The organism is Cellvibrio sp. ATLC23 (genome assembly GCF_057196725.1).
On record NZ_JBXUOS010000002.1, the window covers coordinates 1 to 57,671 of the forward strand.

Annotated in this window: 52 protein-coding genes and 1 other RNA gene (1 of these 53 running past the window's edge); 29 read left to right on the forward strand and 24 right to left on the reverse strand. The window is 47.0% G+C overall.

Translation table 11 applies throughout. The annotated features are described in order from the left end of the window. Window positions 1-154: 154 nt before the first annotated feature. The gene (gene katG / locus AC2CG4_RS03025; protein WP_484484860.1) at window positions 155-2,338 is read right to left on the reverse strand and encodes a catalase/peroxidase HPI; all 2,184 of its coding nucleotides are present in this window, start codon (window positions 2,336-2,338) and stop codon (window positions 155-157) included. A gap of 258 nt (window positions 2,339-2,596) precedes the next feature. Between katG and AC2CG4_RS03030 the strand changes: the two genes are divergently transcribed. Together AC2CG4_RS03030 and AC2CG4_RS03035 are read left to right on the forward strand one after the other, a co-directional pair. Then, window positions 2,597-2,977 (forward strand): type II toxin-antitoxin system RelE/ParE family toxin, encoded by a 381-nt coding sequence (locus AC2CG4_RS03030; RefSeq protein ID WP_484484861.1) that lies wholly within the window; start codon window positions 2,597-2,599, stop codon window positions 2,975-2,977. Continuing rightward, a complete protein-coding gene (locus tag AC2CG4_RS03035; protein ID WP_484484862.1) occupies window positions 2,961-3,275 on the forward strand; it encodes a helix-turn-helix domain-containing protein in 315 nt (104 codons plus the stop codon). Before AC2CG4_RS03030 ends, AC2CG4_RS03035 begins: the two co-directional genes overlap by 17 nt. A 34-nt stretch (window positions 3,276-3,309) precedes the next feature. Here AC2CG4_RS03035 and AC2CG4_RS03040 read toward each other — a convergent pair whose 3' ends face one another. After that, on the reverse strand, window positions 3,310-4,500 hold the full coding sequence (locus AC2CG4_RS03040; RefSeq protein WP_484484863.1) for an amino acid aminotransferase: 1,191 nt from the start codon (window positions 4,498-4,500) through the stop codon (window positions 3,310-3,312). Window positions 4,501-4,655: 155 nt separating this feature from the next. Here AC2CG4_RS03040 and cobT point away from each other — a divergent pair, with 155 nt between their 5' ends. The 4 genes from cobT to AC2CG4_RS03060 are packed head-to-tail and all read left to right on the forward strand — an operon-like array spanning window position 4,656 to window position 7,595. Beyond that, the gene (gene cobT / locus AC2CG4_RS03045) at window positions 4,656-5,690 is read left to right on the forward strand and encodes a nicotinate-nucleotide--dimethylbenzimidazole phosphoribosyltransferase (protein ID WP_484484864.1); all 1,035 of its coding nucleotides are present in this window, start codon (window positions 4,656-4,658) and stop codon (window positions 5,688-5,690) included. Continuing rightward, on the forward strand, window positions 5,687-6,436 hold the full coding sequence (locus AC2CG4_RS03050) for an adenosylcobinamide-GDP ribazoletransferase (RefSeq protein WP_484484865.1): 750 nt from the start codon (window positions 5,687-5,689) through the stop codon (window positions 6,434-6,436). Before cobT ends, AC2CG4_RS03050 begins: the two co-directional genes overlap by 4 nt. Continuing rightward, a complete protein-coding gene (gene cobU, locus AC2CG4_RS03055) occupies window positions 6,433-6,954 on the forward strand; it encodes a bifunctional adenosylcobinamide kinase/adenosylcobinamide-phosphate guanylyltransferase (protein ID WP_484484866.1) in 522 nt (173 codons plus the stop codon). Before AC2CG4_RS03050 ends, cobU begins: the two co-directional genes overlap by 4 nt. Next, entirely contained in the window at window positions 6,951-7,595 is a 645-nt protein-coding gene (locus AC2CG4_RS03060; RefSeq protein WP_484484867.1) for a histidine phosphatase family protein, read from the forward strand. Before cobU ends, AC2CG4_RS03060 begins: the two co-directional genes overlap by 4 nt. Here AC2CG4_RS03060 and AC2CG4_RS03065 read toward each other — a convergent pair. Then, complete coding sequence (locus AC2CG4_RS03065) at window positions 7,592-8,008, reverse strand: PIN domain-containing protein (protein WP_484484868.1); 417 nt, start codon at window positions 8,006-8,008, stop codon at window positions 7,592-7,594. The genes AC2CG4_RS03060 and AC2CG4_RS03065 overlap by 4 nt on opposite strands. Further along, entirely contained in the window at window positions 7,995-8,228 is a 234-nt protein-coding gene (locus AC2CG4_RS03070) for a FitA-like ribbon-helix-helix domain-containing protein (RefSeq protein WP_484484869.1), read from the reverse strand. Before AC2CG4_RS03070 ends, AC2CG4_RS03065 begins: the two co-directional genes overlap by 14 nt. Before the next feature lie 149 nt (window positions 8,229-8,377). Between AC2CG4_RS03070 and AC2CG4_RS03075 the strand changes: the two genes are divergently transcribed. Genes AC2CG4_RS03075 through AC2CG4_RS03085 form a run of 3 tightly spaced genes read left to right on the forward strand, consistent with a single transcriptional unit; the run spans window position 8,378 to window position 10,812 of the window. Next, window positions 8,378-9,778: an MATE family efflux transporter gene (locus AC2CG4_RS03075; RefSeq protein WP_484484870.1), complete on the forward strand. Its 1,401-nt coding sequence runs from the start codon at window positions 8,378-8,380 to the stop codon at window positions 9,776-9,778. Window positions 9,779-9,808: 30 nt separating this feature from the next. Next, a complete protein-coding gene (locus AC2CG4_RS03080) occupies window positions 9,809-10,543 on the forward strand; it encodes a helix-turn-helix domain-containing protein (protein WP_484484871.1) in 735 nt (244 codons plus the stop codon). 26 nt (window positions 10,544-10,569) lie between these two features. Continuing rightward, the gene (locus AC2CG4_RS03085; RefSeq protein WP_062063331.1) at window positions 10,570-10,812 is read left to right on the forward strand and encodes a Rho-binding antiterminator; all 243 of its coding nucleotides are present in this window, start codon (window positions 10,570-10,572) and stop codon (window positions 10,810-10,812) included. A gap of 82 nt (window positions 10,813-10,894) precedes the next feature. On the opposite strand, the gene AC2CG4_RS03090 is transcribed toward AC2CG4_RS03085, so the two are convergent. The 4 genes from AC2CG4_RS03090 to AC2CG4_RS03105 form a co-directional block, all read right to left on the reverse strand. Then, window positions 10,895-12,748, reverse strand: a complete 1,854-nt coding sequence (locus AC2CG4_RS03090; protein WP_484484872.1) for a M2 family metallopeptidase — start codon at window positions 12,746-12,748, stop codon at window positions 10,895-10,897. 18 nt (window positions 12,749-12,766) lie between these two features. After that, window positions 12,767-14,542, reverse strand: a complete 1,776-nt coding sequence (locus tag AC2CG4_RS03095; RefSeq protein ID WP_484484873.1) for a peptide MFS transporter — start codon at window positions 14,540-14,542, stop codon at window positions 12,767-12,769. Between the two features lie 189 nt (window positions 14,543-14,731). Next, window positions 14,732-17,416, reverse strand: a complete 2,685-nt coding sequence (locus tag AC2CG4_RS03100) for a TonB-dependent receptor plug domain-containing protein (protein ID WP_484484874.1) — start codon at window positions 17,414-17,416, stop codon at window positions 14,732-14,734. A 428-nt stretch (window positions 17,417-17,844) separates the two neighbouring features. Further along, window positions 17,845-18,630 carry a TIGR01458 family HAD-type hydrolase gene (locus AC2CG4_RS03105; RefSeq protein ID WP_484484875.1) on the reverse strand — a complete coding sequence of 262 codons (786 nt, stop codon included), beginning with the start codon at window positions 18,628-18,630 and terminating at the stop codon, window positions 17,845-17,847. 184 nt (window positions 18,631-18,814) lie between these two features. On the opposite strand from AC2CG4_RS03105, the gene hisC reads away from it, so the two are divergent. Continuing rightward, the gene (gene hisC, locus AC2CG4_RS03110) at window positions 18,815-19,867 is read left to right on the forward strand and encodes a histidinol-phosphate transaminase (protein WP_484484876.1); all 1,053 of its coding nucleotides are present in this window, start codon (window positions 18,815-18,817) and stop codon (window positions 19,865-19,867) included. A 61-nt stretch (window positions 19,868-19,928) separates the two neighbouring features. Here the strand turns inward: hisC and AC2CG4_RS03115 are convergent, their stop codons facing one another. Next, complete coding sequence (locus AC2CG4_RS03115; protein WP_484484877.1) at window positions 19,929-20,594, reverse strand: STAS domain-containing protein; 666 nt, start codon at window positions 20,592-20,594, stop codon at window positions 19,929-19,931. Between the two features lie 454 nt (window positions 20,595-21,048). Here AC2CG4_RS03115 and AC2CG4_RS03120 point away from each other — a divergent pair, with 454 nt between their 5' ends. After that, a complete protein-coding gene (locus tag AC2CG4_RS03120; protein ID WP_484484878.1) occupies window positions 21,049-23,367 on the forward strand; it encodes a putative bifunctional diguanylate cyclase/phosphodiesterase in 2,319 nt (772 codons plus the stop codon). A gap of 18 nt (window positions 23,368-23,385) precedes the next feature. Here AC2CG4_RS03120 and rimK read toward each other — a convergent pair whose 3' ends face one another. Both rimK and AC2CG4_RS03130 read right to left on the reverse strand, forming a co-directional pair. Next, window positions 23,386-24,291: a 30S ribosomal protein S6--L-glutamate ligase gene (gene rimK, locus AC2CG4_RS03125; protein ID WP_484484879.1), complete on the reverse strand. Its 906-nt coding sequence runs from the start codon at window positions 24,289-24,291 to the stop codon at window positions 23,386-23,388. Window positions 24,292-24,329: 38 nt separating this feature from the next. Further along, window positions 24,330-24,794 (reverse strand): ATP-dependent zinc protease family protein, encoded by a 465-nt coding sequence (locus AC2CG4_RS03130; RefSeq protein ID WP_484484880.1) that lies wholly within the window; start codon window positions 24,792-24,794, stop codon window positions 24,330-24,332. Window positions 24,795-25,036: 242 nt separating this feature from the next. Here AC2CG4_RS03130 and AC2CG4_RS03135 point away from each other — a divergent pair, with 242 nt between their 5' ends. Next, on the forward strand, window positions 25,037-25,243 hold the full coding sequence (locus tag AC2CG4_RS03135) for a PA3496 family putative envelope integrity protein (protein ID WP_062063350.1): 207 nt from the start codon (window positions 25,037-25,039) through the stop codon (window positions 25,241-25,243). A 332-nt stretch (window positions 25,244-25,575) separates the two neighbouring features. Further along, window positions 25,576-26,880, forward strand: a complete 1,305-nt coding sequence (locus tag AC2CG4_RS03140; RefSeq protein WP_484484881.1) for a GGDEF domain-containing protein — start codon at window positions 25,576-25,578, stop codon at window positions 26,878-26,880. Between the two features lie 20 nt (window positions 26,881-26,900). Here AC2CG4_RS03140 and AC2CG4_RS03145 read toward each other — a convergent pair whose 3' ends face one another. Continuing rightward, complete coding sequence (locus tag AC2CG4_RS03145; protein ID WP_484485303.1) at window positions 26,901-27,812, reverse strand: VanZ family protein; 912 nt, start codon at window positions 27,810-27,812, stop codon at window positions 26,901-26,903. Window positions 27,813-28,018: 206 nt separating this feature from the next. Here AC2CG4_RS03145 and AC2CG4_RS03150 point away from each other — a divergent pair, with 206 nt between their 5' ends. Then, window positions 28,019-28,786 carry a DUF6748 domain-containing protein gene (locus AC2CG4_RS03150; protein WP_484484882.1) on the forward strand — a complete coding sequence of 256 codons (768 nt, stop codon included), beginning with the start codon at window positions 28,019-28,021 and terminating at the stop codon, window positions 28,784-28,786. Between the two features lie 75 nt (window positions 28,787-28,861). Here AC2CG4_RS03150 and AC2CG4_RS03155 read toward each other — a convergent pair whose 3' ends face one another. Together AC2CG4_RS03155 and AC2CG4_RS03160 are read right to left on the reverse strand one after the other, a co-directional pair. Next, window positions 28,862-30,229: a deoxyguanosinetriphosphate triphosphohydrolase gene (locus AC2CG4_RS03155; protein ID WP_484484883.1), complete on the reverse strand. Its 1,368-nt coding sequence runs from the start codon at window positions 30,227-30,229 to the stop codon at window positions 28,862-28,864. Between the two features lie 20 nt (window positions 30,230-30,249). Continuing rightward, window positions 30,250-31,614, reverse strand: a complete 1,365-nt coding sequence (locus tag AC2CG4_RS03160; protein ID WP_484484884.1) for a Fic family protein — start codon at window positions 31,612-31,614, stop codon at window positions 30,250-30,252. A gap of 342 nt (window positions 31,615-31,956) precedes the next feature. On the opposite strand from AC2CG4_RS03160, the gene atzF reads away from it, so the two are divergent. The 8 genes from atzF to urtE all read left to right on the forward strand — a co-directional run bounded on the left by atzF (window position 31,957) and on the right by urtE (window position 44,530). Continuing rightward, window positions 31,957-33,762, forward strand: coding sequence for an allophanate hydrolase (gene atzF, locus AC2CG4_RS03165; protein ID WP_484484885.1), 1,806 nt, complete (start codon window positions 31,957-31,959; stop codon window positions 33,760-33,762). A gap of 26 nt (window positions 33,763-33,788) precedes the next feature. Further along, a complete protein-coding gene (gene uca, locus AC2CG4_RS03170) occupies window positions 33,789-37,427 on the forward strand; it encodes an urea carboxylase (protein ID WP_484484886.1) in 3,639 nt (1,212 codons plus the stop codon). A 128-nt stretch (window positions 37,428-37,555) separates the two neighbouring features. Further along, complete coding sequence (locus AC2CG4_RS03175; RefSeq protein ID WP_062063364.1) at window positions 37,556-38,266, forward strand: GntR family transcriptional regulator; 711 nt, start codon at window positions 37,556-37,558, stop codon at window positions 38,264-38,266. Between the two features lie 179 nt (window positions 38,267-38,445). Continuing rightward, the gene (gene urtA, locus AC2CG4_RS03180; protein ID WP_484484887.1) at window positions 38,446-39,744 is read left to right on the forward strand and encodes an urea ABC transporter substrate-binding protein; all 1,299 of its coding nucleotides are present in this window, start codon (window positions 38,446-38,448) and stop codon (window positions 39,742-39,744) included. A 222-nt stretch (window positions 39,745-39,966) separates the two neighbouring features. Further along, complete coding sequence (urtB, locus tag AC2CG4_RS03185; protein ID WP_484484888.1) at window positions 39,967-41,652, forward strand: urea ABC transporter permease subunit UrtB; 1,686 nt, start codon at window positions 39,967-39,969, stop codon at window positions 41,650-41,652. Between the two features lie 186 nt (window positions 41,653-41,838). Continuing rightward, window positions 41,839-42,990, forward strand: coding sequence for an urea ABC transporter permease subunit UrtC (gene urtC, locus AC2CG4_RS03190; RefSeq protein ID WP_484484889.1), 1,152 nt, complete (start codon window positions 41,839-41,841; stop codon window positions 42,988-42,990). Further along, window positions 42,990-43,802: an urea ABC transporter ATP-binding protein UrtD gene (urtD, locus tag AC2CG4_RS03195; RefSeq protein WP_062063370.1), complete on the forward strand. Its 813-nt coding sequence runs from the start codon at window positions 42,990-42,992 to the stop codon at window positions 43,800-43,802. Before urtC ends, urtD begins: the two co-directional genes overlap by 1 nt. A 32-nt stretch (window positions 43,803-43,834) precedes the next feature. Beyond that, window positions 43,835-44,530, forward strand: coding sequence for an urea ABC transporter ATP-binding subunit UrtE (gene urtE, locus AC2CG4_RS03200; protein ID WP_484484890.1), 696 nt, complete (start codon window positions 43,835-43,837; stop codon window positions 44,528-44,530). A 12-nt stretch (window positions 44,531-44,542) separates the two neighbouring features. Here the strand turns inward: urtE and AC2CG4_RS03205 are convergent, their stop codons facing one another. The 4 genes from AC2CG4_RS03205 to AC2CG4_RS03220 all read right to left on the reverse strand — a co-directional run bounded on the left by AC2CG4_RS03205 (window position 44,543) and on the right by AC2CG4_RS03220 (window position 46,682). Next, the gene (locus AC2CG4_RS03205; protein WP_484484891.1) at window positions 44,543-45,424 is read right to left on the reverse strand and encodes a LysR family transcriptional regulator; all 882 of its coding nucleotides are present in this window, start codon (window positions 45,422-45,424) and stop codon (window positions 44,543-44,545) included. A 21-nt stretch (window positions 45,425-45,445) separates the two neighbouring features. Beyond that, window positions 45,446-45,973 (reverse strand): DUF2938 domain-containing protein, encoded by a 528-nt coding sequence (locus tag AC2CG4_RS03210; protein WP_484484892.1) that lies wholly within the window; start codon window positions 45,971-45,973, stop codon window positions 45,446-45,448. Between the two features lie 9 nt (window positions 45,974-45,982). Next, complete coding sequence (locus AC2CG4_RS03215) at window positions 45,983-46,207, reverse strand: DUF2798 domain-containing protein (protein ID WP_484484893.1); 225 nt, start codon at window positions 46,205-46,207, stop codon at window positions 45,983-45,985. Between the two features lie 175 nt (window positions 46,208-46,382). Beyond that, complete coding sequence (locus AC2CG4_RS03220; protein ID WP_484484894.1) at window positions 46,383-46,682, reverse strand: hypothetical protein; 300 nt, start codon at window positions 46,680-46,682, stop codon at window positions 46,383-46,385. Window positions 46,683-47,034: 352 nt separating this feature from the next. On the opposite strand from AC2CG4_RS03220, the gene AC2CG4_RS03225 reads away from it, so the two are divergent. The 5 genes from AC2CG4_RS03225 to AC2CG4_RS03245 all read left to right on the forward strand — a co-directional run bounded on the left by AC2CG4_RS03225 (window position 47,035) and on the right by AC2CG4_RS03245 (window position 51,672). Beyond that, window positions 47,035-48,498: an MFS transporter gene (locus AC2CG4_RS03225; protein WP_484484895.1), complete on the forward strand. Its 1,464-nt coding sequence runs from the start codon at window positions 47,035-47,037 to the stop codon at window positions 48,496-48,498. A 59-nt stretch (window positions 48,499-48,557) separates the two neighbouring features. Further along, on the forward strand, window positions 48,558-49,580 hold the full coding sequence (locus AC2CG4_RS03230; protein WP_484484896.1) for a glycoside hydrolase family 43 protein: 1,023 nt from the start codon (window positions 48,558-48,560) through the stop codon (window positions 49,578-49,580). 71 nt (window positions 49,581-49,651) lie between these two features. Next, window positions 49,652-50,040, forward strand: a transfer-messenger RNA (tmRNA) gene (gene ssrA, locus AC2CG4_RS03235). 160 nt (window positions 50,041-50,200) lie between these two features. Then, window positions 50,201-51,127 carry a hypothetical protein gene (locus tag AC2CG4_RS03240; RefSeq protein ID WP_484484897.1) on the forward strand — a complete coding sequence of 309 codons (927 nt, stop codon included), beginning with the start codon at window positions 50,201-50,203 and terminating at the stop codon, window positions 51,125-51,127. After that, window positions 51,124-51,672 carry a hypothetical protein gene (locus AC2CG4_RS03245; protein ID WP_484484898.1) on the forward strand — a complete coding sequence of 183 codons (549 nt, stop codon included), beginning with the start codon at window positions 51,124-51,126 and terminating at the stop codon, window positions 51,670-51,672. The genes AC2CG4_RS03240 and AC2CG4_RS03245 overlap by 4 nt, the downstream gene beginning before the upstream one ends. Window positions 51,673-51,679: 7 nt before the next feature. On the opposite strand, the gene AC2CG4_RS03250 is transcribed toward AC2CG4_RS03245, so the two are convergent. From AC2CG4_RS03250 to AC2CG4_RS03265, 4 genes are all read right to left on the reverse strand, one after another. Beyond that, window positions 51,680-51,910 carry a tyrosine-type recombinase/integrase gene (locus tag AC2CG4_RS03250; protein WP_484485304.1) on the reverse strand — a complete coding sequence of 77 codons (231 nt, stop codon included), beginning with the start codon at window positions 51,908-51,910 and terminating at the stop codon, window positions 51,680-51,682. Window positions 51,911-51,961: 51 nt separating this feature from the next. After that, entirely contained in the window at window positions 51,962-52,399 is a 438-nt protein-coding gene (locus AC2CG4_RS03255; RefSeq protein ID WP_484484899.1) for a lysozyme inhibitor LprI family protein, read from the reverse strand. After that, window positions 52,387-52,698 (reverse strand): hypothetical protein, encoded by a 312-nt coding sequence (locus AC2CG4_RS03260; protein ID WP_484484900.1) that lies wholly within the window; start codon window positions 52,696-52,698, stop codon window positions 52,387-52,389. Before AC2CG4_RS03260 ends, AC2CG4_RS03255 begins: the two co-directional genes overlap by 13 nt. 374 nt (window positions 52,699-53,072) lie before the next feature. Beyond that, on the reverse strand, window positions 53,073-54,905 hold the full coding sequence (locus AC2CG4_RS03265; protein WP_484484901.1) for a polysaccharide lyase family 7 protein: 1,833 nt from the start codon (window positions 54,903-54,905) through the stop codon (window positions 53,073-53,075). 630 nt (window positions 54,906-55,535) lie between these two features. On the opposite strand from AC2CG4_RS03265, the gene AC2CG4_RS03270 reads away from it, so the two are divergent. Together AC2CG4_RS03270 and AC2CG4_RS03275 are read left to right on the forward strand one after the other, a co-directional pair. Further along, on the forward strand, window positions 55,536-56,165 hold the full coding sequence (locus AC2CG4_RS03270; protein WP_484484902.1) for a YigZ family protein: 630 nt from the start codon (window positions 55,536-55,538) through the stop codon (window positions 56,163-56,165). Window positions 56,166-56,213: 48 nt separating this feature from the next. Then, the gene (locus AC2CG4_RS03275; protein ID WP_484484903.1) at window positions 56,214-57,071 is read left to right on the forward strand and encodes a YciI family protein; all 858 of its coding nucleotides are present in this window, start codon (window positions 56,214-56,216) and stop codon (window positions 57,069-57,071) included. Window positions 57,072-57,126: 55 nt separating this feature from the next. Here AC2CG4_RS03275 and AC2CG4_RS03280 read toward each other — a convergent pair whose 3' ends face one another. After that, window positions 57,127-57,405: a hypothetical protein gene (locus AC2CG4_RS03280; protein WP_484484904.1), complete on the reverse strand. Its 279-nt coding sequence runs from the start codon at window positions 57,403-57,405 to the stop codon at window positions 57,127-57,129. A 13-nt stretch (window positions 57,406-57,418) separates the two neighbouring features. Then, a protein-coding gene (locus AC2CG4_RS03285) for an ATP-binding protein (protein WP_484484905.1) crosses the window boundary here: on the reverse strand, window positions 57,419-57,671 show its final stretch. 2,822 nt of this gene lie beyond the right edge of the window; only the last 253 of its 3,075 coding nucleotides appear in the window; its start codon lies off the right edge, out of view; its stop codon occupies window positions 57,419-57,421.

The following is a 57,671-nucleotide window of genomic DNA, read 5'->3' on the forward strand; positions in this document are numbered from 1 at the left end:
GGGAAAAATGAGCGGATTGGAAATAAATCTCAAGAAATGTGGTTTATGCACAGCGCGGGCTAAAAAAACAAAACCCCACTTTTTAGGGTGGGGTTTGTCAGCGATCTGAGGGCGATGATTTTCATCGCCCTTTTTTTTGTTTTTAGCCCTGCAATTATTTCAAATCAAAGCGATCTGCATTCATCACTTTTACCCAGGCTTTTACAAAGTCTTTTACAAACTTCTCGCGGTTATCGTCTTGCGCGTAGACTTCGGCGTAGGAGCGCAAAATCGAGTTGGAGCCAAACACTAAATCTACTCGCGTTGCCGTCCATTTCACATTGCCGGTATTGCGCTCAACAATGTTGTAGCTGTTTTTACCCGTTGGTTTCCACTGGTAGCTCATGTCGGTCAGGTTGACGAAAAAATCATTGCTGAGCACACCGACTTTATCGGTAAACACGCCGTGTTTGCTGCCGCCGTGGTTGGTGCCCAGTACACGCAACCCACCAATTAACACCGTCATTTCCGGTGCGGTTAAACCCATCAGTTGCGCGCGGTCGAGCAACATTTCTTCTGGCTGTACGGTGTAATCTTTTTTCACCCAGTTGCGGAAACCGTCATGAATTGGCTCAAGCGGTGCAAAAGATTCTGCATCGGTTTGCGCCTCGGTTGCATCGCCGCGACCGGCTGCAAACGGCACGGTGATATTAACGCCCGCATCTTGCGCGGCTTTTTCTACCGCAGCGGTTCCGCCCAATACAATCAAATCCGCCATGCTGACTTTTTTGTCCAGACCGGATTGAATTGTCGCCAGCGCATTCAACACGTTTTGCAAACGCGCAGGCTCATTGCCTTCCCAATCTTTTTGCGGCGCTAAACGAATGCGCGCACCATTGGCACCACCGCGGAAATCGGAACCGCGAAACGTTCTCGCGCTGTCCCATGCGGTAGCCACCAAATCCGCAACACTGACACCGCTGGCGAGAATTTTTGTTTTCAACTCGGCAATTTCGGCATCGCTCAGCGTGTAATCCACTGCGGGCACAGGGTCTTGCCAAATCAAATCTTCTGCCGGTACATCGCTGCCCAAGTAACGCGCTTTTGGCCCTAAATCGCGGTGCGTTAATTTGAACCAAGCGCGCGCAAACACTTCCGAAAAGTAGGCTTGATCTTTAGCAAAACGCTCAGAAATTTTGCGATACTCTGGATCCACTTTCATCGCCATATCGGCATCAGTCATCAATGGCATACAGCGAATCGATGAGTCTTCTACATCGACGGGTTTGTCTTCCTCTTTAATATCAACCGGTTGCCACTGCCATGCACCCGCCGGGCTTTTGGTCAGTTCCCATTCGTGATTCAACAGCATTTGAAAGTAGCCGTTATCCCACTGGGTTGGATTGGTTGTCCAGGCACCTTCGATACCACTGGTGACTGTATCGCGACCAATGCCACGGGTTTTGTGATTATTCCAACCCAAGCCCTGCTCTTCCACATCCGCCGCTTCCGGCTCTGGCCCCAAATTCGCCGCACTGCCATTACCGTGTGCCTTACCGACTGTGTGACCACCCGCCGTAAGCGCTACGGTTTCTTCATCGTTCATCGCCATACGCGCGAAGGTGATGCGAATATCATTAGCAGTTTTTTGCGGATCTGGATTGCCGTCTACACCCTCAGGGTTCACATAAATCAAACCCATCATCACCGCCGCCAACGGATTTTCCAGATCGCGCGCTCCACTGTACCGGCTGCCTTCGCCACCGCTTTTGGCCAGCCACTCTTTTTCCGAGCCCCAGTAGGTATCTTTTTCAGGATGCCAAATATCCTCGCGGCCACCGGCAAAACCAAAGGTTTTTAACCCCATGGATTCATAAGCCATATTGCCCGCAAGGATCATCAAATCCGCCCAGGAAAGTTTGTTGCCGTATTTCTTTTTGATTGGCCATAACAAACGGCGGGCTTTATCCAAATTACCGTTATCCGGCCAGCTATTCAGCGGTGCAAAACGTTGATTACCCGTGCCTGCGCCGCCGCGACCGTCAGCAATACGGTAGCTACCCGCCGAGTGCCACGCCATTCGGATAAACAAACCGCCGTAGTGACCCCAGTCGGCTGGCCACCAGCTTTGGCTGTTGGTCATCAGTGCTTTGAGATCGTCTTTAACGGCTTGCAAATCGAGGAATTTAAACGCCTCGGCGTAGTTAAAATCATCGCCCAGCGGATTGGTCTTGCGGTCGTGCTGATGAAGAATGTCGAGATTCAATGCATTCGGCCACCAAGCCGTGTTGGACTTGCTCGATGCAGTATTACCGCCATGCATAACCGGGCATTTACCGGCAGATTGATTGTTTTCCATAGCTATCTCCTGTTGTGCTGATATAAGTTGAATGCTTATCGTGCGAACAACACAACCTTAGCTCAAAAGTATGGCATTAACTAAATTTACAATAAGTAACGGTGCGATTGAGTATAACTATGACAAGCAAGACTAAGCCCTACAAAATACTTATTTTTCTATCAGATGTTGAATTCACACTTTCATAATCAATAAAACACCTTAGACTATATCACCAGATGATATAGTTTAAGGCTCAAGGACAGACTGGAAATAGCGATGGATAGACTCTTCAAAACCAAAAGCTTTAACCGCTGGTGTGCGCTAGAAATAACCGATCAAGCCCTTTGCAACGCTGTGACCGAAATAAAACAAGGGTTAGTGGATGCAAATCTCGGCGGCAATGTATTCAAAAAACGCGTAGCAATTAGCGGGCGCGGCAAGCGCGGTGGCGCCAGAACACTCATTGCAACTCGCATGCAAAATCGCTGGTTTTTTGTATTTGGTTTTCACAAAAATGAACGGGACAATATCAGCAGTATTGAATTGAAATACTTGCAGCAACTCGCTCATGACCTTTTATCATTAAACGATCAACAACTGAAAACTGCGCTAAATTCTGGTGAATTGTTGGAGATAAATTATGAAAGCATCAACTAGTCGTTTATTAAGTGAGTTACAAGAAACCGTTACAGGTTTGCATAACGCAGGTGTTATTAGCGCGCGCCGCATGAATGAATACGAACCCTTGCGCAACCTGGAAGTACAAGATATTTCGCCACAACAAATTAAAGCTTTGCGCTTGCGTGAACACCTGAGCCAAAGCGTGATGGCAACAGTACTTAATGTCAGCACCTCTGCATTACAAAAATGGGAATCGGGCGATAACAAACCTAATGGCTCATCTTTACGCTTGCTCAATATCATTGAAAAAAAAGGCCTAGAAGCAATCCTCTAGGCCTTTTACATTTTTCCGCGATTCTTTTACTGGTTTACAACACCGACACTATCGCCTTAGCCACATAATCCATTTTTTCCATGCTCAAACCCGCTACGCTGATGCGGCTGGTATCGGTCATGTAAATGCTGTATTCGCTTTTGAGTTTATGCACTTGCTCAACACTCAAACCCAAAAATGAAAACATGCCGCGCTCGTTGGCGATAAAGTGAAAGTCGTGGGTCTTTTGCAAGCTATTCAGGCTTTGTACTAACTCCATACGCAAATCGGCGATGCGTTCGCGCATAAGGGTTAACTCGTCGCTCCAGACTTTGGTTAATTCATCGCTGTGCAAAATAATATCGATCAGCGCTGAACCATGCGCAGGCGGCATGGAATAGAGGCCACGGGTGACGCTGAGTAATTGGCTATTGCCTGCATTGGCTTGTTGTTCGTCGGCAAACACCATGCTCAAGCTACCGGCGCGCTCGCGATACAAACCAAAATTTTTGGAGAATGAAGTTGCAACAATCACTTCTGGCAACCGCGCCGCCATTAAACGCAAGCCGTAAGTATCCTCTTCCAGCCCTTCACCAAACCCTTGGTAAGCCATATCGATAAACGGAATGATGCCGCGCGCTTGCAACACATCGGCGACTTGATCCCACTGCACACGCGATAAATCCGCACCGCTCGGGTTGTGACAGCAAGCGTGTAACAACACCAAATCGCCGCGCGGGATTTCATTCAGGGTCGCCAGCATGGCTGCAAAATTAATGCTGTGGGTCGCGTAATCGTAATAAGGGTATTCGCGCAATTTCAAACCGGCACTGCCCAACAGGGGCACATGGTTTGCCCAAGTGGGCACGCTCACCCACAAGCTCGCACCGGGTTTGGCGCGCTGAATCAATTCTGCCGCCACCCGCAACGCGCCGCAGCCGCCGGGAGTCTGAATAGTGCGTACACGGTTGGCCGCCACTGCGGGGTGATCCGCACCGTACACCAACTTCGTAACCACTTCATTGGCGCCCGGGTAACCTGCGGGCGGGGTGTAGGCCTTGCTGGTCTCGCGGCTGATGCGCAATTTTTCCGCTTCGGCCACCGCCTTCATAATTGGCGTTACACCTGCATCATTTTTGTACACTCCCACTCCCAGATCCACCTTGTTTGGGTTGATGTCATTGGCGTAGGCGATGCTTAAACCCAAAATTGGATCGGCAGGTAACAGAGACAAGGATTCAAACATGGCAGACTCCAGACATATACAAAAACAGATTGATAGGCAAGAACAGATAGGTTGGCAAAAAACAGGGCGCGATTATACGCCAAATGACCCGATAACGGCGGCTAGACAGGACCAGATATGGTAAGTTGCGCGGCCTCAGCAAAGGAAACTGAACAATGATATTTGACTGGCAAATAGCCCCGCTAAAACGCGATTTAATCCCTGAAATTCAGGAACGTATCGACCAAAAAACCAAACCCCTTGGCGCACTCGGCCAGCTTGAACAGCTCGCACTGCAGATCGCCTTGGTGCAGCAGCGCAAGCGGCTCAGCATTGAGCGGCCGCTGATGCTGGTATTTGCCGCTGATCACGGCATTGCCGAAGAAAGTGTGAGCATCGCACCCAGCAGCGTGACGCAACAAATGGTGCGCAATTTTTTAGCGGGCGGCGCGGCGATCAATTGTTTTTGCCGCACCAATCACATTCCGCTCAAAGTGATTGATGCGGGAATAAAAGATGAAATCAAACCCGCACCTTCCGCATTATTTATGCAACGTATTGCCGCTGGCACACGCAACTTTGCCCACGAACCGGCAATGACTTTGGTGCAAGCTGAACGCGCACTCACCCTGGGCAAAGAATTTGCCGAAAGCGAAATCGCCGCCGGTTCAAACTTATTAGCCTTTGGTGAAATGGGCATCGGCAATAGCAGTTCTGCGGCAGCAATCCTCGCCACACTTAGCGATGCCCCCGTAGAAACCTGCGTCGGTTTAGGCACAGGTATTGATGAAACACAACTCGCCAAAAAAATCGCGCTGGTTAGTCAGGCCGTCGCGCGAATTAAAGACAAATCGCCGCTCAATATTTTGTGTGAAGTCGGCGGCTTTGAAATCGCCCAAATCTGCGGCGCCATGCTCGCCACTGCACAAGCTGGCCGCTTGATTGTAGTGGATGGTTTTATCGTTACCGCTGCGGCTTTACTCGCAGTAAATATAAATCCGCACACACGCGACTATATGATTTTCGCCCATGAATCCGAAGAAGCTGGTCATCAATTAATGCTGCGTATGTTAGATGCAAAACCTTTGCTCAACCTCGGCATGCGTTTAGGCGAAGGCACGGGCGCGGCGCTAGCGCTGCCATTGATCCAAGCCGCAGTGAGTTTTTATAATCAGATGGCAACCTTCGAAAGTGCCGGTGTAAAAGTGTGAAGCAACAGCTCAATTTATTTTTTCTCGCACTCGGTTTTTTCAGCCGCATTCCCATGCCCGCGTGGATTGAATACTCGCCGGAAAATCTCAACCGCGCCAGCCGCTACTTCACACTTGTTGGTTGGTTATTGGGCGGCTTGGTTGCATTGATTTTTATCGCGGCGGATTATCTTTTTTCCAATTCAATCAGCCTTTGGTTGGCGATGGCTTTTAGTTTATTACTCACCGGTGCATTTCATGAAGACGGCCTTGCCGATACCGCCGATGGATTTGGCGGCGCATTTGTGCGCGAGAAAAAACTCAGCATTATGAAAGACAGCCGCATAGGAACTTACGGTGCAATCGCATTGGTAATGGCGCTGTTAGGAAAATATCTGTTGCTGATTGAAAACACGCAAATCGCGCTAACCCTATTGATTGCCTACGCATTATCACGCGCAGTCGCTGCAAGCTTGGTGTTTGATATGCGCTACGTGGCCGAGGAGGATGGCAGTAAAAGTAAACCACTCGCAAACAACCAATCCAGAACCGATTTAATGATTTTGTTAACCACTTGCCTGCCGGTATTTTTTCTACTGCACTGGCAACAAGCGTTATTAATCATCGCCACATTAATTGTGGTTCGCTACGCCGCAAAATATTATTTTCAAAAACAAATTGGCGGTTATACCGGCGATTGTTTGGGTGCGGCGCAGCAAATTTGTGAATTGGTTATTTATGCTTTATTAGTGGCGGCTATTTTATGATCACCTTAGTCTTAGGCGGCGCCCGCTCAGGTAAATCGCGCATTGCACAAGCGCTGGCGAGCGCAAATCAATTACCCGTCGTTTATATCGCCACTGCCACTGCATTAGATGAAGAAATGGCGCTGCGGATTGAACATCATCAACACAATCGCCCCAGTGAATGGCGTGTGCGTGAATGCCCGTTGGATTTAGCCGTTGCGCTGCAAAAAGAAACGCAGAAGTCACAAACCATTTTAGTAGATTGTTTAACCCTGTGGCTAAACAACCAATTATTTGAATTCCCCGAACAAGATTTTTCTGCGCTGTTTGATGAACTGGTGAATAGCCTCCATGCAAATAAGACCGAGGTCATTTTTGTCGCCAATGAAGTCGGGCTGGGCATTATTCCACTGGGGGAAGTGAGCCGAAAATTTGTCGATGAAGCAGGCAGATTAAATCAGCAACTCGCACAAATTGCCGATAAGGTTTTATTTGTCGCCGCCGGTTTGCCAATAACCTTAAAAGACACCACACAATGAGCGCAACTCTCATCACCAGCGCAACTCTTATCCCCAGCACAACTCTCATCACCTTAGTAAGGCACGGCAAAGTCGCAGGCCCAGCCGCGCTTTACGGCAAAACCGATATCCCACTCAGCACCGCAGGCCATAGTGATTTAACCCGCGCACTGAATAATCTACACACGCAAAATCCCATCACCCAACTTATTAGTTCACCCAAAATTCGCTGCCTGCAAGTCGCACAGGAATTTTCCACGCAGCAGCACATCCCGCTGCAAACGGAAGACAACTTACAAGAAATGAATTTTGGTGTTTGGGATGGAATCCCGTTTGATGAGCTGGGCGATGAATGGAAAAATATCGAAGCCTTCTGGCACTCACCCGATTCTATGCAACCACCACAAGGTGAATCACTCGCCGAATTTGCCACCCGAATTATCAATAGCTGGGAAAAACTTATCAGCAGCAATACACCGGGGCATAAAGTGATTGTTTGTCACGGCGGTGTTATCCGTATTCTTATCGCCCACATACTGCAATTAGATTGGCGCAACGCCGCGCTATTCAAACAATTGCAGATTGATTACGCGAGTTGTACGCGGATTGAGATTGGGGATTTTGAAAATGCATTGCCGGTGGTTAGGTGGATTGGAGCCTAATTGAACGGATTTATGACTTTTACGCCCGTAGTTTTAAAATCTTCAATATTTCTCGTTACTACACACAAATCGTAAACAAGAGCAGTCGCAGCTATTTGCTTGTCTAATGCATTTTCATGATGAGGAACACGCAGGGCGCCCCACACCTGAGCCACCTCCTGAGAAAATTCGAGAATGCATTCATCATATTCATCGAGAATAAGATTGAGCCATTGTTCCAACATTTGGCTTTGCACCGAATCTCCCCGATGCCGAATTAATTCAATACCGCGACGCAGCTCACCGAGCGTGACAACACTAATGTACATAGGTGTACTGTTAAATACTGCCTGGTCAAAAAAATCCTTTACACCCTTATTGATATTCCCTTTCTTCCGCAGCTCACTGATGACATTGGTATCAATTAAATACATCGGGCGCGCCCTTATCCTGTACACGCTCAAAATCTGAATTTTGTCCGACTTCGGGAATAGAACGAAGCACATCCGCAAAACTTTTCTTTGCGGGACGCAACAATGCGCGCTCTAAAATTTTTCTGTGTTCAGCTTCTGCGCTAACACCTTCGAGACCGGCACGCGCCTTTAACGCTTGCACGATTGCATCATCAACATTGCGGACTATGAGATTTGCCATAACAACCCCCTGAGGTCATTTGATAACGAACAAATGATAGCATTGATATCAATCAGTCTCAAACTGCTTGAATCCTCTTTTTCCGCTAGAATCCCACCTGCCCATCCTTCGGGATACAACGCCCAACCGCCCCATACAACGGATACCCTGTGGAACTTTCAAACGTCGACCAACCCCTTCCCGATCACAACCTAAGCCTTGTGCAGCGCACACTCATTGAGTGGAAACAACTCGCACTGCTCGGCATGCCGATATTAATTGCACAACTGGCGCAGATGGCCAATGGGGTGATTGATACGGTGATGGCCGGGCATGCCAGCGCGGAGGATTTGGCGGGGGTAGGTATAGGGACGAGTATATGGGTACCTGTGCTGCTCTTTTTTGTTGGGGTGCTGGGTGCGTTGCAGCCGATTATTTCTGGCCACCTGGGTGCAGGCGATGTGCGCAAAATTATGCCCACCACCTGGCAGGGAATTTATATTGCACTGGCCGCCATGGTGCTGATGATTTTATTGTTGGTGAACGTACAACCACTGCTCGCTCTTTTGAAATTAGATACCACCACAATGGCCATAGCCGATGGTTATCTCAAAGCATTTTCCTGGGGTGTACCTGCACTCTTATTGCTGATCGCGCTGCGCGGCTTGACCGATGGCCTTGGTCATACACGGGTCATTATGGCGTTTTCACTACTCAGCACCCTGTTAAATTTGCCGCTAAATTATATTTTTATTTACGGTTATGATTTTATTATTTTCCAACTACCGGCGATGGGTGGTATCGGCTGCGGTTGGGCCACCAGTATTTCCAACTGGGTTGCAACCATTGCGCTCATCCTCTATTTAAACCGCAGCAGTACCTACAAAAACTTTCATTTAATTGGCGACTGGGTGGCAATCAATAAGCTGGAAATAAAAGAGCTATTGAGACTCGGTTTACCCATAGGCTTCACTCTTTTTGTTGAAGTCAGCATGTTTTGTATGATCGCTTTGTTTTTAGCACCGCTTGGTGCAACTACCGTTGCCAGCCACCAAATCGTATTAAATGCGACCTCCGTGTTTTTTATGCTGCCATTAAGTTTGGGCATGGCGCTCACCTTGCGTGTGAGTTTTTTAGTCGGCGCAAAAGATTATGAAGAAGCGCGTCTGTTGGCACGCAGCTCACTGCTATTGGCCATTGGTATTAGCTGCGTTAACGCCCCTATTTTATTTTTTGGGCGAGATTATTTAGCGAGCCTTTATACCTCAGACCTAGCAGTACTCAGCATCGCTACAAAATTATTTATGCTTGCCGCCGTTTTCCAAATAGTCGATGTAATTCAAGTGACGATGATTAGCGTACAGCGCGGTTATAAAGACACTCAAATTCCCATGCTGATTATGTTGCTGTCGTTCTGGGGAATTTGTTTGCCGCTGGGCTATGTACTGACATTTGAGGATTGGCTCGGCGCTTCTATGGGTGCATCCGGTTTCTGGACGGCATTAATTGCCGGATTAAGTTGTGCAGCATTACTACTAACCCTGCGCATGTTTCGTTTTAAACCCAGCTGAACGAATTTATTAACTTATAGGGATGACACTGTGCCGCAAATTGCCTCTCTGCTAAACACGCTAAAAAAAGCACTCAAGGCTCACGGGCTAACCTATGCCGACATAGCACCAAAACTGGATTTGACCGAGGCCAGCGTCAAGCGCCTGTTCTCTGAGCAGGCCATTTCCCTCGCGCGGCTTGAACAGATTTGTCAGATCATGGGCATGGAAATTTCTGATCTGGTGCAAATGATGAATGAGCAGCAGCCGCGCTTGCAGCAACTCACGGCTGATCAAGAAGAGGAAATAGCACGGGATCTGGTTTTATTATTAATCACCGTGTGTGCGCTAAATCGCTGGAGCCTTGAGGATATAATCTCCTTTTACAACCTGAGCGAACCAATATGCATACAAAAACTGGCGCGGCTCGACAAGCTGAAAATAATTGAGTTACTGCCGAAAAATAAAATCAAATTACTGGTAGCCACCAATTTTAGCTGGCGCGAAAATGGCCCCATCCAACACTTTTTTCAGGAAAAAATTGCGCAGGAATATTTTAAAACAGAATTTAAAGACAGCGACGAATGCCTGCTGGTACTCAACGGCATGTTGTCGCCCCAGAGCAATGGCGAATTTCAGCGCAAACTGAAAAAAATTGCTCGCGAGTTTGACGACCTTAACAGCCAAGACGCAGCCCTCCCCCTTGATAAACGCAATGGCGTAACAGTCGTAATGGCCATGCGCGATTGGCGTTATGGTTTATTCAAACCTTTAATTCGCAGTTAATGCCAAGCTAGGCGAGGACTCTCTAAATGATCAGCTGCAACCAACACGATCATATTGAAATTGTGTGCATGTATCACTACCCGATTAAACTCACACTAAAATCGGGGGACATCATTCAAGGCATTGCGCAAGACACACAGCGCAATGACCACCGCGATGAATGCATAAAGATTGATATGAATGGAGTTGAGCGGCTGGTTGTTTTGGAAGAGATAAAAACACTGGAAGTTACGGTGGATAATCCGCACTTGCAGAAAATTGGATTTTAATAACCACTGAATTATATTTGCTCTATAAAAAAGCGGCTGGAGTTTATCCAGCCGCTTTTTTATTTATTTTTTGTATGCTGTTTTACCAGCCGCAGGCCTGCCCTTGGTTTTCTTTTTCCAACCACTGCATTAGCGGGGCGAAATAATCGATGATAGCGGAGCCGTCCATTTGGCGGGTGCCTATGGCCTCTTCCAAGACGTCTTGCCAGGGTTTGCTAGCACCGGCGGCGAGCATAGTTTGTAATTTTTTGCCCGCTTCTTTGCTGTTGTAAATTGAACATTCATGCAAAGGGCCTTTGAAACCAGCCGCATCGCATAGAGCCTTGTGAAATTGGAATTGCAAAATATGCGCAATAAAATAGCGGGTGTAAGGTACATTGGCGGCTATATGGTATTTTGCACCTGCGTCAAAATCTTGTTCTGTGCGTTCAACCGGTGGCGTAATGCCCTGATATTGCGTGCGTAATTCCCACCAGGCTTTGTTGTAATCTTCCGGTTTAATTTCACCAGAGAATACTTTCCAACGCCATTGATCCATTAGTTTTCCAAAAGGTAGAAAGGCAATTTTTCCGAGCGCCAATTTCATTTGTTGATTAATAACCGATTGCTCGTTAGCTTCAACGTTTTCAATTAAGCCGATTGCATTTAAGTAACCAGGCGTAATCGACAATACAATTGTATCGCCTATCGCTTCATGAAAGCCGTCGTTCGCGCCGTTTTGAAATAACATGGGTTTATCGTTATAGGCCAGATCATAATAGATATGCCCCAACTCGTGATGTATTGTTTCAAACTCTGTTTCGGTAGGCTCAACACATTGTTTGATGCGCACATCTTCTTTTGCATCCATCGTCCAGGCGCTTGCATGGCAAACCACTTCGCGATCGCGCGGCTTGGTTAGCATGGATTTTTTCCAAAAACTGTCTGGCAGTGCGCGCAAGCCAAGTGAAGTAAAAAAGTTTTCCGCTATTTTGGTAATAGCAATCGCATCTTTGTTTTGTTTTACCAAGGCAGCAGTGATATCAAGATCGCCCACGCCGGGATAAGGTTCTACCAAATCGTAAATACCATCCCACTGCTGGCTCCACATATTGCCGAGCAGATGAGCGGGAATAGGTTTGTTTAGCGGTACTCTATCCTCGCCGTATTGTTTGGCAAGATCAGCGCGCACCTTGCAATGCAACGCCTTATATAAGGGTTCTACTTGTTGCCACAAGCGCTCCACTTCGTTTTCAAATTCGTTGGTGGGCATGTCGTAGCCAGACTTCCATGACGCACCTAAATCACCAAAACCATAAGCACGCGCGCCGCTATTGGCAATCTCAACGTAACGCTGATAGTCGTTGCGATAAGCGCGCGCAATACTATGCCAACCCGTCCAGGCATCAACCAGTTCGCTGTAGTCGCGGCTTTTGGCGAGCACATCGGAAAGCTGATTTAAATCGCGGCAGTTTTTTTCATCGCTGGTGTTAGCGCTTTCTGGTTTGCAATATTTCCCGGCACCGTAAACCCCTTCCATATGCGTACCAATACGCGCAAGCTCCGCGCGCGCTTCAGGTGTATCGGGTGGCAATAATGTTTTGCCTTGGGTCATATTGATATAAGCTTTTTTTGTAGCCGCTGACATAGGCGCATCTTTGTAGTGGCGCGCCTCTGCCAGCAACTCTTTTTCCATCGCCATCCATTTTTCATTGGACTTGGTTGCCAGCAGCGCTGAATCATCATTCAGGTAAGTAACATAAACCCACTGGGCTGCGTTGTACTCGTAATAATTATCGAGATAGGTTTTATTCACACTGGCGATAAATTCATCGGCCGATTTTACAGCAGGAGCCGCAGCAACCTCACTGGTTGACGGCGCTTTATTGCAGCCACTCAGACAAAAGAGCGCAATCGCCGAATATAAAACACTGCGCAGGCTTATATGATTTTTCATAATCTATCCCGTCAATAATTACTTAATTCCACCCATGCCTTTTTTCAGCAACGGAGAAATAACCAACATAAAAATGCCGAAGCCTATACCGAGCCACATTAAGAATTCGAATAATTGTGTGTAGGTGGCAAGTATTTTTACCGGATCTGTCGTGTTAGCAGTATCTATAGCAGCTAGCTTAGAGAGGCGTGTTGCAAGAGTTTCTGACAGTGCAGTAGCGACAAACCATGTGCCCATACTGACACCAACAACGCGTGGTATTGATAACTTTGTTACAGCAGACAAGCCGATTGGCGATAAGCACAATTCACCCGTACTATGAAATAAATAAGCAAGCACCATCCAAATAGCAGCGACCTTGCCTGATTCATCGGGATATTGCGCGCCCAACACCAATGCGCCAAAGCCCAAACCCGCCTGAATAGTGCCTAAAGCAAACTTAACTGGTGTAGAGGGGTTTAATTTACGCGCCTCCAACCACGGCCATAGAAATGCAAATGGCAAAGCAAATAACATAATAAATGCAGGATTCAATGCAGCGACCTGACTGGCAACAAAGGTAAAACCACCAATGTCGCGATCCAACACTCGATCCGCATAAAGCGTCATGGAGCCGGCTCCTTGTTCAAACAGCGACCAAAACACCACTGTAGATATAATTAACACCATCAATACCAAAGTACGTGTAAATTCCACCGACCGGTGCCGCCAAAATCCGTAACCGACAAATAACAACAACACCAAAACAGAAAGGTATAAGAGATATTCAACAATTTGAGGCGATACGTTAATGACATTATTTTGTGTAAGGATAGTACCCAACCCAAGGAAAACTACCGCGCTAGCGAATAACGCAACTGATTGCTTTTGGGGCGCAGACGAGCGGTAGATCATCGAATAGGCAAGAATTCCCACTATGCCAATTAACAGAAAAATATTTTGCGTAATATGGACAACCGGCTCACTTTGAATCAGGAAAAAAATCAATCCCATCACCGGGAATGTAGCTAAATATATCCACCACTCTCGCTTTAACCCGGACACACGAGAATTCAGCCAGTCAATGCACGGTGATTCAGCGTGCCCCAACAAATGAGGTTGACCAATCCAAAAGGTGATCATCCCGATTACCATTCCAATACCGGCCAAACCAAAACCATAATTCCAACCATAGGTTTCACCCAGCCAACCGCACACCAGAGTGGCGACCATCGCGCCAACATTTATACCCATGTAAAACAAAGTGAATCCTGAATCGCGTCGCGGATCATTTTCTGAATATAACTTTCCGACGATGACCGAAATATTCGGCTTGAGAAACCCAACGCCAGCTACGATAAAAGTTAATGCAAGATAAAATACATTTAATGCAGCGGTGTCTTGCTTGGTGATAGCCTGTTCAAGCACCGTACCCGCAACTAAAACATTACCATCAGCCAGTTTCAGGTCACTCGTGAGTTGAGTTCCAACGGCATAATAAACAGCTTGCTGCCCCTCAACAGCCATTAACAAATGGCCAATACATAATAATATTGCGCCAAAAAAAACCGCGCGCCGCATTCCTAAATAGCGGTCTGCAATTAATCCGCCAATGACCGGCAAGGCATAAACCAATCCTGCATAAGCACCAAGCACATCCAATCCATCCGCATCAGAAAACAAATGATACTTGGTGAGATACAACAATAATAAATACTTCATTCCGTAAAAAGAAAAGCGCTCCCACATTTCGGTCGCAAAACATACATACAGGCCTTTGGGGTGGCCGAGAAACTCGCCGCTAGTTCTATTCATATGGACAACTTTTTTATTGATTTTACGAAAGAGGATGTTCCAACCGTAATACAACTTCTCACAAGCCATATAAGGTTGTAGCGATCATACGCTGTTTGCCTGCCATATAAAACGCACGTGTTTGACTTACACGTGCGTTTCTATGTTGCAGCTCAAGCGAAAAATATTAACCGCTCTTGATTAAATAGACTAAATTTTTAAACTGTACTCAACGTAGACAACACGCCCGGTATTATCGTAAAGATCATAGTGCGGCTCTTCGTATAATCCGTTGCGATCAAACACTGGATCTTCATCCGTTAAGTTGGTTGCGCCGACTTTTACCTTGCCCCAACCCTCTGCATCAAAGGTATAGGCTGCATTTAGGGTAGTCCAGCTTTTGAGGTCTTTATTGCTGGTCGCTAAATAAGCATCGCCGGAATCAGTGAACGCAATAAAATCTTGCTGGGAAGATGCGCCGATATAATCGACAATAATATCGATTGAATGCTGCTCCAAGCTCCAACCGAGCGCTAATTGGGAGCGCATATCCGGCTGCAAATTAAAACCCGCAGTATCTTGCAGAGGACCACTAAAATAGCCGGGTTCTTTGTAGTCCAAGGTATGCGCAACAAACAACTCAGAAGTGAAACGCCCTACGCCTGTATCAATACCCGCTTTGATTTGTAAATCCAATCCTGAGGTTGAGAGTTCACCGTTATTGACGTAGGCGCTATGAACAATAGGCTTACCACCGCTGCGATCAACATACGTATTGCTCGCAGGATCAAATGGGTAACCCGCCACTTCGGCATAAAATACATCTTGCGTAACCGGCTGGATAATAACGTTGCTGATATCGACCGCCCAATAGCTTAAATCGACTGAGAAGTCATCACTGATTTGCCAATTACCACCCAAGCTAAATGAATCAGATTTTTCTGCATCCAAATTTTTATTGCTGTAAAAATAAGTATCAATTTGAGTACTGGAACAATCCTCTGGCGCAATATTATTTTTAGCGCAGGTAAATTGATCGGATGCAGTTTCGGCAGAAAATGCGGTAGCGCCGTAGATCTCATCCAAACCTGGAGCGCGAAATCCGCGCCCAATACGCGAGCGCAACACCAGCGAGTCAGTCACCTGCCAAGTGGCCGCAATAGTAGGTGAAGTGGCTGAACCAAAATCGCTGTATGAGTCGTAGCGAACGGCGGCATTCAATTCAATTGCGTCGCTAACCGGGATTACCGTCTCGGCAAAAAATGCCGATATATCGCGATCACCACGCGCTGAATTGCCGGAACTTCCGCCAACAAATCCGCCCTCTGATGCACGATCATAATTATTTTCATAGTCCAGCGAAATTTCTTCCGCCCCGACCAGCGCCAGTACATCGCCAGCGCCAAACCAATCGCCAATACCAAATTGTAATTGGCCATAAAACTTCATCATTTCACTCAGGTTATCTTGCGTGGTTAAGGCGCTCATCGCCTGTGCGCCCTCTTCCGAAAAAGGGTCGATCCCCTGATTCATCACATAATCAAGACCGGTATAAGACAAATAATATTTTCCATATTCTTTTGCGTCGTAGCGGCTATTTTGCACATAGACTTCATAGCTCACTTCATCCGTCAAATCGCCACGCAAACCAAACGTGGTATCAAACTGTGTATCGGTAGTGAAATTATCGCGCAGCCCAACATTGGTCCAGCGATAGTAACCAGTGAGCTCATAATTATCGCCAATCAACCCCTGCTGTTTTAAAGCATCTATATCGTAGGGAACATCCTTATAGTCGGCAGGCATTTCATCCCACGTAGCTGCAGGCGGTGCAAAACGCCCAAACGACTCAACGCGCGAAATAATTGCGCGGGCATAAAATTCAGTGGAATCACTTACATCATAAGTGTAATTGACATACACATTGGTTTTGTCCAATTCAGCTTTGTTGGCGGAAACATCGGCAAAGCCATACATGCAATAGGTGTTTTCATTCAGATTAGAATCTGCACCCCAGTCAATATCGGCATCCACTACACCGAGAAAACTATCACCTGCGGCACAACCATTTGCCGCCTTGATTCGATCATAACCCGTGTCCGGATCATAAATAGCAATTGATTTGCCGTAGATAGAATAGCCAACAGTATCCACATAGGCATCGATCACGCCGTCGCCGTCAACATCACGGGTTTTCGGCGCTGTGTAGCTGCGGTCGCGATCATAAATTGGATCGCGCATACTTTTTTCGATGGCAAAAGTGAGGTTGCTGTTATCACTATCAACACCAGCCAAAAGACTTGCAGTGAATTCACTGCCGTCATCGCGCGCGCGATCGCCACCGCGTATTTTAAATTCCACTCCATCAAAATTTTCACGCAGATGCATATTCACAACGCCCGCAACTGCATCAGAGCCATAAACTGCAGAAGCTCCGTCGGCCAAGACCTCAACCCGTTCCACTGCAGCCATAGGCACCATATTAATATTGGTTGTTGAGGCACCCAAATTCGGCGAGCCCACCATGCGCCGACCATCGAGCATGACCAAGGTGCGGAAGTCTTCCAAACCGCGCAGATTTATCGTTGCGTTGGACTGCGCAGAACTGCCCGACCGCTCGCTGAATGACCCAAAAGAATTGAGCGGAGAATTGCGCAACACATCGGCTATGGTTAGCGACCCTAGTGCATCGATTTGCTGGCGTTCAATTTGAACTACCTGTCCACCATTTTGATAATTGCTGCGTTTAATCCGCGAGCCGGTAACCAAAGTTTCTTCGATATTGTCGTCAGCCGCTGGTTGTGCGAAAACTGGCACAGCCACACTCATCAACAAGCTCGCAGCGCCTAATGTAATAAATTGAACACTTAAGGATAACGGATGTCTTTTATTCATTTACTCACTCCCAGTAGTAACTAATTAAATATCTCGTACACACGCTTAAACCTGCCCCTAACACACTGCTAAATATGTTGGATTGAATTAAACAAAAAGGTATTTTGGCAAATGCGGCTTTCATGCCAAGTAGCGGCTATACAATAAAACCCGTTAATTACCCATGAATTTTGTGCTCGAGTCTAGCTATTACTGGGGACAAGGATTGAATTGGTGAACCAGATCTCTTTATGTTTTTGTCTTAATCTTGAAGATTAGTTTAGTGGAAGTTTTTAATTGCACCAGAATGCATCAACCTAACGCCCGGCAAAAATTATGCGCGAGCCAAAAACGTGCGCGAGCGCTACTTTCGCTAAAAAGGTTTACAGACAGAAAAATGAAATTTAAGGCGACACTGCGCAGTCCTTAACTAAGTCAAAACCAAGCGTTTAAGTTATGGCAGCCAACAGGTTAGCGATTGAGGGGATAACATGGTCTGGTGCGACTGCAGACCGCTCAAAGTAAGCTCGACGAAATTTTCCAGTTTCAACCAGGCATCCTTTTATTCCAATTAGTTGGGCCCCGCCAACATCGCTGTCAATATCATCGCCAACCATTAGTGCATCCTCTGCATTTACCAGCGCAGAATCCAGCACTCGCTGATAAAAATCACGGTTAGGTTTCCCCATTACTCGGGCATTTTTACTGCTGACATATTCAAGGCCTGCAACAAAAAAACCTATATCGGCTTTAAGACCATCTTCAGTTTGCCAAAAACGATTTTTATGCAGCGCAATTAACTCTGCGCCGCCGTGCATCGCATTAAATAAGCGATTAATCAGGCTTAAATCCCAAGCATCACCAATATCACCTAGCACCACGTAATCAGGTTTTTTTTCATCCCAACAGAATTCGGAAAAATCCAATTTGATACTATCGGCCACCACCGGCCATATACGCACCGGACGACGCAATTGTTGCTGCAAACTCAACAACTCAAGTTTGGCCCCCACAGGCGCACTGATCAGTTCATCTTCCTCCAACGTAAAACCCATCACACGTAACTGAGCCACCAATTCATCCTGAGACTTGGTTGTTGTATTCGTAAGGAAGCGCAAGCTTATGCCGCGTTCACGCAACTTTTGGATACAGTCAATCGCGCCGGGAATGGGTTGATTGCCAACATATAGAGTACCGTCCAGATCCAGCATAATTAATTTCGGCGTTCGACTCATAGTAGCGTCCTGTGTTTACTCGAATTGCAGTGTGTCTATTAAGTGTAGCTCCCAGCTAACTCACCCTGTTCTGAACCAGCAATAAATATTCCATCAACACCGGAAAACCAGTAGAAGGATAGGAACAGCGCTTGGCACAGCGTATACTGCCCACCCGTTTTAATGCGTGCCGAGAGGAGCAAACATGTCGAAGTTTTGGAGTCAGGTGGTGCGTGAACTGGAGCCCTATGTGCCCGGTGAACAGCCGCAAATTGATGGTTTGATCAAGTTGAACACCAACGAGAGCCCCTACCCGCCCTCGCCCAAAGTGATCGACGTAATCAACCATGACGCTATCGACCGTTTGCGCCTCTACCCGGATCCCAACTCGAAAAGACTGAAAAACACCATCGCCAACTACTACAATGTCACGGCAGAGCAAGTGTTTGTCGGCAATGGTTCAGATGAGGTGCTGGGGCTTTTATTTATGGCCTTTTTCCAGCAGGACAAACCGCTGTTGTTCCCCGATATCAGCTACAGCTTTTATCCGGTCTATTGCAAATTATTTGGCATCACCGCACAAACTATTCCGACGCGCGATGATTACACGATTAACTTTTCTGATTACGCAATTGCCAACGGCGGCATTATTTTCCCCAACCCCAATGCACCCACAGCGATTGGCAAACCGCTCGCAGACATTGAAGCCTTGTTGCAAAACAACACTGAGTCGGTGGTGGTAGTCGATGAAGCCTATGTCGACTTTGGCGCGGACACAGCGATTGCGTTAGTTGATAAATACCCCAATTTGTTAGTGGTACAAACCTTGTCAAAATCCCGCTCACTCGCCGGTATGCGCGTAGGTTTTGCGGTCGGCCACAAAGATTTGATCGACGCATTAGACAGGGTCAAGAATTCATTCAATTCTTATCCGCTGGATCGTTTGGCAGAAGCAGCGACGATAGTTGCGTTTGAAGATGATGCCTACTTCAAAAGCTGTCGCGATAAAATTATCGCCACCCGCGATTGGACAGTAAGCGAACTGGATAAACTCGGTTTCAAGACTTTGCCATCGCAAGCCAATTTCGTCTTCACCGAACCGGTAGGGAAAAATGCTGCTGAAGTTGCACAGTATTTGCGCGACCACAAAATTCTAGTGCGCTATTTTAACAAACCACGAATCAATCAATTTTTGCGCATTACCATCGGCACCGATACCGAAATGCAAGCGCTGATTGGGGTTTTAAAAACACTGTAACGCATATTGAAAACAGGCAAAAAGCCCGAGCAACTCGGGCTTTTTTGTAAGTAATCGCAACTTATTTAGCCGGTGAGATTTGCGCGCCTTCAATGACAAAATATTTATCCATAGCAGTCCACTGCAATAACTCGATCACATCTTTATTGCAATTACACAACTTGATTGCATCGCGCGCTGAACCTTTGCGTTCTTTAAATAAAAGCAGCATGCCCAAGCCCGTTAAACTTAATGACGGCGCTTCACTGAGGTTGAACTCGAACTCTTTGATATCCGCCGATTCAGGATCGTTTAACAACCGGCTCCACTCCTGGCGCAAATCATTATCGATAGTGCCATAGATATTCACACGCAAACCGCGCCCATTATTAATCCGCACCCAATCCATACTGGCGGAATCTGAAAAGGTCACTGCTGAAGATGAGGGCGGCTTAGCAGGCGTTGTTTTTTTAGTGGGGCTTGAGGCAGCCTGGGGGTTCGCCTTAATCGGCACATGCGCGCGCGGCATTGCTATAGACCCGTGGGCAGCCGCGGTTGGTGGCAGCAAGGGTTTGGGTCTGGTCTTATCGACCCAACCATCGGGCACCACATCATCCCAACTACTTTCTACTTTGCCATTGCCGATGACTTCATCGATCACCCGCCCTTCCGTGCGTTTGACGCGAGCCTGCTCATCATTGGCGCGAACAACTTTTCGTTCACCCACAAAAGGAACAAGATGGCGCATGCGATTCCCCTGAAATGCCATTGATAATCAATATAATGTTAGCGCAGCGTTAAACAAATGCGAGCCTCCCGCTACCACCCCCTTGTCATCACTTTGTATCTATGCCTGTTTTTTACGCATTCTTATGAAAACATATTATTGGCGCGATTTTCATCTTTCACCCAAAATGTCCCGATCCATTGGGAAGTTTGGAAACACCTGTGTATTGATTCCATCCAATCTTAAATAAAGTTTCCGTAATGGTGGTAAGCCCCCTATTTATTTATCATAAAAAAAATCTCCAATAAGCTTTTTTGTTGTAAAGTGCTGATTCGATATAGAAATTTGGGAAATGCAGGCACCGGAAGAGCGGCCAAAAGTTAGGTTTTTAGTGATAGTGATCTACCGCCTTTAACAGGGTTATCCTATGGGAAGATGCACTAAATGGCGCGACGATCACCCAAATTGAGCGATTATGCAAAATAATGAAGCAGCGCAGTCAAAGAACACTGCTATAGAATTAATCAAAAAGTTTCAGCAACTTTTTACCGATTTAAATCACAAACAAATTGCCGAGCGGTTGGTGAAGTTGGTTATTACCAAAGAAGCCATAAGCCGCGCTGTATTAATTGTTGAACGTGATAGCCATCTGTATGTTGAAGCCATTGCCTCATCTTGCCCACGTGCGCCCTTTGTTAGCGGCGTGGCGACTTCACTTAGCCGTCTAAATTATTTACCTCACCAACACATTCATCAGGTTTTTGATTCCGGTAACCCTTGCGCACTGGATCAGCAGGTCATTAGCAAACTCGGCGCCCTTTTTATCCAAAAAGGCACCAACTCCTGCTTTTTGCATCCAATTCTGGAAAAGAACAAAACCATCGCCGTGTTTTATATGGAGTCCACCCAGCAATTACCGCAACTGCAAAAGGTAGTGAGTGAACTGGATACGGTATGGACATTTAGCTCACTGCTCGTGCGACAAGTCATCGACATGTGGCACCACGAAGAGCAAGCCGAGCGGTTTCGCCTTGCCGAACAGGCACTTTGGGCGAGCGAAACCTATTTGAATGCGATACTGCGCTTTTCCCCCGCGCTAATTTCAGTGAAGGATTTGGATGGTAATGTAGTGCTGGCAAGTGAGCACTTCAAACAAATGGCCAATATCGATGAATCCGGATTTGTCGGCAAAAACGTGTTTGATGTTTACCCCAAAGACGTTGCCCAATCCATGTGGGAAATCGACATAGCCGCCAAAACCAAACAGCAGACCTACGAGGTCGAGCTGAATTTAATGCATAAAGATGGCAGCCAACACACCTACCTGATGGTTAAGTTTCCGCTGCGCAATAAAGAAAACAATGTGTTTGGTGTCTGTACCATTGGTACCGACATTTCGGAGCGCAAATTGGCGGAAAACGCGCTGCGCGAACAGCAATCGCGCCTCAACTACATGGCCTTCCACGATTCGCTAACCTCCCTGCCCAACCGCTCATTGTTTTATGACCGCATTTATCACGGCCTGGCGCGCGCGCGTCGCAGCGACTCTAAAGTCGCCTTGATGCTGCTCGATATCGACCGATTCAAAAATATCAATGACAGCCTCGGTCACGACGCGGGCGATATTTTGCTGAAAGCCATCGCTATGCGCCTGAATGAAGGGGTGCGCGATATGGATACAGTAGCGCGCTTGGGTGGCGACGAATTTGTGGTAGTACTCGAAGGTATTCACGACTTGGAAGACGTAGTGTTTGTCGCGAATAAGTTGCTGACAACATTGGCGCGGCCACTGGAAATAAGCGGCCACAGTATTTCCACCACAGTCAGTATTGGCGTCAGCGTATTTCCTGACGATGGCATGGATACAGATGAACTGTTAAAAAATGCCGATGTTGCTATGTACAAGGCAAAAGAGGCGGGCAAAAACAATTGCCAGTTTTATACCAAAGGCATGAATGCCACTGCAGTGAATTATTTATTGCTGGAAAACGATTTGCGCCGCGCCGTAGAGCAACAACAACTGGTGCTCTACTACCAGCCGCAAGTCGATTTAAAAACCGGCGAGATGATGGGTGTAGAAGCGCTGGTGCGCTGGCAGCACCCAGACCGGGGGCTAATATCACCCGCACACTTTATTCCGCTCGCCGAAGAGACAGGTTTGATTGTGCCGATTGGTGAATGGGTGCTGCGCGAAGCCTGCCGCCAACAAAAGATTTGGCTGGATGCAGGTAAGTTTGTCGGCAAAATTGCAGTAAATCTGTCGCCACGCCAATTCCGCCAAAAGAACTTCCCGGGCAAAGTCGAAGCCATTCTCACCGACATAGGCTTAGAAGCAAAATATCTGGAACTGGAGATCACCGAAAGCTGCGCCATGGAACATGCCGGCGAGACGATCAATCAGCTCAATCAACTCAATCAGATGGGCATGTTTCTCGCCATCGACGATTTTGGCACTGGCTATTCATCGCTCGCCTATTTACAGCGTTTTCCGATTCAGAAACTCAAAATCGACCGCAGTTTTATCAATGATATTCACGACGACGATAACGATGCCGCAATTGCTAAATCGATCATCGGCCTGGCGCACAACATGCAGATGCGAGTTGTTGCCGAAGGTGTTGAAAACGAGCGGCAAGCCGAATGGTTGCGCGACAAAGGCTGTGATCAAGCCCAGGGGTTTCTCTACGCCAAACCGATGACATCCAAACAATTAGAAAACCATTTCCGCGATGGAAAATTTTATTTCGATGGCACCGTCATTCAGCTAGAAGCGCATTTGAAATTGGGGGCTTAAAAGCCCCCGAATTTACCCCTAACCCTTACCGCGAACCTTGTTCGCATTGGGCCGCGCATTTTCTTCAACAAATTGCACAATCGCATCCGCAACATCTTTTTGCGTTGCACCTTCAATCCCCTCAAGGCCAGGCGATGAATTCACTTCCATCACCAATGGGCCACGACTGGAGCGGAGCAAATCCACCCCTGCCACATGCAAGCCCATGGTTTGTGCCGCTTTAATCGCGGTGCGTCGCTCGGTTGGCGTGAGCTTAGTGACCTTCGCCGAGCCACCTCGATGCAGATTGGAACGGAACTCGCCCTCTTGCGCAGTGCGCTCCATGGCCGCGACCACTTTATCGCCAATCACAAAACAGCGCACATCGCTGCCATTGGCCTCTTTAATAAATTCCTGCACCAAAAATTCGGCGCGCAACTCACGGAAAGCTTCAATCACACTCTCTGCTGCTTTTTGAGTTTCAGCGAGCACTATGCCGCGCCCCTGAGTGCCCTCGCATAGCTTGAGCACCAGCGGTGTACCACCCACTAACTTGATCAGCTCTTTGGCGTCGTGCACGTTGTAGGCGAAGCTGGTTTTGGGCAAGCCAATCCCCTTGCGCGACAGCAACTGCAGTGCACGCAACTTATCCCGCGAACGACCCAACGCGATGGATTCAGTGAGGCAGTAAACGCCCATCATCTCAAACTGGCGAATGACCGCTAAACCATAATGTGTTACAGACGCGCCGATACGCGGGATCACCGCATCAAAATCTTCCAGCTGTTCACCCATATACCAGATGGCTGGGCTATCGGAAGCGATATCGATGTAGCACTTGAGGATATCAATGACACGCACCTCGTGGCCGCGTTTGGTGCAGGCCTCGACCAGTCGACAGGTGGAATAGAGGCGACGATTGCGCGACAAAATTGCGATTTTCATAAGAAACCTGAGTTAGAAAAAAGAAAGGTGGTTGATCGCTAAAGCGATGCCATCGCCGGGTGGTTTTTATTGCCACCCAGTAAAAAAGATTTGCTGCTGTCTACCCAAAAACCCTGCTTCAAAGCGCTGCGCCCGAGCAACATGCGGAAGCGCATATTCTCCCGATCTGTAAGGGTGACCTCAATAGACATACTGATTCCGTTGATAAGCAAGCAGGTTTCGATCACCACCCGCTCCTCGCTGTGCCCGCCGGAATCGGTCACCTTGCGAATATCCTTCACCGGTGCCTCGCACTCAATGCAGGTGAGGCTATCTTGCTGCGATGGGTGCAGGCCAAACCTCACCCAAGGCTTGCCATCCTTATCAAACGGGGTAACGTAATACGCATGTAACGCACTGGTGCGTGCGCCTGTATCGACCTTGACCTTAATGGCCGGGATACCTAATTCCGGTAGCCCTACCCACTCACGCCAGCCAATTACCTCAGGTTGTTTTTTTGTCACTGCCAGAAGCCCTCTGTTGTCGGACCATTGAAATTACCGGATTAATTGAATAGACACGCAAACCTAAAACAACAGGCGCGCTTTGTACCCCAGTTAAGGCTCAAGGTACAAAGGAAAAATTTAATATCGCCAAGCGATTTTTCTTTCGTTTTTTTATAGGCTATGGTAAATAGCGCGGGTCAAATTTCCCCGCTAGGGGAGCCGACGCCACCCCCTCTCTCTGTCAATGTTGGAGTAGTCTTATGTCAGTTGATGTAGAGTCACCAGATACTGATCTGATGAGTGATGGTAGCACCGAAACCGATGATGATGAGGCAACGCCAAAACTCACCGGCAAAGAAGCTAGCCAGCACACTCTGGAAATGCGCCGCAAAATCGAAGATCGTTTGGAGCGTCGCCGCATTAAGGATCAACTGGGTTACGACGATCTTTCCGATCTGGAGTTTTAATCCAAAAATCGTACCCGGCGTATCTCTGGTATTCGGTTAACACCCATAACGGTACCCCCAGCCGCCAGTTTACTGGCGGCTGGTTTTTGTCGGCTCCGCTCCCATTTCACACATTTACCCTTGCCTGCTTCTGCCGCTATTGCCGTCTAAATCATTAACTTCTATGATCGGCTTATAGTCACTTGTATACTACCGAATGAATTTAACCTTTCAGCAATCTCTCCAGGGCGGGTTTGATTGACATTAAACGCAAGAATCGCATTTCCAATCACAGCGAAGATAAGAATAGTTGATGGATGCACATACGCATCTGCCGCTGGAGCCCGGACCCTATGTCTCACTCGTCCCCACACCGCTTATATTTTGAAATCATTCTTGGTCTACTCGTCATCTTTACTATTTTTGCGATTGCCGGCGAGCAGCAAATTCTTGAACGGCGCCTGGTGATTGATAACAACAGTGGTATGGCGCTTAACCTGTACGACGATAGAGAAAACGGCGGTCAGTCCAGCATCCACCTCGACGATGCAAAAAATATGCAATGGCACTGCATCTTGCGCGATGGTTTCGCCTATCCCCTGTGTGGTTTTGAGGTGTTGTTTGATAAGGAGCGCACTCGCGGCGTAGACCTGCGTCACTACGAAAAAATTCGTCTGCGTCTGGACTATCAAGGGCCCAGCCAAACTGTGCGCATCTCACTGCGCAATTTTGACCCGCGCTACAGCAAAAAAGAAATTTTGCAGAGCACCAAATACAATCAAATCGAATTCAATGTAGGGCTGCTGAATGGCGTTGCCGAGTTTTCGCTAAAAGATTTTTTTGTCGCCAACTGGTGGGTATTGGAAAACAAAATTCCACCGCAATTAAGCCATCCACAATTCGACAACATCACTATTTTTGAAGTGCAAAGCGGCTCAGGAAAACCCTTGGGCAAACACCAATTCCAGTTGCACAAAGTGGAATTTATCGGCCAAGCACTGAGCACTGCCGATTGGTATCTCGCCATCATGGTAGTTTGGCTCGGCATTATTTTATCTTTTTTAGGCTATCGCATTATTAAATTGAAAGATGAGGTAGTCATCCAGCGCAAGCGTGAATCCGAACTGCTCGACATTAACGAGTTGCTCGATACACGCAGTAAAGCATTGGAGATACAAGCAAAAACCGACCCACTCACCGGCGCCTTTAATCGCCTCGGGCTCGAAGAAGCCATCAGCCTAGGCCTGCAAGAATGGCACAAATACCGGAAACCGCTATCGCTGGTAATGATCGATATAGATCACTTCAAACAAGTCAATGATCAGCACGGTCACGATATCGGCGATTTGGTATTAAGCCATTTATCCACGATTGTGCAACAACATACGCGCACGCAAGATTTGTTTGCCCGCTGGGGTGGCGAAGAGTTTGTGTTGGTCTGCCGCGATACCGACATTGAGCGCGCCTACGCTATTGCTGAAAAGTTACGTGAACTGGTTGCCAGCCAAACACTGGCTAAAAATATTCACATTACCGCCAGCTTTGGCATAGCCACCTTAAAACCCCAGGGTAATTTAGAGCAGCTGTTTAAAGCTGCAGACACGGCACTTTATGAAGCAAAATCGTCAGGGCGCAACCGTGTCGTCATCGCCACTTAAATTACTATGCAGCAATGCAATTATTGCAATCTGATGTTATCCAAATAAAAATCACGCGTTTGCGGCAAGCTAACCGCAAAAATAATAATACCGCTAATTTGATGCATGTGCATAACCCGATTGTGCGGCGCTGTGCGAACCTCATTCAAATCGATGCGCACCTGATTCCAACCCGATCGCAAGAGAATGCGCCGATTAAATCGATCATTAAAATTATTGTCTCCGCGATCGTGCTGAAAGTCAGCAATTTTCACCACTAATTCCAGTGGTTCAATATCTGGATTATAAAAATCCATTAACAGATCAGCATAAGCACTCCAATCGCCATATGTGCCCAATAAACTCACACCTGAATAGGGCTCGGTTGCCAAGGCAACATGTGCGGATGAAACGCCATGGGTGTGCAATTGTTGCGTCGGTTGAATTTTTACCCCCGCGTTATTTGCCTGCAGTTGCTGTAATTCATAGCGCGACTCAAAACTATTTAGCAGCGGGAACTGATTGCGCATAACAACCTCAGCAAGCGCCGACTCAATTACCAGCCAAGCAGCCGGCGCGATCAATAAACTACTGAGAAAGCGCAAACGCCAAATCATAGGGGACGGCTTTTGCCCCCAAAACAACCCCAACCACACACCAAATACATTGTGTAAAACATCATCCACACTGGCATTGCGCCCCACAAAAAACTGCACAAATTCAATTAGGCAACCTACCGCTATTGCAATAAAAGTGACCGTCAACCACCGCTGCCAACCCACTATTGGTTTAAACGACTGAACCAATAACAACAGCAGTGAAAAGAAAATAATATGCCCAAAATTCCATGCATTTTTTAACAACACCGACGAAGATGCATCTGGGCCGCCCACAAAAAAGAACGGCACAAGCACCAAAATACATAACCCGGACAACCAAGCAGGCAAACTCACTTTCAAGACAGGCTCCATTAGCAGTCAACAATCACAAACGAACAATTAATTACAAAAGGCTGGCGCCTGGTTTGGCAATCTGCAATGACTAAACATCAGTAAGGTTTAGTATAAAGCCTGCACTCGCTGCTAAAGCGGTGCGTAAAGGCTGTATTTTTCCATTAGATTTTCCAATCACAGTTCAATCTAATAACAGGACTTACATTATGAGCACTATAATTTCGTTTCTGAGTCACGCAATAACTCGCAGCGCAGGGTTCATAGCACTCTGCGCCAGTTTTAGTTTGGCAACCCAGGCGCAAACAATTATCAGCCCGGAACCAATCGGTACAACCTATAGTGTTAAAGCCGACTACCGAAAATGTGCATTTCCTATGTGCGGTGGCTGGTTTCTAACACCGGTAAATCAGTATTCAATACAACTGCAAACAGAAGATGAGGCTTATCAAAGCGCTGCGTTATTGCCTAACACTATTTACGTTGCTTACATCAATTACAAACGATTGGGTTTAACTGAAAAACAAATTGCTGAATTAAATAGTGCCATTCATAGCGAACAAGTGCTTTTGCGCGGCAAAGTTATTAACTCACCTGTATCCAGCAGAGTGATTGCGCGCAGCAAAACCCTCGCAGCCAATGGAGCTTGGGTTGGCGCCAATAAAAACACAGCGATCGGCCCATACCTAAAGGTATCGAGCACTGGAATAATGTGTATTACCACTCCCTGCCCATACTTTAACGCAGCATTAATTAATAGTGATTACAGCAGCGAATTCCATGATTTATCACTGGAAAAAGCCGCACTCGATCGCGAACAAGAGGCGCAAGCATGGCAGGCGATATCAACCGAAGGCTTGGTGATAACCGGCACCACTTATGAAACCACTGGCTTTGATGAAACCGGCGCTGAGCCAGGCAAGGGTATAGGCATAGCGGCCACTAAAGTATTTTTTGCATTCCCCGCCAAAAAATAATGGCTAAAAATAAAAATTCCCGGCCAGCAACCGGGAATTTTTTAGACAAAACAGAAATAGAATGTAAAACAAAAATCAGTACTGCGAATACCCCATGCCATTAAATTGTTTAGCGAGATTGGTGGCGTAATTGTCGGTCATGCCACTGATGTAATCGATCACTGCCATCAAGGCGAGGTATTTATAATTTTCACCGCGCTTACTCACATCCGGGTGAAAATTGTTTTCGCCAATTAACGCCATCACACGATTATCTTTGTAGGTCATTTGCGATGTATCGCCGAGGGAGGCATAGACTGCAGAGCAAATGGTGTTGAGCAAGGTTCCAATCACAGTGTAAGCGCCAATCTCTAATTCAACGCGACGCGAGTGATTAAAGATTTTTCGCTTGGCCAAATCCTTGGCTGCCTGCACAGCATTTTTAACTACCGGGTCACACAGAGAGATCAAATCGCCCTGTACTTCACCGCGCAAGAATGCATCCTGATGCTGGATAAATGCCGCCGTGCCCGCATTGATAAATGCATCGATTACTTTGCCGCGCACCAACGCCGGTTTGCGACCATCGTTTACTTTTTTCAGCAAACGTTCCAGCTCGGGCAGCTGCGCGGAATCGGCAATGACCGGATGCAGCAATTCGTAAATCTCACTCCAGTTGAGAATGCCCATTTCCAAACCGTCTTCGAGATCGATAATGCCGTAACAAAAATCGTCCGCTGCCTCCATTAAATACACTAGCGGATGGCGGCAATACCAGTCGGGACCTAATTCGATCAAACCGGTTTTTTGTGCGATCTCGTGCACATAGGCCAACTCGGTTTGAAAAATACCGTACTTGTTATCTTTTGGACGCTGGCCGAGCAGTGTGGGTGATGAAGTCCAGGGGTATTTCATCGACGACGCCAAGGTCGCGTAGGTTAAGCGCATACCATCGTGAAACTGGTGATACTCAGAGGTGGTGAGCACGCGCAAGCCTTGGGCATTACCTTCAAATACACGAATATCATCTTGCTCGGAGGGCGATAAATCTTGCAGAAATTCTGCTCCTTCTTTTTGGAACCAGTTGCGGATGGCATCTTCACCTGTGTGGCCAAAGGGCGGGTTGCCAATATCATGTGCCAAACAGGTCGCCTGCACTATATCGCCAATATCCGTTGGCCAAATATGGGCAGGTAAATCGCCTTTATCTTTTAACGCCTGCCCTACCCGAATACCCAGCGTGCGCCCCACACAGGCCACTTCCAAACTGTGGGTCATACGATTGTGGATATGATCATTAGTCGCAAGCGGATGCACCTGCGTTTTGCGCGCAAGGCGACGAAAAGCGCCAGAGAAAATAATCTTGTCGTGATCCGAGTGAAACGGCGAACGCCCCTCCTCGTGTTTTGCAATGCGATTGCCCAAACGGTCAGCGCAGAGCAATTGGTTCCAGTTCATGGCCATAGATAAATCCCTAACAGTGTTTAAGAAGTCCAGTTTTTCTGGATTTCTTGTTTATCGCGCAATGAATAAATCCACTCTTTTCCGTCTTTTTGTTTGTCAAAGAGATTTAGATCAACCAAGCCATTTAAAACAGTGGCGGCGGTGTTGTAAGAACAATTCAGCTTCTCCTCTACATATCTAGCTGTAAATACAGTGCCACCATTGCTCTTTGCAACTTGAAAAACAATTCTCTGCTTCTCACTTAACTTTCCATAAATACCTGAGTTAAATAACCATTTATTAAAAGACTCAATACTCTCAATCGTTTTTTGACAATGGGATTTAAAGGCCATTACAGCTTTCATAATTACAGAACATTGATACTCAATAAAGTATGTCATATCCATACTGTCGGTTTCCGTAAACAAATATGACTTTCCGTATTGAGCGTAAGCATCTTTCAAAATATTACTAATTGAAATATAACGAAATGCACCATAATTTTTTTTAAACAAAAACAAATAAAATAAAGCTCTAGCAACACGACCATTTCCATCATTAAACGGATGTTCATATCCAATTATGAAATGTATACAAATTGCTTTTATTAACGGGTGAATATAAGTACCACTACTAATATCGTCATGATCTGTGTTAATCCAGTCACATAGCATAGCTAGCCTTAGCTCAATCCCATCTGCGCTTGGCGGTTGATGAAAAATATTACCGTAGTCATCGCCAATAATGACATCATCACTTACCCGAAACGCTCCAGGCGCATATTTATCATTATCGATACCCTCGACACCTACTTTATGCATCTCTTTTATTAATGCAGCAGTAATTTCAAGACTTCTATTATTCCAAGCAAAACTCATCATCTTCAAATTACCAAGAATCATTCTTTCATCGAGCGTTCTTGGTTCTCTTTTACGCTTGATCATATCCTTGGCTACACGCGTTGTAGTCGCTGCTCCCTCTAGCTGGCTACTACTTATCGATTCATCCTCAACCAAGTCATTAAATAAATACTGTAGATGCTGCCCCTCACCAATTTTATTTACTGTCCACTCCAATGCAGCAGTTGTTGCATTTTGATCTACGATAGTGGTCGTTTTTTGTATTAAATTGGTGGGTATAAAAGTACAAGCCTGCAATGGTTCACGCACCCAAAATAAACGCTGGGCCACACCTGTCCTCGCTGACTTAGTCATCGCCCAAGCGAGATCCACCGACAAATTCTTTGGAACCCTATGCCGGAAATCATCATAGTGATGATATGAACCCTTACTATCCATGGGCTGATAGAAAGCGATGTAATCCATTGCTTGCTCTGGATAATTTTCCTTAATGTACTGATAAGGAAGCTCCGGAAGAGCATCCTTAGATGGTGGCCGCTTAATCATCTCAATTCATCTCAAAAACAAAAAATATTGAGATGAACTATAGTTTAAACATCTCCATATCTCAATATTTATAAAAACTGAGATGAACTGAGACGAGACAATCGCACCAATTTAGCTCTGCATAAAAAATCCAGCGCACAACTTCAGCGCACAAAACTCAGTCCCGGCAGCGCTACTAACAGCCCCTCCAGCGGTTTTTCTACGTTATTTAACTCATTGATTAACAATAGTTTTTTACATGTCGACCGAGGGGAATTCGAGCATTTTTTCAGGTTGGCATGGTTTCTGCGAATACAGGCTTGTATCCAAGATTGTATTTACGTATTCAACGCAGGAACAATAATGACGCAGGATCAACACCACACCACTGCAGGTTGGACCATTGACCAATGGCTTGCTGCTTATCGCGACCAGGGGTTGGCGCCGCGCGCCGCGCTGCAATCATTGCGCGCCCAACTCAATAGCGATGACGCCGCCTGGATTTATATCGTCTCAGCGGCAGAACTGGATAGACAAATTGATGCATTGGCGCACTTGGGCGACTCAGCCAGTCTGCCACTGTTCGGTGTGCCCTTTGCAGTAAAAGACAATATCGATGTCGCAGGCATTCCCACTACTGCCGCCTGCCCTGCCTTTACCTACATTCCCGACACCGATGCCACATCGGTAGCACGCCTCAAACAAGCCGGTGCCATTGTGCTCGGCAAAACCAATCTCGACCAATTTGCTACCGGCCTTGTCGGCACTCGCTCACCTTACGGCGCAGTGCCCAATGCATTTCATGCAGATTATGTTTCCGGCGGCTCCAGCTCTGGCTCAGCCACCACGGTTGCACGCGGTTTAGTGCCATTTAGTTTGGGTACGGATACCGCAGGCTCCGGCCGCGTCCCCGCAGGCTTCAACAATATAGTGGGATTGAAACCAACAAAAGGCCGCTTCAGTACCAGTGGTGTAGTGCCTGCATGCCGCAGTTTGGATTGTGTTTCAGTTTTTGCACTGACAGTCGATGATGCCGAAACCGTTGCAAGTGTGATGGAAGGATTTGATCCTACCGATGGCTACTCGCGCCTTGCGCCAGCTGCAGCAACTTACTTTTCAGCCACACCTCGATTTGCAATTCCGGCCTCACCCAATTGGTTTGGCGACACCCAAGCCGAGGCCGCATGGCTGGAAACACTCAAACTGATGTCAGACGCCGGGGTTGAGTTAGTCACTGTGGATTTCGCCCCTATGTTCGCGCTCGCACAGTTGTTGTACGGCGGCCCTTGGGTCGCAGAGCGGCACGCGGCGATTGCAGACTTTATGCAAGCACACGCAGCCGATATGAATAATGTTGTGCGCGGCATTATTGAAAACGCCGTGAATTTTTCGGCGACCGATACCTATCGCGCTGAATATCGCCGCGCCGATCTTGCTCGTGAAATACAACTATTAATGGGCGATGTGGATGCGCTTCTGGTTCCCACATCACCCCGCCACCCCACAATTGCGGAAGTTACTGCCGACCCAATCGGCGTTAACAGTCAACTGGGCACCTACACCAATTTTGTCAACCTCGCCGATTGTTCTGCCCTCGCCTTACCCGCTGTTATGCGTGCCGATGGTTTGCCATTTGGTATCACACTCATAGCACCCGCGTGGCAAGACGCTGCACTCGCCGCCTTCGGAAAAAAATGGCACAGCAGCGTTAATTTATCGCTGGGAGCCACCCCTCAAGCAACACCACCACTCGTGCAAAAAAATACTGCACCGCAAGGCTATGTTCGCCTCGCTGTTGTCGGCGCACATTTGACCGGCATGCCACTCAATGTGCAATTACAAGAACGCAATGCGCTTTTTGTTGAAAGCAGTTTTACCGCCAGCAATTACCGTTTGTATGCACTGCCGAATACCACTCCGCCTAAACCCGGATTAATTCGCAGCGATGCAGAAGGTGCGCAAATTATCGTGGAATTGTGGGATGTACCCCTGCAGCACTTCGGTAGTTTTGTTGCGCTAATCCCCGCACCGCTCGGGATAGGCACATTGAGTTTGCACGATGGTCGCGAAGTAAAAGGTTTTATTTGCGAAGGCGCTGCTGTCAATGGCGCAACTGATATTACCCATATGGGTGGATGGCGCGCCTACATTAAATCACTACAAAAGTAATTAAAAATTACAGCCGGAGAAGAATCATGTTGAAGACCGTACTTATCGCCAACCGTGGAGAGATCGCGGTGCGCATTGCGAAAACGCTGAAAAAAATGGGCATCGAGTCTGTTGCAGTTTATTCCGATGCCGACCGTAATTCAGCGCACGTCACTGCCTGTGACAAAGCAATTTGCCTCGGCGGTAATACGGCAGCGGAAAGTTATCTAAAATCCGATTTGATTCTCGCCGCTGCCAAAGCAACCGGCGCGCAAGCAATTATTCCCGGCTATGGTTTTCTCTCGGAAAATGCGAAATTTTGTGAGCAGTGCGAAGCGGAAGGCATTGCCTTTTGCGGTCCAACTCCGGCGCAAATTCGCGAATTTGGTTTAAAGCATACCTCCCGTGAAATCGCCGAAAAAGCCGGTGTTCCCCTTACCCCTGGAACAGGTTTGTTGGACTCTCTGGAAGAAGCCGTAAGCTCTGCCGCACAACTGGGTTACCCAGTGATGTTAAAAAGCACCGCCGGCGGTGGTGGCATAGGTTTAACCCGCTGTAATAACGAAGCCGAATTAGTTGCCGCTTACGAAAGCGTAAAACGTTTAGGGCAAAACTTTTTTAGCGATAGCGGCGTATTTCTCGAGCGTTTTGTCGATAACGCCCGCCACGTAGAAGTACAAATTTTTGGCGATGGCCAAGGCAATGTACTCGCACTCGGCGAACGCGATTGCTCGCTGCAACGCCGTAACCAAAAAGTGGTTGAAGAAACTCCCGCACCGAATTTACCCGCCGCTACCCGCGACAAATTACTCGCCGCGTCAAAAAGTTTAGGTGAAGCTGTCAATTATCGTTCAGCGGGCACTATTGAATATATTTACGATGCCGCGCGCGATGCGTTTTATTTTTTAGAGGTGAACACTCGCCTGCAAGTAGAACATCCGATCACCGAAGCCTGTACCGGAGTAGATTTGGTTGAGTGGATGATTCTCACCGCTGCTGGTACGCCACCGAAATTAGATATTGAAATCAACCCCAAAGGCGCGGCCATTGAAGTGCGCTTGTACGCCGAAGATCCGGTGCGCGATTTCCAACCATCACCCGGTGTGTTAACCGATGTAGTGTTTTCTAAATCGGCGCGCATCGACACCTGGGTTTCCACCGGCACCGAAGTATCGCCCTACTACGATCCGATGATCGCGAAAATTATTGTGTACGGCACCGATCGCGCCGACGCGATTAACAAAATGAAAACGGCATTGAACGAAACTCGCGCCGCCGGTATAGCCACCAATTTAGACTACCTGCGCCAAATTATTGGTTCGGACTTTTTTGGCAGCGGCGATGTCGCAACCAACAAACTCGCCAGCTTTGAATACAGCGCGCCGGTAGTTGAAGTATTGCAACCCGGTACCTACACCAGCGTGCAGGATTACCCCGGCCGTGTTGGTCTGTGGAGCATTGGTGTTCCACCATCAGGCCCAATGGATGACTACGCATTTCGTTTAGCTAACCGCATTGTCGGCAACCATGAAAGTGCCGCAGCGCTCGAATACACCATTATCGGACCGAAATTAAAATTCCATCGCGATGCAACTATCGCACTGACCGGTGCAACATCACCGGCAAAAATTGATGGTGAATTAATTCCTTTCTGGCAACCAGTGGCAATTAAAGCCGGACAAGTTTTAGAAGTCGGCAAAGCCGAACAGGGTTGCCGTGGTTACCTTGCAGTGCGCAACGGTTTTGATGTTCCGGTTTATTTAGGCAGCCGCTCTACGTTTGCACTCGGTCAATTTGGCGGCCATGCAGGTCGCACGCTGCGCGCAACTGATATGTTGCCAATCAGCAATCCGGCGATTACGGCTTGCACAACGCCCGCTCCGATTTATGCAGCTGCTGCTGCGCCAGTTGAATTGATCCCCGCCTGTTTTTCAAAAACAGAGAGCCCCAACGAATGGGAAATTGGTGTGCTTTACGGCCCACACGGCGCGCCAGATTTTTTTACCGAAGATGCGATTGACATGTTTTTTTCAACTGCATGGGAGGTGCATTACAACTCCAACCGTTTAGGCATTCGCTTGAATGGCCCCAAGCCAACCTGGACACGCAGCGATGGCGGAGAAGCCGGTTTGCACCCATCCAATATTCACGATACTGAATACGCGGTGGGATCAATTAATTTTACTGGCGATATGCCGGTCATACTCACCAAAGACGGCCCCAGCCTCGGCGGATTTGTTTGCCCCGTCACCATCGTAAAAGCAGAACTGTGGAAAGTCGGCCAAGTAAAACCCGGCGATAAAATTCGTTTTAAACGCTTAAGTTTTGATGCAGCGCTCGCACTGGAGCTATCAATAGATCGCGCAATTGAAAACCTGAGCGTGCAACCACCAGTGCTACTTGCCCCTATTGTTAAACCGGAAAATACCATTTCCGATTGCATAGTCGCCGCACTACCACCCGAAGGCAGTCGCCCGCTGGTGAGCTATCGCCAAGCCGGTGACAAATATATTCTACTTGAATACGGCGACAACATTCTTGAACTGAGTTTACGCCTGCGGGTTTACGCCTTAATGGAAGCCCTAAAAGCGGCGCCAATTAACGGTGTAATTGAATTGTCGCCCGGTGTGCGTTCATTGCAAATTAATTACGACAGTCGCGTTATTCATCAGCGCGATTTAATTAATCAGCTGTTAGTCATTGAAGAAACTCTTGGCAATGCCCGCGATATTAAAGTGCCGAGCCGTATCGTCTATATGCCTATGGCCTTTGAAGATTCCGCGACGTTAGATGCGGTATCCCGCTATCGCCAATCAGTGCGCGACACTGCACCTTGGTTGCCAAGCAACACCGAATTTATGCGTCGCATTAATGGTCTGGATTCCATCGAACAAGTTAAACAAACCCTGTTTGATGCGAGCTACATGGTGCTCGGTTTAGGCGATGTTTATCTCGGTGCGCCCTGCGCGGTACCGGTTGACCCGCGTCATCGCTTGCTCACTTCTAAATACAATCCAGCGCGCACTTATACAGCTGAAGGCACGGTTGGCATCGGCGGTGTGTACATGTGCATTTACGGCATGGATTCACCCGGCGGTTACCAACTGGTAGGGCGCACTCTGCCGATCTGGAATAAGTTTTTGAAAAATCCCATTTTCAAAGATGGCGAACCCTGGCTACTGAAATTTTTTGATCGCGTGCGCTACTACGAAGTGACGGAGGAAGAATTAACGGCGCAGCGCGAAGCCTTTCGCGAAGGTCGTTTAAGCCTGCGCATTGAAGAGGATTACTTCAGTCTCGCCGAACACGAACAATTTCTGCAAGACAACGCCGCGAGCATCGCCGAATTTAAAGCCAAACAGCAAACTGCATTCACTAAAGAAGTAGCGCTCTGGCAAGCCGATGAAGAAAAACAAGTTGATGCCGCACTGCAAGCCAAAACTTCCACTGGCCCAATTGAAGTCGATGGCCACGCAGTGACTGCCGACATCAGCGGCAATATTTGGAAATTGTTGGTTGAACCGGGCCAATTAGTTGAAATTGACCAGCCATTGTTAATTGTTGAAGCAATGAAAATGGAATTTTCTGTTTATGCCGATCGCGCTGCAAAAGTCAGCGCAATTCACTGTTCGCCAGGCAAGCAAGTGAATGCGGGTGATTTGTTGCTGGTGCTTGAGGAAGATTGATTGAATTAAGAATGTAGGTTGGCGGTGAAGAACGAACCCCAACACAAGCAACGCGGAAAATTTGAACATTATCATGTTGGGGTTCGCAAGCTCACCCTGCGCTGGCCGCCACAACCTACGGTAAAAACATGAAACTAATCAAACACGACAAGACCAAAAAAAAAGTTGAAGAACCTCGGGTGAATTTAACCGAGCGAATTTATCAAACCATTAAGGACGATATTTTTTCATTTCGCTTATTGCCTGGCGACCGATTTAGCGAAAACGAAATCGCCGAGCGTGTTGCCGCCAGCAGAACACCGGTGCGTGAGGCACTGGCAAGATTGCAGCGCGAAGGGTTTGTCGATGTCTCTTTTCGCAGCGGCTGGCAAGTAAAACCGTTTGATTTTATGAAATTTGAACAGCTCTACGATGTACGCATTATTTTGGAATTGGCTGCAGTTAAAAAACTGTGCGAAATGGAGCCGGCACCGAATTTGGAAGATTTAAAACGCATCTGGTTAGTAAAACCAGAAGAGCGTTTGGAAGATGGGCCGAGTGTGTGTGCATTGGATGAACGCTTCCACGAACAACTGGTGGAGGCGACTGGTAATGTAGAAATGGCGCGCATTCACCATGAAATTACCGAACGGCTGCGCATAGTGCGGCGCATTGACTTTACCCAGAGCAATCGTATTGAAGCCACTTACGATGAACACGCCAAAATCCTGCGCACCATTATGGAAAGACGTGCGGAAGAGGTAAAAAGCTATTTAAAAACTCATATAGAAGCGAGTAAATCTGAAGTGCGAAAAATTACGTTGCACATGCTCTACGAAGCGCAGCAGCAACACCCTTAGTTTTCAACTTAGAGTGACAACACAGCGATGCGTGAAGCACATCGCTGTGATTAGGGAAGAAAATGTGTCGCCCACGATTAGCGTTAAAAGTGTTACCGGAAAAATGGTGTTAATACAAATCTATAAGCACCACTGATTTAAACCACTGAGTCATTTAAAACCATCTAGGAGAAAGACCCATGAAGCTGAAGAAAATAGCAAAACATGTCGGGGCACTCGGTATCGCCTGTGGCTTAAGCATCGCATCATTTAGCGCGGCAGCTGCAGATACGATCAAAGTAGGTGTACTGCACTCACTGTCCGGCACTATGGCCATTTCAGAAACCACGCTGAAAGACACCATGCTGATGTTAATCGAAGAGCAAAACAAAAAAGGCGGTTTGCTTGGTAAAAAACTGGAAGCAGTAGTTGTTGACCCTGCGTCCAACTGGCCACTGTTCGCGGAAAAAACCCGTGAGCTGTTAACCAAAGATAAAGTCGCAGCAATCTTCGGTTGCTGGACCTCTGTTTCGCGCAAATCTGTGCTGCCTGTTATCGAAGAATTAAACGGCGTACTGTTTTACCCAGTGCAATACGAAGGTGAAGAGTCTTCACGCAACGTGTTTTACACCGGCGCAGCGCCCAACCAACAAGCAATTCCAGCCGTTGATTACTTGATGAAAGATATGAAAGTAAAACGCTGGGTATTGGCCGGTACTGACTATGTTTATCCACGTACCACCAACAAAATTCTTGAAGCTTACTTGATGGCCAAAGGCGTAGCAAAAGAAGACATCATGATTAACTACACTCCTTTCGGTCATTCCGATTGGCAAAACATTGTGTCTGATATCAAACGTTTTGGTTCAGCCGGTAAAAAGACAGCGGTAGTGTCTACCATCAATGGCGATGCCAACGTGCCTTTCTACCGTGAACTGGGCAACCAAAAAGTAACCGCCGAAGATATCCCTGTTGTTGCCTTCTCTGTAGGTGAAGAAGAACTTTCTGGTATAGACACCAAACCATTGGTTGGCCACTTGGCTGCATGGAACTACTTCATGAGCGAAGAAAATCCAGCGAACGAGGCTTTCATCAAGCAGTGGAAAACTTTTATCAAGAATGACAAGCGCGTAACTAATGACCCGATGGAAGCGCACTACATTGGTTTCAACATGTGGGTAAAAGCGGTTGAGAAAGCCGGCACTACCGATACCGATAAAGTGGTTGATGCCATCATCGGCATTGAAGCGCCTAACTTGACTGGCGGCGTCAGCAAAATGTTGCCGAACCACCACATCACCAAGCCAGTATTGATTGGTGAAATTCAAGAAGACGGCCAATTCCTTACTGTTTCTCAAACCGATGGTTTGGTTCCAGGCGATGCATGGTCTGACTTCCTTGAAGGTTCAAAAGATCTGGAATCTGATTGGATCAAATTGAAGTGCGGCAACTACAACACCAAAACCAAAAAATGTTTAGGTGCTGCAGCTGCGCAATAATTATTGATTTAACCCGTAGGGTGGGTGGAGCCTAAAGCGACAAAAATTAGGAAATTTTTGCACAGCTTTAGGCTGCCCGAAGGGCGAGTGTCAGGGATGATACGAGTGCTACCCACCATTACAGAACACAGAAAATTATCGGGTATCGCTTTCGCTCCACCCAACTTACAAAACTATAAATTTCATCTCCTATTTTTAATTTGTTTAAACCGAGACACGATTATGCGAAACCAAACGCCGCTATTTGGAAGATGGCAAGTGCAATTGATACTACTGCTATCACTGTGCTGTTCAGCTTCGGTTTTTGCACAAGATGCTGAGATCAGCACAACAGCTGCAGCCATAGATACTGCCCCCACAGAAGCCCCCGCTTCCACAGCGCCAGAATTTGATACTCTGGTCAAAGCTCTCACCCAAGGCAGTTTACCCAAGCGCGCACAAACCGCTAAAAAATTAGGCCAGCTCGACGACCCGCGCGTAATCCCTATTATTACTGCCTTACAACAAGGCAGCCTCTATGCCGAAAAATCCGTTGACCCGCTCGTTGCCTTTAGCGATAACGCAGGCAATTATGTCAATGCACTCAATGGCGAAAAAATTCCGGCAACTCAAGCAGAACCCTTAAAGCGTGTACCAATCAACAACACCATGCGCTCCCAATTACGCACTCTGCTCGCCAGTTTAAATTTGAATGATAAAAAACCCGCGGTGCGTTTAAACGCGGTTAACCGCATGATTGCCGACGGTGTCGATGAAGACACTATTGCACTATTACAAGAACGGCAAAAAACCGAACCCAATGAAGATGTACGCGATGCAATTACCACCGCATTTGCGTTAATGAATTTGCAAAGTGAAAAGGCATCGGTGCGTATTGATGCCATCGCCGTTTTACGTGGCAGCCTGCAACAAGAAGTGCGCTCTGCCCTGTTGGATATCGCCAATAACGACAGCGACATCAAAGTAAAACAACAAGCACAATTTGCGCTTGATTCAATTGAAGATCGCATTTCTGCTTTTCGCTTGACCGAAAATATTTTCTTTGGTTTGAGCCTAGGCTCAGTGCTATTGCTCTCTGCCATCGGCCTCTCTATTACCTTTGGGGTGATGGGCGTGATTAATATGGCCCACGGCGAACTGATGATGATCGGCGCCTATGTGACTTGGGTAGTGCAACAATTATTTCCCAATCAAATCGCCTACAGTTTAATGATCGCCATTCCCTCCGCGTTTATTGTGGCGGGGCTAGTGGGTATCGCTATCGAGCGCGGCGTAATTCGCTTTTTATACGGCCGACCACTGGAAACTCTGCTCGCCACCTTTGGTATTAGTTTGATTTTACAGCAAGCCGCACGCAGTATTTTTTCACCGCTTAATCGCGCGGTGGAATTGCCTGAGTGGATGAGCGGCTCACTGGTCATTAACCCGGTGCTCTCCATCACCTACAACCGTTTGTATATTTTTATCTTCGGTTTGATCGTATTTTTTGCATTGCTCGCGATTCTTAAAAAAACCTCGCTCGGTTTAAAAGTGCGCGCCGTATCGCAAAACCGCGCTATGGCACGTGCAGTAGGTGTACGCGCAAGCTGGGTAGATGCAATGACCTTTGGTTTGGGTTCGGGCATTGCCGGTATCGCCGGGGTTGCGCTGTCACAATTAACTAACGTTGGCCCTAACCTCGGTCAGGCTTACATTATCGATTCGTTTATGGTGGTGGTATTTGGCGGTGTGGGCAATTTGTGGGGCACACTTGTTGGCGCTATGGGCTTAGGTATTATCAATAAATTTTTAGAACCCTATGCCGGTGCGGTCCTCGCAAAAGTATTGGTATTGGTGCTATTGATTCTGTTTATTCAAAAACGCCCCAAGGGAATTTTCCCGCAAAAAGGTCGCGCGGCGGCGGATTAACTTGCGACGCTTTGTAGGTTGGTGGTGAGCTTGCGAACCCCAACATTCACATTTGCAAAACGCACACTGCCAGAATCGAGAAAAACACAACGCCTATTATTGATTTTGGTTTATACGGATAGATGGTCATGTTGGGGTTCGTTCCTCACCCCAACCTACGCAACCAATAATTGAGAGACTTATTTAATGTTAACTCAACGTTTATTACTCAGTGATCGCGGCGGCATGATTGTACTGGGGCTGGTATTAATCGCCATGGTGCTGGTGCCGGTGTGCAACCTCTTAATCCCAGAGAGTTCATCACTGCACATATCCACCTTCATGGTGACCCTGCTCGGAAAATTTTTATGTTACGCGCTGCTCGCGCTGGCAGTGGATTTAATCTGGGGTTACTGCGGAATTCTATCACTCGGTCACGGCGCCTTTTTTGCGCTGGGCGGCTATGCGATGGGTATGTATTTAATGCGTCAAATCGGCCCGCGCGGTCAATATGGCGACCCATTGCTGCCTGATTTTATGGTGTTTTTAAACTGGAGTGAATTACCTTGGTATTGGCAGGGTTTTGATATGTTCTGGTTTGCCATGTTGATGGTAATTGTAATACCCGGTTTGCTTGCATTTGTGTTTGGCTGGCTCGCATTCCGCTCGCGCGTAACTGGCGTGTACTTTTCAATTATCACCCAGGCGCTGACTTACGCCCTGCTGTTGGCATTTTTTCGCAATGAAATGGGTTTTGGTGGCAACAATGGTTTGACCGATTTTAAAGATATTTTGGGTTTCCCCATCGCCGCCGATGGTACACGCATATCCTTATTTTTAGCCTCAGGATTTATGCTAATTATCGCCTACATCGCCTGCCGTTACATTGTGACCTCGCGTATGGGGAAAATTATTGTATCGATTCGCGATGCCGAAACCCGTACACGTTTTTGCGGATATAAAGTGGAATCCTACAAACTTTGGTTATTTGTTTTTTCGGCGGTGCTTGCCGGTATCGCTGGCGCACTCTATGTGCCGCAAGTGGGCATTATTAACCCCGGTGAATTTTCACCACTCAACTCGATTGAATTAGTGGTGTGGGTCGCAACCGGCGGACGCGGCACATTGTTTGGGGCAATTGTCGGTGCCTTTACTGTTAACTACGGCAAAACCATTTTCACCTCATATTCACCCGAGACTTGGTTATTTGCCTTGGGTGCACTGTTTGTGATTGTCACCCTGATATTGCCCAATGGTTTAGTCGGCCTGTTTAAACGCAATAAAAGAACACCTGCTGAAAATACCGTTACCGCGGTTGAAAGCAAAACCGAAACCGCTGCAACCAAGGAGACGGTGTAATGAATATTTTTTCGCAAGCACGCCGCACACTCGGGCAACCCGATCCTAATTTTGGCGCGCCGCTGGATACCACCAAAGGCACCATCTTGTACGTGGAAGGCATCAGTGTGAGTTTTGATGGTTTCCGCGCGCTCAATAATTTAAACCTCTACATCAATGAAGGTGAATTGCGCTGCATTATCGGCCCCAACGGCGCTGGCAAAACTACCATGATGGATGTGATCACCGGTAAAACCAAACCGGATGAAGGCAGTGTTTATTTTGGCCAACAAATTAATTTGCTGGAATTATCTGAACATCAAATCGCTCGCGGTGGTATCGGCAGAAAATTTCAAAAGCCCACCATCTTTGAAGCATTGAGTGTGTACGAAAATCTGGAGTTGGCCACCGCCGCCGATAAACGTGTGTGGTGGACACTCACACAACAACTTAACAGCGCACAGAAATACCGTATCGATGAAGTGCTGCTGCAAATAGGCTTGGCCGAACTGCGCCATAAAGATGCTGGTGCGCTGTCTCACGGCCAAAAACAATGGCTGGAAATTGGCATGTTGCTGATGCAAAACCCGCGTGTATTGTTAGTCGATGAGCCGGTTGCTGGGATGACCGGTGAAGAAACCGAAAAAACCGCTGAGCTGTTAGTGTCACTCGCCGGTGATCACTCGGTGATTGTGGTGGAACACGATATGAAATTCGTGCGCTCTATCGCACGCAAGGTCACGGTATTGCATCAAGGCTCGGTATTAACCGAAGGCACTATGGATCAGGTACAAAATGATCCAAAAGTGATTGAAGTCTACCTTGGTGAATAACAGCCAGCGAATAACATCGGGATAAATACATCATGCTCGACATAAAAAATATCAATCAATATTACGGTCAAAGCCATATTCTGTGGGATTTATCGCTCAATCTAAAAGAGGGCACCTGCGGTTGTTTGATTGGCCGCAACGGCGTAGGCAAAACCACCCTGCTCAAATGCATCACCGGTTTGCTGCCAGTGCGCGACGGCGTTATCAGCCTCAATGGTTATGACATCAACAAACTCTCTACCGAAAACCGTGCGCGCGGCGGAATCGGTTTTGTACCGCAAGGTCGGGAAATTTTTCCGCTGCTCACGGTGGAAGAAAATTTAAAAATTTCACTCGGCGCACGCAAAGATAAATCGCGTTTTATCCCCGGTTTGATTTACGAATTGTTTCCGGTGTTAAAAGAAATGAAACATCGCCGCGGCGGCGATTTATCCGGCGGCCAGCAACAACAGTTGGCGATTGGCCGCGCATTGGTGCTCGACCCCAAATTATTAATCCTCGACGAACCCACCGAAGGTATCCAACCCAACGTGGTGCGCGACATTGGCGAAGTCATCCGCAAACTCAACCGCGAATTAGGTTTAACCGTGTTGCTCGTCGAACAAAAACTCCCCTTCGCCCGCCGCGTCGCCGATGATTTTTTTATTATGGAAAAAGGCAGCGTAGTCGCAACTGGACCAATTACTAACTTAAATGATGACTTGGTGCAGCGCTATTTAAGTGTTTAATTTTTCCGGCTGTTATTGGATTACATTTTCTCGCAAGGTAGTTAACACAGCGGCAATCAGGGGTTCCTGCTGTCGCTGTGCCAATACGGCAAAATATAGCGGCACTTGTTGCTGAACATCGCCCAGCAACACCACCTCGCCTTTCTCTTGCGCTTCAAGAGCGGTATCAGCGTGCAGAAACCCCAACCCTACGCCACCCGCAATTAAACTGCGCGTCACCTTTTCATGATCCACATTAATTTGTTTTTGCGGGCGAAATTTGTGCCGCTGAAATAATTGTTCAGCCACATTACCGCAACAACTATTCGGTGCTGGACAAATCCAGGGCATGGCTGCCAACACTGACCAATCAAACGATTTGGGATTGGCAACCCATGCCGGCGGTGCAGCCAAATAAACACCAAAGCTGTCTACCGGCAATTTAAATAATTCAGGCGATGTGCTGCCAGAATCCGCAAAAAATCCCGCATCTAATTCCGCGCGACTAATCGCCTGCTCTATTTCGATGGAGCTGCCGTAATGCAAATGCACTTCTACATCGGGATACTGCTCAGCAAACCGCGACAATAATCGCCCCAGTATTAATGCACTAGGTGCGCGATTAGAACCTAAACGAAGTTGCCCACCCGCCCCTTCACGTAATTGGCGCGCCTGCGCCAATAATTCGCGGTGCAGGTGCAGCAATCGCTCAGCGGTTAACAAAAGTGTTGCGCCCTGCTGGGTAAGGCTCATCCCCCGTGCATTGCGCTCAAACAATAAAAAACCGACCTCGTCTTCCAGCGCTTTTATATGTGCACTCACTGCGGGCTGGCTCAAACACAAGATATCTGCCGCGCGAGTAATACTGCCCTCACGCGCAATAGTGACAAATGTTTTGAGCTGATAAATTTCCATCCCATGCACATCCACTAATAGTTATGCCATTTGAGTCAGCAGCTGCAGATAAAGACAGCCAGCACAATAAAGCCCCACACCAAATACACTATGTGTCATCAGCGTTTTTAAGCGCGCACGCATTGGGTTGGGATTTTTCGCAGCAGCAACGCCAAATCCCAGCGCAGGCTGCATCACAAAAAAAGGAAAGATTAGGGTCGCCAAACCCAGCGCCATTGCGGCAGCAAATGCCTGCAACCTATTATCACCCAACCACTCCAACCAAGCTCCACCTGATGGCAACAGCAATAAACCCGCGTATATAACGCCTATCAGATAATGAATACTCCAGCCGAGCGCACATTCACCAGCACGAGGCGCGGTGGCCGTAATTTTAGTGTGATAAAAAATGCCGTTTGGCATATGCCCCAGCCAGCGCCCAACCAGACAATAACTTAACGATGGAATAGCAAATACTCGCTGTAGCAATAGCGCCCAGATATCCATTACCAACGTTGCACCAACACCAACCACCAAGCTCGCTAATAACAATTCATTCAGCATATGCATAGCCCTCTCCTAATCACGCACTACCGCGGCGGCCAACCTGCGTACCAAAGGCGTAACCAAAATAATCGCGGGCAACGCCACCGAGAATGCGAATAACCAAGCCTGTAGCCAGCGCAGCACAAGGCCATCTACCAAACCGAGATTAAACAAACTGATGACCAACGACATAATGCCGGACATCAACAAGGCCATAAAAAACGAGAACACCAACGGCGCATATTTCTTAGCAATCATTCACTTACTCTCCACACAAAGGCACAACTAAAAGCCCTGACTGGATTAGTCAGGGTTGATGTTGGTTACTATGAGCTTAGCCTCGCAGGAGATCCAATTGAATATTTGAAGGGAAGCCCTCAGGATTACTGAGGGGCAGGTAAAAAAGTGTAAGAGTCGATAAGTGGCAGAAAGGTTAGTGACTCAGGCAGTCAATCCATTGCTCGGGGTTAGCTAGAATAAATTCATAGGTGTCATTATTTAACATCGTAATGCGAATGGCATCGGAGGTTATCGGAATAATGCCACCAGCCATACCCTTACACTGTTCAACTTTTGCAATGGACTGTCGACTCAAGTTATAAGGTCCCAAACTGAATTCTTTGCCAAAGGGTTCAAAAGACACTTCGTTCTCTGTTACAAACAGCTTGCCATCAGACCTGATGGCCCCGTATTGAAAGCTCGCATAAGACGATTTAACGATTTGCGCTTGCATATGTTTTCACTCCGTTTGAAATTGCTGGTACTGGTTATCTATCGCTAAGTTTTACTGACGTTGGTTTCTTGCTCATCTCGTTTTCTCTGGCGACCAGACTGCCCACTGTGAATCCGGCGCCTATTAAGTGTACACCATCCAGCGTTATATACTTCTTGACTATAACCCCCTATTGAGCGATTCTAGTGCCGACAAGTATACCGGCGGTTTTGCGCGCCAAACCTTAACCGGTGTCAACATTTGGCCAAATTAAAGTCTGGCCTTTTACTAGCCACATTAAGCAGTCAAGTTGGGCAGCTAACGCCTGACATGCTACTGTAAAAGCTTCATCACATAAGAAGATAAACCAAAAATGACTCAAGCACCCTCACAAAAACTGTCTGTTGTAGAGAAAGTCGGTTACAGCCTTGGCGACCTCGCCGCCAATCTGGTATTTCAGACCTTTGTTACCTTTATTGCCTATTACTACACCGATGTTTACGGTCTGGCTCCCGATAAAGCCCAATGGGTAATCGGCACCTGTGGTTTGCTCGGCGGCGTGTTTTTAGCCCCCATTATCGGCATTCTGGCTGACCGCACCCGGACCCGCTGGGGTAGCTACCGCCCTTGGATACTGTTCACATCGGTACCCTTTGCAGTATTGATTTTCCTTACCTTCAGCACGCCCGATCTCGGTGAAGCCGGCAAGGTTATTTACGCCTTCACCACACTGTTGCTGCTGATGTCTCTTTATACCGCCAACAACCTGCCCTACTCTGCATTGAGTGGTGTACTGACCGGCAATATGGCTGAACGTAACAGTCTCTCCAGTTATCGTTTTGTGGCAGTGATGGTTGCACAACTTATTATTCAAGCCTTGTTGCGCCCACTGGTATTAGTCATGGGCGATGGTGATGAAGCTGTCGGTTTTGAAAAAGTGATGCAAATTTTTGCTGTCGCCAGTGTCATCTGCTTCGTGATTACTTTCCTGACCACCAAAGAAAGAATGCAACCGGAAAAGTCCGATACCCCTATCAAGCAGGATCTTGCAGACTTGCTGAAAAATTGGCCCTGGGTAGTAATGTTGCTTTCTGTCGTACTCTTGTTTCTCACGCTTGCTCTTAAAGGCGGCGCCTATGTCTACTACTTCAAATACTACGCTGACACCCAAGCCCTGACGCAATTCTTCGACACTATTGGCTTTGCTCAATTGATTGCAAATATTCAAAGCGTCTGGCCAAATTTCAAATGGCCAACAGAGCCAGATGCCTCCGCCTTTGGATTATTCAATGGCGCCGGGATATTGATGATGATTGTGGGGATTGGTTTGTCCAAACCTCTGGCCGACCGTTTCGGTAAACGGAATACCTTTGGCTTAGGCCTGTTTGTTTCCACACTCTTTATTTTAATATTTTTCGCCATCCCAAAAGACTCTATAGGCCTCATGTTCACCTCACAAATTCTGCACGGTTTTACCTATGGCATCACTATTCCATTGCTATGGGCAATGATTGCCGACGTCGCTGATTTCTCTGAGTGGAAAAATTTCCGTCGCGCCACAGCCATTATTTTTTCGGCCATGATTTTGGGGTTAAAGGGCGGCTTAACCATTGGTGCGAGTGTGCTCGTAGGCCTACTCGCCAGTTACGGTTATCAGCGTGGTGTGGCGCTCCAGGCTGATGAAACAGTCGAAGGCATTAGGCTCATTGTCAGCTTATACGCTTCAATTCCGTTTTTTGTTATCTGTGCGTTAATGTTCTTTTATCCCATTAACAAAAAAATGGAATCTCAAATCGAAACTGATTTGAGCGAGCGCCGCAAAGCGGCAGGCAAATAAATTTGTCTGAGAAAGCCAATTGAATGGGTAATTTTTAAAATTGAAAGTGAGATATTGTTATGGCTGCTGAAGAAACCCTAGCACCGGAAGTAATCGCGGATTTAAAAGCGCGCGCGATTTCCCAACCACTGGTTGAACACATCTACACCGCCGACCCCTCGGCGCATGTGTTTGACGGCAAGATTTACATTTATCCATCGCACGATATTGAAGCGGGCATTCCGTTTAACGACAACGGCGATCATTTCGGCATGGAGGATTACCACGTAATCTCCCTCGACTCGCCCGATAGCCCCGCTGTTGATAACGGCGTGGCTCTGCATGTAAAAGATGTGCCCTGGGCCAAACGCCAAATGTGGGCACCGGATGCAGCGCATAAGAATGGCAAATATTATTTATATTTCCCCGCAAAGCGCGCGGATGATATTTTCCAAATTGGTGTCGCAGTGGGCGATTCACCCGTAGGCCCATTCAAAGCCGAACCCGAAGCGATCAAAGGCAGCTACACCATCGATCCGGCGGTATTTGAAGATACAGATGGCGAGTACTACATGTACTTCGGTGGTATCTGGGGCGGCCAGTTGCAGAATTATCGCAACAATCAATACGACGCAACTCGCGGCGAACCCGCAGATAACGAGCCAGCACTCGGCCCAATCGTTGCGCGCATGAGCGATGACATGTTGCAGTTCGCCGAAACACCGCGCGAAATTAAAATCCTCGATGAAAACGGTCAGCCAATCTTGGCCGGCGATCACGACCGCCGCTTCTTTGAAGCTTCGTGGATGCACAAATACAACGGCAAATATTATTTCTCTTACTCCACCGGTAACACCCACTTTTTGTGTTACGCCACCGGCGATAACCCCTACGGCCCCTTTACCTATCAGGGTCGCATTTTGGAGCCAGTGATCGGCTGGACCACGCACCACTCTATCGCCGAATTTCAGGGTCAGTGGTATTTGTTCTATCACGATTCGGTGCTGTCAAAAGGCATCACCCACTTGCGTTCGGTGAAAATGTCCCCACTTAACTACAATGCGGATGGCAGTATTCAAACCATTGTTCCCTATCGCGACTAATAGGGGTAGAATGCGCCACTCGCCCCTTGACGTGGGAAGATCGCAAGAACAACCCTTCAGGTCAGGCGATTGGGGTCGATTTGGATTCGACGCTGGTAACAAAGTCTTAGGTGCATGTCGTGAGGGTAGCCAATCACGTAAATCCAAAGCTGCAAACTTACAGTTGCCAATGATGACAACTACGGTGCCCAATTAGCTGCGTAAGCAGCTTTTGAAAGCACCATTTAGCGGTTCGCCGCTAACGGTCTTTAACAAGGTGCCAGTACCGCGTTAACGCCCGTCATATAGAACTGGATCGCAGTGAAGCCTGCCTGGGGTGGATCAGCTAAAACTTATCAGGATCGCGTTTTACGTCCCGCCCGCTGGGCTGTAAAGCGCTAAATCAATAGGCGGTTCTAAACATGTAGAGCCGAGGATGGAGTGCTGGCGGACGGGGGTTCAAATCCCCCCGGCTCCACCACATATAGAACCCTAACAGATTGATTCTGTTAGGGTTTTTTTACATCCACTTTGATTTTAACTCACTTGTGGCCACCTGAAACTACGATAAGCTATATTTATCGCGTATTATCAAGCTGAAAAATAATAAGACTATTCAGGTTAAAGGATCAAAATAGGACATGCACTCAATATCTCCGTACTGCCTTCGCTGTTTCAACCCATTGCTTCCAGGCAAAAACCATGACAAATATGTAGTACTGAGTAAGGTAGGGCAATATGATCTATTTAAACTCTTAGAAAGCTTTATCAGCGATAAGCAGGCTCACTTTAAAATAATGGAAGCCTCGAAGCAGGTATTTCGTTTCCAGCAAATGACGTTTGACGCCGCTAAAAGACAAGTTTATGGATGGCTACAGGTTGGATCGTATGCCACTAAAAATGACATTATCGACATCAATACAGGGAATGTAGATTTTGAAAAAACTCAAAAGCATGCACTGATAGTCAACCACTACATCCATTTTTTTGTTCCAAAAGATTTTAATGAGGGTGTGGCGATCTTGCATTCATTCAGTGGGAATGGAGTTAAAACTCTATTTCACAACTTATTCAAAGATTATTTTAGCCACTACACTAAATTGAATTTGCAAATGAACCCCTTGTCGTATGATAAAGCAATGGCAAATTGGCAGGATGCAAACGCGATTGAAATTAAGGTCACTAAATTTATCGGCTTTTCCGACAAATCAGATCAACTATCTGGTCTTGGCCACAATGAAAAAGAGCTTGTTATTAAGCCCCCTAAAAAGCAACGCCTTGGAAAACTGCGAGATTTTTATAACAAGGACAGTGCACAAGCTAAGGCTGTGGAAGTACTAGCCCCAATGGGCAGCCAAGTAAAAACTGTCGTGGAGATGAATGGAAGAACTCGGACATTTAGAATTGGCCTACCAGAATATAGTTCGCTGTGTGAGATCGAGCTCGATGAAAAAGAAGTAACTCTTATCGACGGAAATCCAGAATTAACATCGCTTCATAAATGGTGTACGTCTATTATTAAAGATTATGCTTTATCTATGTATCCAGGACTGGACATAAAACTATGAGCAACAAAATAAACATTAAGAGCATAATAAGCGGCCATATCAATACGCTAAAAGACGCAACCACGGGGAAAAAATCAATTCTTGATCTCTGCGTATTTTTTGGATTGCCACTTTTATCAGCGATCATATTTTTGCTATGCAAGTCAAATCTAAGCAAAGAAATCGCATCACTGCTTGTTAATTTTGGATCAATTTTTACCGCGCTTTTATTGAGCGTTCTTGTGCTTGTATATGACCAATCTAATAAACTCAAAGAAAAGAGCTCTGAAGATATTTTATTTAGCGTAAGAAAAGATTTACTCGACGAACTGTACTACAACATATCTTATGCCGTAATAGTATCTATTGTGCTTGTTCTATCCTGCCTTATCCATACGATACTTTTTGACAAAATAAGTACTTTTAATATTGCAAAAATAAATTGCCAATTCAGCTTCAACTATGGCATCTATATTTTTACCCCGTTAATTGTGTTTCTCACAACAAACGTAATCCTAACGATCATTATGGTTGTTAAAAGAATGCACACCCTTTTAACAACATAAATATTTTTCACAGCCTTAGTGCATTTTTGTGTAACACTTCTAAAAAGTGGTTATCTGACAGGTGAGCGTATCTCATCGTCATATTTATCGAAGAATGCCCGAGCAGTTTTTGTAAAGTTAAAATATCCCCACCATTCATCACAAAATGACTGGCAAATGAATGCCTCAATACATGAGCAGCCTGCCCTTGAGGTAATTTAATGTTAGCTGCCTTCAACGCCCGACCAAATGCGCTGATAGAGCTGCCTCCACTTTTGGAGGCATTGCAGCATTACAACCCATACCATATTTATCGCAAAGGAAGAGCAACAATTGAGCCAAGTAACTGTTCCGCACGCCGATTATTTAGCTCGGTAATACAAGCGAATCGTCTTACATCAAGCGCATTACCAATTGCCCCACCGCCAAGCGACAAGGCAAATTGACACTGCGCCTCTCTGTACTTAATAAACTCTTCATTCGCACTTTTAAGCTTGGCTTTTGCAGCACTAATATAGTCAGGATCTTCATCCCATTTTTCCAAGGATTGACTCACTTTGCCTTCGGCACTTTTTAGATTAAGTTCGCTCGACTTCAATTTTTTCTGTAGACATTCACGAATGCCAACTAGGTCATATGAGCACTCATCACGAAGCTCAAATTCACTTTTGATTTCACTGTTGGCTAAGGACGAATAACTTAATGACAACAAAATCCCAAGCCAAAATATAATTACTAATTTGCGCATACAGCTGCTTTTCCTTTGCGTATTAGGGATAAGGCGTAGGCTAGTTTTTTAGCGTAGTTGGGGTCGCCGCCGCCGTTATAGCGTTGGGCAATGGCTTGGGTTGATATTGGCCTCCAGCCAACGATAACTCTTTTTACAGATGCCTTTTGATACTTCAGCACCTGTCCTTTCTGTAGCAAAATAGCGTCATATGCAGTCCTTTTTGTTATGCGCCCATCAGTATTTATTAGCGCACGCGAAGGAAAGCGAAACAGCATTTTTAAAAAGTATCGATTTTTCACAAATAGAAAATGTGGCATCTATTACCGCATAAAAGGATCGCAATTCTAACCACAAAAACCATGTTCGCTTTTTATGAATCACCCGAGAGAAAAGAATCAGAACAACAGCCATTTTGAACCCAGTTTCAAATCCTCCCGCACCTTATTTATGGACGCCGGTTCAACTCCTCATTTTTTATATAAACCACCCAAAATGATCCACAAATTTGGTACACCAACGCAATCTACAAGGGTGCTGAAGGCTTAAAAATCAATGAGTTAGGTGTATCCGGGAGCAAATCCCCCCGACTCCACCACATAACGAACCCCAACATATTGATTATGTTGGGGGTTTTTATTGCTTCATCAATATCTACCGAAGGCAGGGCGCCTCCTGTGGATGTTGTTTGCGCTTACTGCGGATTAGTCAGAATCAACGAGTACATCTCCAAGGTTGAGCTATCCCAAGTTGTGGCATAGCGACCTTCGGCGAAGTTTTTCGCAACGCATACAGAGTTGGTGTTGCCTAAATAATCGATTTTCGAACAGGTTTGAATATACAAGCCCGCTTTGTAGTAGCAAGAACCTACGACTCCGACCATTGCAATATCTTTACCTGTTGCAGGGTTGCGGGTGTCTTTGGTTGCACCTGTGCGGAGATTTTTGTAAACAACACGCATGCCTGACGGCGTAGTGGTTACATCAATAGTGTGCTCATCACCCAGCTTGTAAGCAGTATCCAATACTACGGTAGTTGTATCGTTATTGAAGCGGGCTTCCATTACTCCGGTATCCGAGACGCCATTGGCACCAGTAGCCGGACCAAAATATTTCACCATCAAGTTATCGTTAGATGAATCGTGAATCTGTGCCACAGTTGCGTTAGGCGCGTCGGTTTTGGTGGTGGTTAACAACTTTTGGCGAACGCTCATGCCATTACTCGTACCAGTACAATTCCACGCAGCATTGGTAGTGCCGTCGCTTTGCATTTCACGAAGTTCGGAGCGCGCATACGCGGTGCCAGTGCTGGTTCGGGCGCCGCCGGCGATGGATTTAAACACTATGCTAGTGCCATTGGCACCAAGCTTGAAGTAATCCGGATGACTGTAGGTTTTCAGTGTGGGATGCTTGATCTCACCGGCTTTATTGGAGTCATTAGTGAAGCTAATCGGTAAAGTGATTTTCCAATTTTTTAAGAACTGCACATCGGAAAGATCTGCCGGCACACCATTGGGATTCGCCGAACTGGACGCAACGGAAGAAGCCAAGCTTGATGAGCTACTGCTAACGGCAACAGATGATTTAGATGAGCTGGCAACCGGAGCAGTGCTAGATGCCGCACTAGATGCAACCACTCCACCACCCACTAAAGCAAAGCTGTCAAAGCGACCTTCGCCACCATTGTATGCGCCTGCAATGGTCACTGAAGTTGCAGAACCAGTGCTGAAGGTAAGGCTTTGCTTGGCCCAGCTGCTGGTATCGCCAGCTTGTGTGTAAGTGGTGCCGTTAAGGGTTGCAGTCAGCTTGCCCTTGCCCAGCAAATAGGCGCTCAGGGTGTAAGTGGTGTTAGCAGAAACACTTAAAGAGCGGGAGAAAATACCGCTGGATCCATCGATTTTTGCCGACTTTGCGCCTTCATAAACATCGCTGGTTGAAATGGCGGCGCTGCCACTGCTGGTCCAATCGGTCCAGCTGCTTTCAAAGCCAGGGTTGGTAAAGGTTTGCGCTGCCGCTGCGGAAGAGGCTGCACTTGAGGCAACAGAAGTCGCTACCGATGATGCCACCGAAGAAGAGGCAACGCTGGTTGAATCCAGAGTGAACGCATCGAAACGACCTTCACCACTGTTATAGGTGCCGGAAATAGTAATACTAGTGGCAGAACCAGAGTTAAAGGTCACCGTTTTTTTAGTCCAGCTGCTGCCGCTATGAGAGGCAGTATAAGTAGTGCCATTAACCACGGCATTCAGCTTACCCTTACCCAAAATATACGCGCTCAGGCTGTAATTGGTGTTGGCCGATACACTAACCACACGCGAAAAAGTGCCTGAAGAGGAAGACAATTTTGCCGATTTACTACCTGCGTAAGCATCGCTAGTAGAGATGGCCGCACCACTGCTACTAACAGTCCAGCCAGTCCAACTGCTTTCAAAGCCATCATTACTAAGCGATACAGAAGCTGCATGAGACAAAGACGCAGGGAGAATGCAAATGCCGAGTGCGGCAATTGCGTGTTTATAGTTCAACATAGATAGTTACCTGTGATTTATTAGAAATTATTGTGGGTTGCCTTTAATCCATCAGTAGGTGTTCGACCACTTCAGTTGTGTTCGTCAACAATATTAAACATCGCCCACAACAAAAACTAGACTCATTGGTAATTCTTATTTTCATAAATTGGTATTACCAAACAGAGGAGCTTGTCGAAAAACACAAAAAAGTGGGTGCCGCTTTTCCAGATCAGTATTCTTTTTGGATTTTTTATTTCGCCGTAAAATCATTGTAATTACTTGTAAAATATAACTTTTTATTAATTAATAACTTATTTTAAACAAAAAAACCTGACTTGTATTTCAACCATATTGATGTTTTATGGCACGATTTTCTGAGTGTAAGAAATGTGAAAAATTCTCCTAAATTTTTTAAATAGTAAAATTGGTAATAACAACAAGTGTGTACTTTAGTAACCATGGCAGGGATAAACAATAGAAAATTGGAATGACCAACAAATTAAATGGTATTACCAACAAAGAGGAGACAATAGGCAGCGCGATAAAAATATAGGCTGGGGAATAAAGTGAGGGGGTACAATGCCCAACCTCCCAACCCCTCTGGGATTAGAGGCGATCAAACGCCCCCACTGAGACAGTATCCAGACCATGTCCTCCTACACCATCCTCGCCGACGCAATCGAATCTGCCACTGAAGAAAAGAACAGCGATTTTTTAACCTTTCTTCATCCCGTGACTTCACGCGAAGAAGCGATTACACATGTTGATGCCTACCGCAAACAGTATCCCGATGCCAACCATGTGTGCTGGGCTTATGTGATTGGCAATACGCGGCAGCCACAAACCCAGGCCTTTAGCGATGACGGTGAGCCATCCGGCACGGCGGGAAAACCTATGTTGCACGTGCTGACTGAACGGGAGGTAGGCAATTCGCTCGCCGTAGTGGTGCGCTATTTTGGTGGAGTGAAGTTGGGCGCGGGTGGTTTGGTGCGCGCTTATTCGGGCGCGGTATCTGCAGCCGTCAATGCGGCGCAATTGGTGGCAGTAACACCGAGTGTACATATTCAAGTGGCGGTAGATTTTGCGCGGGAAACGAAAATCCGCCACCTTGTTGCGCTCTATCAAGGGCAAATTTTACAGGTGGATTACGCCACCCAAGTCACCTTGGAAATAAACTTGGCGGCAGCACAAGCAGAACGATTTGCGCAGCAAGTTATTAATGAAACGGCTGGAGATGCAGTTGTCGATTTCCCCAATGCTCATTCGACTACTGGATAGCAACAACCAATCCCGATCCTTAACACTAGCCTAAAAAGGAAATCCAATATGAAAGTGATGGTCATGGTAAAAGCATCCCCAGGTTCAGAAGCGGGGAAAATGCCGACAGAAGCATTAATGATAGCGATGATGAATTTTAATGCGGAGCTGGTGAAAGCCGGCATTATGGAATCCGGCGATGGACTAAAACCCAGCAGCCAAGGTGTGCGCGTACGCTTCAGTGGCGATAAACGTGTAGTGACCACTGGCCCATTTACCGAAACTAATGAATTAATCGCCGGTTATTGGATTTGGAATGTAAAGTCGATGGAAGACGCCGTCGAATGGGTGAAGAAGTGCCCCAACCCGATGGACGACGAAGATTCCGATATCGAAATCCGCAGCTTCTATGAGATGGATGATTTTGCCGCAGCAGATCCCGATGGCGTAATACGAGAAAAAGAAAACGCGTTACGCCAGACGATTGCAATGCAAAAAGTAGAGGTAAATAACTATTTATTCTTCTCAGGTCGCTGCGACGAGGCGCTGGCGTTTTATCAACAACACTTGAGTGCCGAAATTAAATTTTTAATTCGCTTTAATGAATCGCCGGAGCCAATGCCCGAAGGTATATTACAGCCAGGCTTTGAAAACAAAGTGATGCACGCAGAAATTAGCCTTGGCAACGTGCGAATGATGGTGTCGGACGGCTGTAATGACGCAGACCAATTCAGCGGTTTCCGCATCGCATTAAATGTACCCAGCGCAGATGAAGCCCAGCGCATTTTTACCGCACTGGCGAGCAATGGCGGCAAGGTTGATATGCCATTAAGCAAAACCTTTTGGTCGCCGCTTTATGGTCAGGTAACAGATCAATTTGGCGTGGGTTGGATGGTGATGTTGCCGGGTGATGAACCGGCACAATAAGTTTAGCCAAGCAAAATGGCAATCGCGCTTTTACATTATCGGTACCACGTGATTGTCATTTTTTCAAATGAGTAAGCCGCCACCAAGTGAGGAATGCTGCAGCCGCAGGAATACTAAAAGCCAACAGAAAAACCGGCAATTCCTGGATGAAAGTGTAACCCGCACGGTTAATACCGAACCACATATTGACTGCAGTAATAACAAACCAGAGTGGGATAAATAGTAGCTCTGCTTTGGCCATAGGTTTTACCCCAGCCCCGGCAAATACTCGAGCGAGCAGCTGACAAAAAAACAGCAAAACAAACCCGCCAACCAATACCATGAGTGTATGCATAGCGCCCCCTACTTTATTCGTTATATTGTAGACCTAACCCCAGTGTAACCAATTCCACCATCGCAACCAATTCCTTGCTTAGTTTATCTACCGATATCTGGTGCCATCCACCTGCGTGTAATTCTTGCTCCAGATTAAATGCACAAATCTCCAACTGATTCATCCCCAAACTACCGGCAAGGGATTTTAACGAGTGCACCTGATTGAGCGCTTCCGCTACATTGCTTGCTAGCAATAGCGGTAATTGCACTGAAAATTCGGCGCGC

Excerpts from the sequence above, each read along its gene's own strand:
- AC2CG4_RS03115 (WP_484484877.1), bottom strand. The coding sequence starts at position 20,594 with ATGCGCCATCTTGTTCCTTTTGTGGGTGAACGAAAAGTTGTTCGCGCC.
- AC2CG4_RS03260 (WP_484484900.1), bottom strand. The coding sequence starts at position 52,698 with ATGCCACATTTTCTATTTGTGAAAAATCGATACTTTTTAAAAATGCTG.
- AC2CG4_RS03275 (WP_484484903.1), top strand. The coding sequence starts at position 56,214 with ATGAAAGTGATGGTCATGGTAAAAGCATCCCCAGGTTCAGAAGCGGGG.
- AC2CG4_RS03105 (WP_484484875.1), bottom strand. The coding sequence starts at position 18,630 with ATGAGTCGAACGCCGAAATTAATTATGCTGGATCTGGACGGTACTCTA.
- atzF (WP_484484885.1), top strand. The coding sequence starts at position 31,957 with ATGACGCAGGATCAACACCACACCACTGCAGGTTGGACCATTGACCAA.
- AC2CG4_RS03090 (WP_484484872.1), bottom strand. The coding sequence starts at position 12,748 with ATGAAAAATCATATAAGCCTGCGCAGTGTTTTATATTCGGCGATTGCG.
- AC2CG4_RS03225 (WP_484484895.1), top strand. The coding sequence starts at position 47,035 with ATGACTCAAGCACCCTCACAAAAACTGTCTGTTGTAGAGAAAGTCGGT.
- AC2CG4_RS03215 (WP_484484893.1), bottom strand. The coding sequence starts at position 46,207 with ATGATTGCTAAGAAATATGCGCCGTTGGTGTTCTCGTTTTTTATGGCC.
- urtE (WP_484484890.1), top strand. The coding sequence starts at position 43,835 with ATGCTCGACATAAAAAATATCAATCAATATTACGGTCAAAGCCATATT.
- urtC (WP_484484889.1), top strand. The coding sequence starts at position 41,839 with ATGTTAACTCAACGTTTATTACTCAGTGATCGCGGCGGCATGATTGTA.
- AC2CG4_RS03070 (WP_484484869.1), bottom strand. The coding sequence starts at position 8,228 with ATGGCAAATCTCATAGTCCGCAATGTTGATGATGCAATCGTGCAAGCG.
- AC2CG4_RS03095 (WP_484484873.1), bottom strand. The coding sequence starts at position 14,542 with ATGAATAGAACTAGCGGCGAGTTTCTCGGCCACCCCAAAGGCCTGTAT.
- AC2CG4_RS03060 (WP_484484867.1), top strand. The coding sequence starts at position 6,951 with ATGAGCGCAACTCTCATCACCAGCGCAACTCTTATCCCCAGCACAACT.
- AC2CG4_RS03030 (WP_484484861.1), top strand. The coding sequence starts at position 2,597 with ATGGATAGACTCTTCAAAACCAAAAGCTTTAACCGCTGGTGTGCGCTA.
- urtB (WP_484484888.1), top strand. The coding sequence starts at position 39,967 with ATGCGAAACCAAACGCCGCTATTTGGAAGATGGCAAGTGCAATTGATA.
- AC2CG4_RS03230 (WP_484484896.1), top strand. The coding sequence starts at position 48,558 with ATGGCTGCTGAAGAAACCCTAGCACCGGAAGTAATCGCGGATTTAAAA.
- AC2CG4_RS03280 (WP_484484904.1), bottom strand. The coding sequence starts at position 57,405 with ATGCATACACTCATGGTATTGGTTGGCGGGTTTGTTTTGCTGTTTTTT.
- uca (WP_484484886.1), top strand. The coding sequence starts at position 33,789 with ATGTTGAAGACCGTACTTATCGCCAACCGTGGAGAGATCGCGGTGCGC.
- hisC (WP_484484876.1), top strand. The coding sequence starts at position 18,815 with ATGTCGAAGTTTTGGAGTCAGGTGGTGCGTGAACTGGAGCCCTATGTG.
- AC2CG4_RS03205 (WP_484484891.1), bottom strand. The coding sequence starts at position 45,424 with ATGGAAATTTATCAGCTCAAAACATTTGTCACTATTGCGCGTGAGGGC.
- urtA (WP_484484887.1), top strand. The coding sequence starts at position 38,446 with ATGAAGCTGAAGAAAATAGCAAAACATGTCGGGGCACTCGGTATCGCC.
- katG (WP_484484860.1), bottom strand. The coding sequence starts at position 2,338 with ATGGAAAACAATCAATCTGCCGGTAAATGCCCGGTTATGCATGGCGGT.
- AC2CG4_RS03210 (WP_484484892.1), bottom strand. The coding sequence starts at position 45,973 with ATGCATATGCTGAATGAATTGTTATTAGCGAGCTTGGTGGTTGGTGTT.
- AC2CG4_RS03140 (WP_484484881.1), top strand. The coding sequence starts at position 25,576 with ATGTCTCACTCGTCCCCACACCGCTTATATTTTGAAATCATTCTTGGT.
- AC2CG4_RS03085 (WP_062063331.1), top strand. The coding sequence starts at position 10,570 with ATGATCAGCTGCAACCAACACGATCATATTGAAATTGTGTGCATGTAT.
- AC2CG4_RS03220 (WP_484484894.1), bottom strand. The coding sequence starts at position 46,682 with ATGCAAGCGCAAATCGTTAAATCGTCTTATGCGAGCTTTCAATACGGG.
- AC2CG4_RS03155 (WP_484484883.1), bottom strand. The coding sequence starts at position 30,229 with ATGGCCATGAACTGGAACCAATTGCTCTGCGCTGACCGTTTGGGCAAT.
- AC2CG4_RS03255 (WP_484484899.1), bottom strand. The coding sequence starts at position 52,399 with ATGCGCAAATTAGTAATTATATTTTGGCTTGGGATTTTGTTGTCATTA.
- AC2CG4_RS03160 (WP_484484884.1), bottom strand. The coding sequence starts at position 31,614 with ATGATTAAGCGGCCACCATCTAAGGATGCTCTTCCGGAGCTTCCTTAT.
- AC2CG4_RS03240 (WP_484484897.1), top strand. The coding sequence starts at position 50,201 with ATGCACTCAATATCTCCGTACTGCCTTCGCTGTTTCAACCCATTGCTT.
- urtD (WP_062063370.1), top strand. The coding sequence starts at position 42,990 with ATGAATATTTTTTCGCAAGCACGCCGCACACTCGGGCAACCCGATCCT.
- AC2CG4_RS03265 (WP_484484901.1), bottom strand. The coding sequence starts at position 54,905 with ATGTTGAACTATAAACACGCAATTGCCGCACTCGGCATTTGCATTCTC.
- AC2CG4_RS03035 (WP_484484862.1), top strand. The coding sequence starts at position 2,961 with ATGAAAGCATCAACTAGTCGTTTATTAAGTGAGTTACAAGAAACCGTT.
- cobT (WP_484484864.1), top strand. The coding sequence starts at position 4,656 with ATGATATTTGACTGGCAAATAGCCCCGCTAAAACGCGATTTAATCCCT.
- AC2CG4_RS03270 (WP_484484902.1), top strand. The coding sequence starts at position 55,536 with ATGTCCTCCTACACCATCCTCGCCGACGCAATCGAATCTGCCACTGAA.
- rimK (WP_484484879.1), bottom strand. The coding sequence starts at position 24,291 with ATGAAAATCGCAATTTTGTCGCGCAATCGTCGCCTCTATTCCACCTGT.
- AC2CG4_RS03135 (WP_062063350.1), top strand. The coding sequence starts at position 25,037 with ATGTCAGTTGATGTAGAGTCACCAGATACTGATCTGATGAGTGATGGT.
- AC2CG4_RS03150 (WP_484484882.1), top strand. The coding sequence starts at position 28,019 with ATGAGCACTATAATTTCGTTTCTGAGTCACGCAATAACTCGCAGCGCA.
- AC2CG4_RS03245 (WP_484484898.1), top strand. The coding sequence starts at position 51,124 with ATGAGCAACAAAATAAACATTAAGAGCATAATAAGCGGCCATATCAAT.
- AC2CG4_RS03175 (WP_062063364.1), top strand. The coding sequence starts at position 37,556 with ATGAAACTAATCAAACACGACAAGACCAAAAAAAAAGTTGAAGAACCT.
- AC2CG4_RS03065 (WP_484484868.1), bottom strand. The coding sequence starts at position 8,008 with ATGTATTTAATTGATACCAATGTCATCAGTGAGCTGCGGAAGAAAGGG.
- AC2CG4_RS03040 (WP_484484863.1), bottom strand. The coding sequence starts at position 4,500 with ATGTTTGAATCCTTGTCTCTGTTACCTGCCGATCCAATTTTGGGTTTA.
- cobU (WP_484484866.1), top strand. The coding sequence starts at position 6,433 with ATGATCACCTTAGTCTTAGGCGGCGCCCGCTCAGGTAAATCGCGCATT.
- AC2CG4_RS03120 (WP_484484878.1), top strand. The coding sequence starts at position 21,049 with ATGCAAAATAATGAAGCAGCGCAGTCAAAGAACACTGCTATAGAATTA.
- AC2CG4_RS03100 (WP_484484874.1), bottom strand. The coding sequence starts at position 17,416 with ATGAATAAAAGACATCCGTTATCCTTAAGTGTTCAATTTATTACATTA.